The sequence below is a fragment of the Streptomyces sulfonofaciens genome (assembly GCF_014656295.1).
Taxonomy (GTDB): Bacteria; Actinomycetota; Actinomycetes; order Streptomycetales; family Streptomycetaceae; genus Streptomyces; species Streptomyces sulfonofaciens.
Genome location: NZ_BNCD01000009.1, coordinates 224,023 through 281,693 on the forward strand (window position 1 = coordinate 224,023; position 57,671 = coordinate 281,693).

Annotated in this window: 31 protein-coding genes (1 of these 31 running past the window's edge); 18 read left to right on the forward strand and 13 right to left on the reverse strand. The window is 73.5% G+C overall.

The features are described from left to right. Nucleotides 1–1,068, reverse strand: a 1,068-nt coding sequence (locus IE313_RS35225; RefSeq protein ID WP_229924698.1) for a HAMP domain-containing protein, incomplete at its 3' end; no start/stop codon positions are given. A gap of 179 nt (nt 1,069–1,247) precedes the next feature. Here IE313_RS35225 and IE313_RS17050 point away from each other — a divergent pair. From IE313_RS17050 to IE313_RS17065, 4 genes are all read left to right on the forward strand, one after another. Further along, complete coding sequence (locus IE313_RS17050) at nt 1,248–3,047, forward strand: SpoIIE family protein phosphatase (RefSeq protein WP_189932990.1); 1,800 nt, start codon at nt 1,248–1,250, stop codon at nt 3,045–3,047. Between the two features lie 838 nt (nt 3,048–3,885). Beyond that, nucleotides 3,886–4,326 carry a peptidase inhibitor family I36 protein gene (locus IE313_RS17055; RefSeq protein ID WP_189932992.1) on the forward strand — a complete coding sequence of 147 codons (441 nt, stop codon included), beginning with the start codon at nt 3,886–3,888 and terminating at the stop codon, nt 4,324–4,326. A gap of 137 nt (nt 4,327–4,463) precedes the next feature. Continuing rightward, nucleotides 4,464–5,582 carry an ArsR/SmtB family transcription factor gene (locus IE313_RS17060; protein ID WP_189932994.1) on the forward strand — a complete coding sequence of 373 codons (1,119 nt, stop codon included), beginning with the start codon at nt 4,464–4,466 and terminating at the stop codon, nt 5,580–5,582. Nucleotides 5,583–5,662: 80 nt separating this feature from the next. Continuing rightward, a complete protein-coding gene (locus IE313_RS17065) occupies nt 5,663–7,363 on the forward strand; it encodes an amidohydrolase (protein WP_189932996.1) in 1,701 nt (566 codons plus the stop codon). A gap of 188 nt (nt 7,364–7,551) precedes the next feature. On the opposite strand, the gene IE313_RS17070 is transcribed toward IE313_RS17065, so the two are convergent. The 9 genes from IE313_RS17070 to IE313_RS17110 all read right to left on the reverse strand — a co-directional run bounded on the left by IE313_RS17070 (nt 7,552) and on the right by IE313_RS17110 (nt 15,901). Next, nucleotides 7,552–8,328 (reverse strand): SDR family NAD(P)-dependent oxidoreductase, encoded by a 777-nt coding sequence (locus tag IE313_RS17070; protein ID WP_189932998.1) that lies wholly within the window; start codon nt 8,326–8,328, stop codon nt 7,552–7,554. Continuing rightward, nucleotides 8,325–8,879, reverse strand: coding sequence for a cupin domain-containing protein (locus IE313_RS17075; protein WP_189933000.1), 555 nt, complete (start codon nt 8,877–8,879; stop codon nt 8,325–8,327). Before IE313_RS17075 ends, IE313_RS17070 begins: the two co-directional genes overlap by 4 nt. A 66-nt stretch (nt 8,880–8,945) precedes the next feature. Further along, a complete protein-coding gene (locus tag IE313_RS17080; RefSeq protein WP_189933002.1) occupies nt 8,946–10,478 on the reverse strand; it encodes an aromatic amino acid lyase in 1,533 nt (510 codons plus the stop codon). Nucleotide 10,479: 1 nt separating this feature from the next. Next, nucleotides 10,480–11,508 (reverse strand): ornithine cyclodeaminase family protein, encoded by a 1,029-nt coding sequence (locus IE313_RS17085; protein ID WP_189933004.1) that lies wholly within the window; start codon nt 11,506–11,508, stop codon nt 10,480–10,482. An 80-nt stretch (nt 11,509–11,588) separates the two neighbouring features. Continuing rightward, nucleotides 11,589–12,521 (reverse strand): glycine betaine ABC transporter substrate-binding protein, encoded by a 933-nt coding sequence (locus IE313_RS35230; RefSeq protein WP_229924699.1) that lies wholly within the window; start codon nt 12,519–12,521, stop codon nt 11,589–11,591. Nucleotides 12,522–12,574: 53 nt separating this feature from the next. Then, entirely contained in the window at nt 12,575–13,333 is a 759-nt protein-coding gene (locus IE313_RS17095) for an ABC transporter permease (protein ID WP_189933006.1), read from the reverse strand. After that, the gene (locus IE313_RS17100) at nt 13,330–14,043 is read right to left on the reverse strand and encodes an ABC transporter permease (protein WP_229924700.1); all 714 of its coding nucleotides are present in this window, start codon (nt 14,041–14,043) and stop codon (nt 13,330–13,332) included. Before IE313_RS17100 ends, IE313_RS17095 begins: the two co-directional genes overlap by 4 nt. Continuing rightward, nucleotides 14,040–15,176, reverse strand: a complete 1,137-nt coding sequence (locus IE313_RS17105; protein ID WP_189933008.1) for an ABC transporter ATP-binding protein — start codon at nt 15,174–15,176, stop codon at nt 14,040–14,042. Before IE313_RS17105 ends, IE313_RS17100 begins: the two co-directional genes overlap by 4 nt. Beyond that, nucleotides 15,173–15,901 (reverse strand): IclR family transcriptional regulator, encoded by a 729-nt coding sequence (locus IE313_RS17110; RefSeq protein ID WP_189933010.1) that lies wholly within the window; start codon nt 15,899–15,901, stop codon nt 15,173–15,175. Before IE313_RS17110 ends, IE313_RS17105 begins: the two co-directional genes overlap by 4 nt. A 627-nt stretch (nt 15,902–16,528) precedes the next feature. Between IE313_RS17110 and IE313_RS17115 the strand changes: the two genes are divergently transcribed. The 3 genes from IE313_RS17115 (at nt 16,529) to IE313_RS17125 (ending at nt 20,548) form a co-directional block, all read left to right on the forward strand. After that, nucleotides 16,529–17,824, forward strand: coding sequence for an ArgE/DapE family deacylase (locus tag IE313_RS17115; protein WP_229924701.1), 1,296 nt, complete (start codon nt 16,529–16,531; stop codon nt 17,822–17,824). 78 nt (nt 17,825–17,902) lie between these two features. Continuing rightward, nucleotides 17,903–19,417 (forward strand): NtaA/DmoA family FMN-dependent monooxygenase, encoded by a 1,515-nt coding sequence (locus tag IE313_RS17120; protein WP_268256711.1) that lies wholly within the window; start codon nt 17,903–17,905, stop codon nt 19,415–19,417. A gap of 270 nt (nt 19,418–19,687) precedes the next feature. After that, nucleotides 19,688–20,548, forward strand: a complete 861-nt coding sequence (locus tag IE313_RS17125) for a DUF427 domain-containing protein (protein ID WP_189933014.1) — start codon at nt 19,688–19,690, stop codon at nt 20,546–20,548. A gap of 101 nt (nt 20,549–20,649) precedes the next feature. Here IE313_RS17125 and IE313_RS17130 read toward each other — a convergent pair whose 3' ends face one another. Both IE313_RS17130 and IE313_RS17135 read right to left on the reverse strand, forming a co-directional pair. Next, complete coding sequence (locus tag IE313_RS17130; protein ID WP_189933016.1) at nt 20,650–21,540, reverse strand: LysR family transcriptional regulator; 891 nt, start codon at nt 21,538–21,540, stop codon at nt 20,650–20,652. Between the two features lie 49 nt (nt 21,541–21,589). Next, nucleotides 21,590–24,433, reverse strand: a complete 2,844-nt coding sequence (locus tag IE313_RS17135; protein WP_189933018.1) for an SMI1/KNR4 family protein — start codon at nt 24,431–24,433, stop codon at nt 21,590–21,592. A gap of 252 nt (nt 24,434–24,685) precedes the next feature. Here IE313_RS17135 and IE313_RS17140 point away from each other — a divergent pair, with 252 nt between their 5' ends. After that, complete coding sequence (locus tag IE313_RS17140; RefSeq protein ID WP_189933020.1) at nt 24,686–28,021, forward strand: right-handed parallel beta-helix repeat-containing protein; 3,336 nt, start codon at nt 24,686–24,688, stop codon at nt 28,019–28,021. Nucleotides 28,022–28,195: 174 nt separating this feature from the next. Further along, complete coding sequence (locus IE313_RS17145) at nt 28,196–29,389, forward strand: S8 family serine peptidase (RefSeq protein ID WP_189933022.1); 1,194 nt, start codon at nt 28,196–28,198, stop codon at nt 29,387–29,389. Between the two features lie 381 nt (nt 29,390–29,770). Here IE313_RS17145 and eccCa read toward each other — a convergent pair whose 3' ends face one another. Then, a complete protein-coding gene (gene eccCa / locus IE313_RS17150) occupies nt 29,771–33,700 on the reverse strand; it encodes a type VII secretion protein EccCa (protein ID WP_189933153.1) in 3,930 nt (1,309 codons plus the stop codon). Nucleotides 33,701–33,917: 217 nt separating this feature from the next. On the opposite strand from eccCa, the gene eccD reads away from it, so the two are divergent. From eccD to IE313_RS17195, 9 genes are all read left to right on the forward strand, one after another. Further along, a complete protein-coding gene (gene eccD, locus IE313_RS17155; protein ID WP_189933024.1) occupies nt 33,918–35,321 on the forward strand; it encodes a type VII secretion integral membrane protein EccD in 1,404 nt (467 codons plus the stop codon). An 18-nt stretch (nt 35,322–35,339) separates the two neighbouring features. After that, nucleotides 35,340–36,896, forward strand: coding sequence for a type VII secretion protein EccB (gene eccB, locus IE313_RS17160; RefSeq protein ID WP_189933026.1), 1,557 nt, complete (start codon nt 35,340–35,342; stop codon nt 36,894–36,896). Between the two features lie 87 nt (nt 36,897–36,983). Beyond that, entirely contained in the window at nt 36,984–37,319 is a 336-nt protein-coding gene (locus tag IE313_RS17165; protein ID WP_373317010.1) for a WXG100 family type VII secretion target, read from the forward strand. A 48-nt stretch (nt 37,320–37,367) separates the two neighbouring features. Beyond that, nucleotides 37,368–37,691, forward strand: a complete 324-nt coding sequence (locus IE313_RS17170) for a WXG100 family type VII secretion target (protein ID WP_189933030.1) — start codon at nt 37,368–37,370, stop codon at nt 37,689–37,691. 86 nt (nt 37,692–37,777) lie between these two features. Continuing rightward, the gene (locus IE313_RS17175; RefSeq protein ID WP_189933032.1) at nt 37,778–38,239 is read left to right on the forward strand and encodes a type VII secretion system-associated protein; all 462 of its coding nucleotides are present in this window, start codon (nt 37,778–37,780) and stop codon (nt 38,237–38,239) included. A gap of 62 nt (nt 38,240–38,301) precedes the next feature. After that, nucleotides 38,302–41,334, forward strand: a complete 3,033-nt coding sequence (locus IE313_RS17180) for an AAWKG family protein (protein WP_189933034.1) — start codon at nt 38,302–38,304, stop codon at nt 41,332–41,334. Further along, nucleotides 41,334–41,831 carry a YbaB/EbfC family nucleoid-associated protein gene (locus tag IE313_RS17185; protein ID WP_189933036.1) on the forward strand — a complete coding sequence of 166 codons (498 nt, stop codon included), beginning with the start codon at nt 41,334–41,336 and terminating at the stop codon, nt 41,829–41,831. The genes IE313_RS17180 and IE313_RS17185 overlap by 1 nt, the downstream gene beginning before the upstream one ends. A 6-nt stretch (nt 41,832–41,837) precedes the next feature. Continuing rightward, the gene (locus tag IE313_RS17190; RefSeq protein WP_189933038.1) at nt 41,838–42,188 is read left to right on the forward strand and encodes a hypothetical protein; all 351 of its coding nucleotides are present in this window, start codon (nt 41,838–41,840) and stop codon (nt 42,186–42,188) included. A gap of 9 nt (nt 42,189–42,197) precedes the next feature. Continuing rightward, nucleotides 42,198–57,671 carry the 5' portion of a hypothetical protein gene (locus IE313_RS17195; protein WP_189933040.1) on the forward strand. 5,550 nt of this gene lie beyond the right edge of the window, so 15,474 of the gene's 21,024 nt are visible here — the first part of the coding sequence; it begins with the start codon at nt 42,198–42,200; the stop codon falls past the right edge of the window.

The following is a 57,671-nucleotide window of genomic DNA, read 5'->3' on the forward strand; positions in this document are numbered from 1 at the left end:
CAGATTCCCGTCGGTGCCGACCTCGCGCGCCACCCGCGTCACCTCGTCCGCGAACGCCGACAACTGGTCCACCATCGTGTTCACGGTGCTCATGAGCTGGCGTATCTCGCCCTTGGCGTCCACCGTGATCTTCTGGCTGAGATCACCGCGCACGACCGCGGTGGTGACCTGGGCGATGTTGCGGACCTGGGAGGTGAGGTTGGACGCCATGAAGTTGACGTTGTTGGTGAGGTCACGCCACACCCCGGACACATCCCGCACCTGGGCCTGACCACCGAGGATGCCGTCGGTGCCGACCTCGCGCGCCACCCGCGTCACCTCGTCCGCGAACGCCGACAACTGGTCCACCATCGTGTTCACCGTGAGCTTCAGCTCCAGCAGCTCGCCGGCGGTCTCCACCGTGACCTTGCGCGTCAGGTCGCCGCTCGCCACCGCCGTGGTGACCGCGGCGATATCGCGGACCTGCCAGGTCAGACGAGCGGCCATGGTGTTGACGGCCTCGGTCACGCTGCGCCAGGAGCCGGACAGCCCCTGGACACTGGCGCGTCCGCCCAGCCGGCCCTCCGTGCCGACCTCGTGCGCGACCCGCATCACCTCGCCGGTGAAGGAGGACAGGTGGTCCACCACGCGGTTCAGCCCGAGGGCCAGGCTGCGCAGGTCGCCGCGGAGCTGCCGGGTGCCGACCCGCAGCTCCATGTGCTCGCCGAGGTCGCCCTCCGCCACCGCCTCCAGCACGCGGGTCGCGTTCACCATCGGCAGGGCGAGGGACTCGACCAGCTCGTTGGTGTCCTTGACCGTCTCGGTCCAGGCGCCCTGGCCCGGACTCGCCGCGATCCGCTCGTCGAGCGCGCCCTCCCGCTTCACCACACCGCGCACCCGTCGTACTTCCGAGGCCAGGTGCTCGTTGCGGGCGGCCACGCGGTTGAGCATGCCGGCCATCTCGCCCAGCACACCGTCGCCGTCCTCCGCCACCCGTACGGAGAAGTCCCCGTCGCACAGGGACCTCAGCCCTCCGAGGAGTGGCCGCAGGTCCTCCGTCAGCACCGCCTGCGCGTTCCGGTCCTCCATGGCGTCCATTTCCTGAGATGTGCACGTCCGGGGCCGCCGTCGCCCTCGGCCGTCTCCCGAGTGTCGGTCCCGGCCACCACGACGCCTGGCTCCGGCAGCCGCGGATGAGCCCGGATGAGAGTGTCCGTTTCAGCCACTATAGTGGCTTTTAGGTAATTCGTTCGAGTCAGGAGTGCGCTGTGCAGGCCCTCTCTCCCGGGCAGGAGGGATCGGGCTCGCGAACGGAGTTGCCCGCGAGCCAGCTCGCGCCCTCCCGGGCCCGCGCCTTCGTCCGGGCCGTGATCGCCGAGCGGGCCCTGTCGACCTCGTCGCTCGGTCCGCCCGCCGAGCGGCTCGCCAACGACGCCGCCCTGCTCGCCGGTGAGCTGACCACGAACGCGCTGATCCACGCGGGCACCACCATGGCCGTGGTCTGCCACGCGGAGACGGCGCCGGGCCCGCAGGAGGCGCTGACGGGCGCCCGGATCGAGGTGGTGGACCGGCAGCCGTCGGGCACGGTGCCCGGCGGCTCGGCCCCGGCGGTCAGCGGACGGGGCCTGGGGCTCCAGATCGTCGCCGCGCTCGCGGACTCGTGGGGCGTGACGTACCGGCACACGGAGAAGGCGGTCTGGTGCCGGCTGGTGATCGCGGCGCGCGACGCGCCGCCGGTCCCGGTCGGCCGGCTCAACACGGCGCTCTACCAGCAACTGGAGGCCACCGAGGTGGCGCAGCCGTACACACGGGTCGAGTACCACGGCTCCAGCGGCCGCACCGACCGCGGCGACACGTTCCTCGCGGAGGCCAGCGAACTCCTGTCCGGACAGCTCGACGAGGACATGGTCGCCGCCCTGGCGAGCCAGCTCATGGTGCCGAGACTCGCCGACTGGTGCGCGGTGTGGCTGCTCGCCGAGGACGGCCGCATGCGGCTCGCCAGCGTCTGGCACGCGGACGAGCGCCGGATCGCACCGCTGCGCCGCGACCTGGAGCACGACCCGCCGCCGCGCGAGCCGTGGAGCGTCGGAATGCCCTGGCCGTGGCCCGAGGCGGCGGACGGCGAGCGCGGCGGCGCCGCGCTGGCCTTCTCGCTGGTGTCCGGCGGCGAGAGCCGCGGTGCGCTGCTGATCGGCCGGGCTGCACCGCCCGAGATCACCGACTCGGCGGCACGCACGGTGGAGAACGTGGCACGCAGGGTGGCGCAGACGCTGGTCACGGCCCGCCAGTACACCCACCAGACCAACATCAGCCGGGCCCTCCAGCGCCGGCAGTTGCCCTCGTCACTGGGCAGCCTGCCCGGCGTGGAGTCCGCGATCGTCTACGAGCCGCACGCCAGCGGCCTGACCGTCGGCGGCGACTTCTACGACCTGTTCCCGACCGGCGACGGCCGCTGGTGCTTCCTGCTCGGCGATGTGCAGGGCAAGGACGCCGAGGCGATGTCCGTGACCGGCCTGACCCGCCACCTGGTACGGCTGCTGGCCCGCGAGGGGCACGGTGTCGAGTCGGTGCTCGGCTGGCTGAACGCGGTGATGGCGGAGGACGCCGCGGAGGCGGTGAGCGTCGCCGGCGAGGGCGCCAGGCCGCGGTTCCTGAGCATGGTGTACGGCGAGCTGACCCCCGACCCGGGCTCCGGCGGCGCGCACTGCACCCTCGCCAGCGCCGGCCACCCGCTGCCGCTGCGGATGTCGGTCGACGGCGAGGTCAGGTCGGTGGTCCCCTCGCAGTTGCTGCTCGGCATCGACGAGGACACGGACTTCACCTCGGACTCCTTCCACCTCGCGCCCGGCGAGACGCTGCTGTGCGTAACGGACGGCGTGACCGAGCGCCGCGACGGCACCCGGCAGCTCGACGACGACGACGGTCTCGCCCGGATCCTGCACGACTGCGCGGGCATGGGCGCCATGGCGGTGGCCGAACGCGTCCGGCAGGCGACGCACGACTTCAGCCCCGAGCCGGTGGAGGACGACCTGGCGGTGGTGGTGCTGCACGCGACGGCGGGGGTGTGAGGCGCCCGCGGGCGAGGGGTGGGGACGCGGCGGCAAAGGCCCGAACGGCGCGCCGGTCGGGCGCACTTGACAGGTGGTGGGCCGCGCCGGGTGAATGGGGTGGGAACGCCGCATGAGGGAGGGCGGGGCGTACCGGGGGCGCGGCATGCCCCGCCCGATGCAAGGAACGCTGGTCGTACGCGGAGGACGCGAAGACGGATCGATGCCGACGCGTACGACCACTTCCCGCTTGAGAAAAGTACTAGTCAAGCAAGGGTCAAGAAAGAGTCCCTTTCGGTCAATGGCGCTTGGCCCGCCCTTGACGATCGCCGGCACACCGCCTTCCCCCCCGTTCCGAGTGGGTGGTTCGTGGGTCCCGGACCTCCAGGAAGCGCCACCCGGGCCCGGCCGGCGGCCCGCGGGGCGCCGATCGGCGCCACCCGTGACCCGGCCACGGCAGGGCGGGACACGTCCCGCGCCGCGCACGAAAGCCTCGCCGAATTCGGCATTCGCAGCAAAGCCGCCGCCCGCAACTCCGCCAGGCAGCAGTTACGGAAACCACGACCGGCACCCCCGCCCCGATCATCAACCGGACACGCGCACCACCCCACGCACCACCCACTCGGTGATCGGGCCGATAGGCGGCCGGGGACCGGTGCCTTCTCACGCACGCGCAGCCGGTGGCGGCCTTTCTCCGGTGCCGCGGGAACCGCCGCCCCATCAGGCTGTTTGCACCTGGCTGCAACGAAGTACTGACCACTGCTGGGCGTGCATATCTTTGTCCTGCCCGACGGAGTTCCGGGCCCTGAGACAAGGAGACAAGGTGCGCGCACAAGTGAAAAGCCGCTTCCCGCACAGGATGGCGGTCGTGATCGGCATTGTGGCGTTGGCGATCACCGCCGTCTTCACTTCGCCGTTCGGGGCGGTTGCCGAGGCCGGGGCCGTGGCGGCGCCGGTGGTGGCGCCGGCACCCGACAGCGGCGCCACGGCATTGGCGTGGGAGTGCCCGGCGGGCGATTTCTGCGTCTGGGAGAACCCCGGCGGCGTCGGCCGCCGGTGCAACTGGTCGGTGGCCGACCCGGACTGGCAGGGCGGCTCGATCAGTTGCTCGTGGTCAAGCACCGTCAAGGTGGAATCCGCGAAGGACAACGGAAACGACCCGGCCTTCGCAGCAGTCGCCGTGTACCGGCAGGCGAACGAGGAAGGCAGGTTCGCCTGCCTCGATCGCGGCAAGAACTACGAGATCACGGCAGGGGGCGTCCTGCTCCGATCCCATGAGTGGGTGACGTACCACTGCTGAGAGCAGGCGGGAGCACGCGGCCCGACCCGGATGGCAGAGGCCGGGTCGGGCCGCACGGCTGAGAAAGCATCAGGGAAAGCTCCCACGCAAAGTATTCTCGGTATGGCCATGTTCGTTTGTATAGCCTGGGGAAGACTATGCTGCGAGTGCACTTCACGGCCGATGATCTCGTCCGCATTCGCCTCTTGTCCCAGCCCAATCCGCTGTGGGAAATCCTGCTGAGCTTCTTCTGCCTCCGCGAACAGCGGAAGCGGATCTTCCTGCAAGCGTGGGCCCGGCAATTGCGCACCGACGCCCAGCGCTGGAAGAAGATCGTGCCCGCCGCCCGGCTGATGGCCGGATTGGCGCCACAGGGCCCCTACTTTCCCGACTTCCTCACTCCTGCCCAGGGCTGCACCGGTCTCGATACCGGCCTGGACGCGATCGCGGGAACCCCACGTCGACGTCTCACCCACGAACTGAACCTCCTCGCCGAGTGCAACCGCAGAAAGGACCGGACCACACCCTCGTGGCTGGCCTCCTTCGCCGCCGGTGACGCGAACGCGCTCGCCCACCTCACCCGCACCCTGCGCGACTACCACGAGACCGCGATCGCGCAGAACCAGGCCGAGGTCGCCTCGGTCATCGGCACTGATGTGGCCCTTCGGACCCGGGCACTGCTCAATGGCGGAGTCGAGGGGCTGCTACGCAGCTTCGAGCCGCTGATGGTCTGGACACCGCCGGTACTCCACGTCCGTTACGACTACGACCGGGATCTGCACCTCTGCGGACGCGGACTGTTCCTTGTCCCCTCCTACTACTGCCACGGGTCGGCGGTCTCGACGGCCGACCGGGAGCTGACTCCGGTCATCATCTACCCGATCGCCACCCGGCAGCGCTGGCGGCAGACGGCGGGGAGCAAACCGAACGACCACCTCACCAGACTCCTGGGAGCCACCCGCGCGTCCGTACTCCACGCCGCCGGCACCAGCCTGACCACCACGGACCTGGCCCGCGTCCTGTCGACGTCCCCGGCCTCGATCAGCCGGCACACCAAGGTGCTGCGCGAGAACAACCTGCTGACCACGTGCCGCCAGGGCAACTCGGTCCTGCACGTGCTGACCGAACTCGGCCGAGAACTGGTGAGGGGCGAGCCGACCGGGTTCGGCCGGCCGTCGTCCGGGACGGCAGAGGCCGACGGCGGTCCTGCGGGCCGGGTCGGCATGTACGCGCAGACGCGATCTTGTGCGGGAACACGCCCCGGCGTTCGTTGTTGACCGCGCATCTCCGTGCCTACTCTCCAACGGCCGGTCGAAAAACGGAACGTTGAGGGGCCGGCGGTGACGAAAGGCAACAGATGTCGAACGATTACGAACTCGGCCGCAGACGACTCCTCAAGGCGTTCGGTCTGACCTCGGCCGCCGGCACAGCGGCGATGATGTCGGCGGACCCCGTACTGGGCGCCACGCTGGGCCACGACGAGCGGACGGGGGTGTCCCCGGCGACGTACCGGGCCCCGACCGGGCTCGCGCAGGACAGCGAGGCCAAGTCGACCGCGCTGGCGTGGATCGACACGGCGAGCTCCGAGATCGTGCGTCTCAACGACGACGTGTGGAAGTACGCGGAACTGTCGCTGCGGGAGTGGAAGTCCTCGCTGGCGGTCGCCGCGCTGCTGAAGAAGTACGGCTTCGACGTCGAGTGGGGAGCCGGCGGCTTCCCGGCCGCCTTCGTCGCCACCTACGGCTCCGGCGGTCCGGTCATCGGCTTCAACGCCGAGTACGACGCCCTGCCCGGCCTCTCGCAGAAGGCGGGCGCGGGCGAGCACGACCCGCTCGTCTACCACTACGACGCCTACGGCCCCACCTACGGCGCCGGGCACGGCGACGGGCACAACGGCCTCGGAGCGGGTTCCACGGCGGCCGCCATCGCCGTGAGCCGGGCGATAGCCGAGAAGGGCCTCAAGGCCACCGTGAAGGTGTTCGGCACCACCGGTGAGGAACAGCTCGTCGGCAAGCCCTTCATGGTCAAGGCCGGGGTCTACGACGGGCTGGACGCCTTCATGGACTGGCACCCCTTCGGCAGCACCCTGGCCTTCTGGAACACCACCAGCGCCCTCAGCTCGGCGACGTTCACCTTCCTCGGCGCCGCGGGCCACGGCGCCAACCCGCTCGGCAACAAGAGCGGTCTGGACGGCGCACTGCTGATGGCGACGATGTCCGAGTACCTGCGGGAGAAGAACGTCGCGCCGTCCGGCCGGTTCCACTACGCGATCATCAACGGCGGCGGGGCGCCCAACGTGACACCCGACATGTGCTCGATCTGGTTCTTCATCAGGGAGGGCAGTCCCGCCCGGGTGAAGGTGCTGTACGACAAGATCGTGGAGTGCGCGAAGGCGGCGGCCCAGGCGAGCCAGACCAGGCTGGTGCACAAGTTCCACTCGGCGACGTGGAACTCGCTCGGGAACAAGGCGGGCGCCGAGCTGATGTACGACAACATGCGCCAGATCGGCCCGCCGGCCTTCACCGACGAGGACCACGCCCTCGCCAAGCAGCTCCAGAAGTCGCTCGGCAAGCCCGAGGTGGGCATGTCGACCACCGTCGTCCCGCTCGCCCCGCCCGCGCCCTCCTTCGGCGGCGGCATATCCACCGACACGGCGGACGTGAGCTGGCACGCGCCGACGGTCACGGCCCTCGTGGCCACCTTCCCCGCCGGATGCCCGAACCACAACTGGACCGTGACCTCCACGGCCGGCCACCACATCGGGCACCAGGGCACCCTCTCCGCCGCCCGGTACCTGGCGGCCTCCGCGGTCGACCTCATCACCCAGCCCGACCGGCTCACCGCGGTCCAGGACGAGTTCAGGCAGCGCACCGACGGCGTCGAGTGGAAGAGCATGATCCCGGACGGCACCCAGCCGCCGCTCTACGAGCCGCCCGCGGACTTCCTCGCCGAGACCGGCCAGCAGTGGCCGCCGCAGGGCGTCACCTGGCCGGTTCCCGAGGTGATCGCGGCCGAGCAGCTCGGCACCACGGGCCCCGACCTCCCGCCGGTGACCTGACCCCCGGCACCGCGCCGGGGCACGGGCCGGCACGCGCGGACCGGCCCGGGCGGACCTGGTGGCACGGGCCCGGTGGGCCGGCCGTCGCGGATCCCGTCCGGGGCCGGACCGGATCCGGGCCGGCAGGCGCGGGAGGCCGCCGGCCCCGGCGGCCCAGGCGGCCCTCAGGCCGCCACCGGGTCACCGGGTCACCAGGTCGGCGCGCAGGAGACCCCGCCGTCCACCACGAGGTCGTGGCCGGTGACCCAGCGGGCCATCGGCGAGGCCAGGAAGACGCAGGCGTCGCCGACGTCCTCGGACGTGCCCAGCCGGCGCAGCGGCGCGGCCGCCTGCCACCTGCCCACCCCCTCGGGCCAGGCGGTGTCGAGTCCCGGGCGGTCGATCAGGCCGGGCGACACCGTGTTCACCCGGACCCCCAGGGCCCCGTACTCCAGCGCCGCGGAGCGTGCGTGCATGATGAGGGCCGCCTTCGAGGCGCTGTAGTGGGCGTGTTCCCTGGCCGGCCGGCTGCCCTCGATGGACGCGATATGGGTGACGGACCCGCCGCCGGCCCCCGCCATGAGCGGGACTGCGGCCTGGGTGCAGGCGAACGCGCTGGTCAGGTTGGTGTCCACCACGTGCCGCCACTCGTCGGCCGCCAGGTCCGCCAGGGGCCGGGTGGGCTGCACCCCGGCGTTGTTCACCAGGGCCGTCAGACGGCCCCGCCAGGCGGCGGCCTCCGCCACCAGCCGGCCGCACTCGGCCTCGTCGGTCAGGTCGGCGGAGAGGGCCAGCGCGTCCCCGCCGTCCGCCCGGATCCGCTCGACGCGCTCCAGCGCCGCCTCGCGCCCCGTCCTGTAGTGGGCGACCACGGCAGCACCGGCGAGCGCGAACCGGGTCACGATGCCGCCTCCCACGCCACCGCCTGCGCCCGTGACGAGGACCACGTGGCCGGTGAGGTCGGGAAGGTCGCGCGGGGCACTCACCTGGCACCCGCCGGGACGACGGCGCCCTCGGAGTTGGCCGGGTGGCGCAGCGCGGCGCCGGGACGGCACAGCGAGCGGATCCGCTCGGCCTGCTGCGGATAGCGCTCGCACAGGTCCTCGGCGGTGCCGCCCTCGTAGTCGCAGGAGAGGAAGCCGGGTGCCATGGTGCAGCCGATCAGGGACCATGCGCCGGGCTCCGTGACCCGGCCGCCCATCCAGGTGCCCGCCGGGACCGTGTACTGGACGTGCTGGCCGGCCCGCAGGTCGTGGCCGAGCAGGACGACGCGTGCCGTGCCGTCCTGTTCGAGCAGCAGCAGTTCGAGGGGCGCGCCGAGGTAGAAGTGCCACACCTCGTCGCCCGGCAGGCGGTGCATCGCGGAGAAGTGGTCGTCGTCGGGGCTGAGCAGCGCGATGATCGCGGATCCCGCCGGGCGCCCCGCCCCGTCCTCGGGCCCGGCCCAGGTGCGCCGGAACCGCCCTCCTTCCAGCGGCATGGGCTCAAGGCCGTAGTGGTCGACGAGGTCCTCGACCGTGATCCCCGGTTGCTTCATGCGTGCCACCTTTCGTGAGCGGGTCGTGCCGCCGACGGGCCGGCCGTCATTCTCCCGCAGGGGCGCTCACCGGACGCAGCCGCCGTCGGCTCCGCCGCCGTGCGGCCAGCCGCCGCGCAGCAGGTCCCGCAGCACGGTCAGGTCCGCGCCGAAGAAGCGGTCCTCGACGGTGTCCGGCAGCACCGCGGCGGCCTCGTCCAGGGCGCCGGCGAGTTCATCTCCGGCGCCGGGCGGCACCGCGCCGAGGCGGCGCGCCTGGTGCAGGGCGAGCAGTTCGCAGGCGAGGACGTCCGTCAGTCCGTCGAGCGCACGCCGGCAGCACTCCGCGGCCTCCAGCGAGAACGACTGGACGTCCTCCTGCCCCCCGGACGTCTCCACCGTCCCCACGAACGGCGGGGCCGTGAGGCGGCGCAGGTCGTGCACCACGCCGACGGCGCGCTTGTGGACGGGCGAGAGACCGGTGTGGGGGCCGGGCCGCGGGGAGAGCTGCGCGGTCAGGCCGGTGACCCTGGGGTCGAGCATCCGGTGCAGGCGGCTCGCCCCGAGCTCCGCGGCCCCGACCAGGGCGAGCGTCAGCGTGTGCAGGTGGGCGGCGAGGTCGTAGCCGTGGAAGCCCGCCGTGCCCAGGAAGCGGCCCGTGCCGTCCTCCTCGACGTAGGCGGGCGAGTCGGTGACGCCGACCAGGGCCCGCTGGACGGCGGCCTGAAGCATCGCCACCGCGCGGTCGAGGTGCGCGAGCACCTGGCCGGACACCCGGAAGGACACCGGCGGCTGGAGGGTCCGGGCGCCGACCGGGCCGCCGGCGAGCCGCAGCACCTCGCGGGTGACCGCGGCCAGCGACCCGTCGCCGCGTGCCAGGGCCGGGTGGAGCGCGTCGCGCGACGCGCCGGTGAGCGCGAACTCGCCCGCCACGACCCGCAGGCACTGGCGCAGCGCCGCCTTGGCGCCGTCGGCGCACAGCACGGCGAGCGCGGTGGTGACGGGTACGCCCTCGATCAGGGCCACGCCCTCCTTGGGGCCGAGGCGGAGCGGGGTGAGGCCCGCCGCCGCGAGCGCGGGTCCCGCGGGCAGGGCGGCGCCGGGGCCGGCCCCGGGGCCGGGCAGCACGGCACCGCGTCCGCTGAGGGGAGCCGCCAGGTGGGCCAGCGGGATGATCTCGCCGGCCGAGCCGAGGCCGCTGCGCGGCACGGCCGGCAGGACGTCCCGCGCCAGCATCTCGGCGAGCCTGAGGCACAGCCCGGCGCCGACACCGCTGTCGTCGCCGAGGAACGTGCGCAGCCGGACGGCCAGCACGGCCCGGGTCTCCTGCCGGGTGAGCCAGGGAGGGGACCCGACGGACCTGGCCACCATGAGGTGTTCCTGGTGGCGGGCCTGCTCCTGCTCGGTCAGGCGCTGCTCGCTCAGGGCGCCCATGCCGGTGTTGACGCCGTACACGGGTGTCCCGGACGCGAGCGCGGCGAGGACCTCGGCCCGGCGCCGGGCGATGCGCCCGGTCAGCTCCGCACGGAGCACGGGCACATGGCCCTCGCGGGCGATCCGCAGCACCGCGGCGGGTCCGAGGTCGGCCGGCCGTGCGACGTCGATGGCGGGGGCGGTCACGTCACCGGTAGCGGAGCATGGTGCCGGCTTCGGCACGCTCCGCCCGTTCGAGGATGAGCTGGCCCACGGCGACGTCCAGGATGGACAGGCCGCGGTGCCACAGCAGGATCCGTTCCCGGTCGTCCTCGCGCCCCGGCCTGTGCCCGCCCACGACGGCGCCCAGTTCGGCGTGCAGGGTGTCGGCGGAGAGTTTCCCGGTGTCCACGTGGTGGCGCAGCGCGCCGAAGCGGCCCGACCGCGCCTCCCGCCAGTCGTCGACGACGACCTTGTCCATCACGTCCAGCAGGTCCGGTGAGACGGCGCTGACCGTTCCGTAGGGCACCACGAACGCGCCGGGTTTGACGAGTCCTGGATGGAGCAGCGGCGCGGGCTCGGTCAGCCGGGTCGCCTCGACCAGGATGTCGGCGCCGTCGAACGCCTCGGCGACGTCCTGGGTCACACGCACCGGGGTGTCGGTCACCTCGCGCAGCCGCCGTGCGAACTCCTCACGCGACTCGGGGCGGCGGCTCGTCACACGGATCTCGTCGAGCTCGAAGAGGGAGTCCAGCATGGTGACGTTGGAGAAGGCGGTGCCGCGTGCCCCGGCGTGGCCGAGGATCCGGGCGTCGGGCCTGGCCAGGTGGCGGGCGCCGACCGCGGTCATGGCGCCGGTGCGCGCCTCGGTGATGAAGGTGGCGTCGATGATCGCCCTGGGTATGCCGTTGGCCGGGTCGTACAGGGTGATCAGGGCCAGCTCGCTGGGCAGCCCGAGCCGGTAGTTGGGGACGAAGTCGCCCACGACCTTGACGCCGCTGACCCCGTGGTCGCCGAGGGTGGAGACGTGTCCGCGCAGCACGTTGAAGTGGCCTGCGCCGCCGTTGTCGGGGACGAGGTGGACACGGGGCTCGAAGACCGTGCGGCCCTGGCCGTGCGCGGCGACCACCTGCTCGACCGCGTCGATGATCTCGGCCGAGGTGATGCCCAGTTCCTCGACGTCGGGGCCGGACAGGAAGCGGAGCCAGATGCCCGGGTGCTGCGGAGGGGACTGCATATGACTTCCCGGTTCGTGACTGGAGCGAGGGACGGGGGGCGCCGTGCGGCCGGTCGGGGCGTGCCCGGCGGCCGGGGCCGCTACGGCTTCGCGGCCAGGTCCCCGATGGAGTCGAGGTGGTACTTCCTGGCCGTCTCGGCCGTCACGACGATCGCGTCCTTGTCCTCGGCGGACGAGCGCGCGAGGACGGTCAGCGAGGACGGCGCGGCCTTCCGCAGCGCGGAGTAGACGGAGTCCGGCGTCTCCGCGTGGGCCTTCTTGTCGAAGTACTGGAGCAGGACGCCGGTGTACTCGGGCACCAGGTCGATCGAGCCCTGCTTCAGACCGGGGAGGTAGGTCTCGCGGCTGCCGATGTTGAGCTTCTTCGTCACCTTGGCGCCCTGGTCGGAGAGGGCGTCGCCGTACAGGTGGGCCAGCAGGACGCTCTCCTGGAAGTTGGCGGAGCCGACGGTGAGCTCGACGCCCGCGGCCTGTTTGCCGGGGGTGCCGAGGCCGTGCGCCTTGAGCCACGCCCTGGCGACCGCGTCCGGGTCCTTCTTCTCGCCGACGACCTGCTCGTTCAGCCGCACGAGGTCGTCGGTGGTGAGCTTGGCCGAGACGGCGTCGAGCACCTTGGCCGCGCCGGGGGTGACCTTCTTCCGGGCCGCCAGCGGGACGACGTTCTGCGCCAGGAAGAGGTGCTTCGGGTCCTTCAGGACGACGAAGTGGTCGGTCTCGACGGAAGGGTCGGTGGTGAAGATGTTGCCGACGTCTATCTGCCCGTTCTTGAGGGCGTTGACCGTGAGCGGGCCGCCCGCGTCCAGCGCCTTGAAGGAGCCGAAGGACACGCCGTAGACCTTCTTGAGGCCGCTGAGGCCGTCGATCCGCGTCTTGAACTCGGGGGCGGCGCCGAGTATCAGGCCGCCGGCCACGGACTTGCCGTCGCCGCCGGCGGTGCTGCCCGAGCCGCATGCGGCGAGCACGGTGGCGGCGAGCGCGGCCGCGGCGCCGGTGAGGAAGGCCCTGCGTTTCATGGTGTTTCTCCTTGGGGACGAGCTGCGGGAGGTCAGTGGGGTGGAGGGTGCCCTCACGCCGGGACGGACGCCTTGCCCGCGGCCTCGGCCACCCGGGCCCCGGCCTGCGCGGGGCCGGTGCCGAACCGGCCGGAGACACCGGGGGAGACGGCGTAGCGCTGCACGCCCGCCAGCACCCCGTCCAGCACGAGCGCCAGGGCTGCGACCAGTACGGCACCGCCGGTCATCTGGGCGAAGTCGCGGGCCGCGAGGCCGTCGTAGAGGTAGCGGCCGATGCCGCCCAGGCCGACGTAGGCGGCCACGGTCGCCGTGGCCACCACCTGGAGGACGGCGCTGCGCAGTCCGGACAGGACCAGGGGCAGGGCGATCGGCAGCTCCACGCGGAACAGCACCTCCCGGCCCGTCATGCCCATCCCCACGGAGGCGTCGCGCACGGCGGGGTCGACGTTCTGCACTCCGGCGCAGGTGTTTCCCAGGACCGGCGGGATCGCCAGCAGCACCAGCACGATCTCGGTGGGCACCAGGTACGGGGCGTCGCCGCGGCCGCTGATGTGCGGCGAGACGACGACGTAGAGCAGGATCAGCAGGCCGAGCGTCGGCAGCGCCCGCAGGCCGTTGGCGAAGGTGACCACCGGTGTGCCGCGCCCGGTGTGCCCGATGAGCAGTCCGAGCGGGAAGGCGATGACGGTGGCGATGGCCACGGCCGCCAGCGAGTAGGCGAGGTGGTTGCCCAGTTGGGTGGGGATGCCCGGTGTGCCGAGCTGGTCCTGCCAGTTCACGGGGTCCGTCAGCCAGGTGAGGGCGTTGCTCATCGGTGTGCCTCCGTCCGGCGCCACGGGGTGAGTGCCCTGTTGACGAGCACGATGACGAGGTCGAGCACCAGCGCGAGGACGACGCACAGGACGATGCCGAGGACGATGGGCGGGTAGTAGGGCCCGGTCGACGAGAGCTGGAAGCCGTTGGTGAAGAGCTGGCCCAGTTCGGGGACGCCGATGGTGGCGGCGATCGCGACGAGGCTGACGTTGGCCACCACCGCCACCCGCAGGCCCGCGGTGATCACCGGCACGGCCAGCGGCAGGTCGACCTTCGCCAGGCGCTGCAACGGTGTGTAGCCCATCGCCGTCGCGGCCTGCGCGACGTCCTCGGGCACCGCGCCGAGCCCGTCCGCCACGACCCTGGCCAGCAGGGCGACCGTGTAGATACTCAGCGCCACGACCACGTTGACCGGGTCGAGGATCTTCGTGCCGAGGATGCTGGGCATGGCGACGAACAGGGCCAGCGACGGGATGGTGTAGAGGAGCCCGCTCACCGACACCAGCGCCGGGTAGGCCCATCTGCGGCGGGAGGCGAGGTAGCCGAGCGGCAGGGACACCACGAGGCCGATCAGGACCGGCAGCACCGACAGCCAGGCGTGCCACCAGAGCCAGTGCAGCACTTCGGTGCGGTGCGCGGAGAAGTACCCGAGGAGACCGGGGGGCGACTGCCCGCCCTGCGCGGGTATCCGGCCGAGCGCGGCGATCACGCTTCCTCCCCGGTGCCCGGCGCGCCCGCCGGCGCGGAGGAGCGCTCCTCTATGAGGCGGACGGCGGTGGACGGGCTGATGCTGCCGAGCAGGCGCCCCTCCCCGTCCGTGACGACGCCGCGGCCGCTCGGCGACGACAGGGCGGCGTCCAGCAGCTCGCGCAGGCTGCCGTCCTCGGTGGCGAGGGTGCCGCCGAGGTTCAGCGCGTCCTCGGTCACGGTCTCCTGCGCCGCGAGCCGTGCGCCGTCCTCGGACAGCCAGCCCTGGGGCCTGTCCTCGGCGTCCACCACCAGCACCCAGCCGCCGTTCAGGCGGTCCCGCGCGGTGGCCAGGGCCTCGCCGAGCCGTACCGTTTCCTCCCGCTCGAACGGCAGCGAGGAGACGGCGGCGAAGCCGAGCGCCCGGTATCCGCGGTCGCGGCCCACGAAGGCGGCGACGAACGCGTCGACGGGCCGTGCCAGCAGCTCGGCCGGGCTCGCCACCTGCGCGAGTCTTCCTCCGACGCGCAGCACGGCGATCCGGTCGCCCAGCTTGATCGCCTCGTCGATGTCGTGGGTCACGAAGACGATGGTCTTGCCCAGCTCCTCCTGGAGCCGGAGGAACTCGTTCTGCAACTGCTCGCGCACCACGGGGTCGACGGCGCTGAACGGCTCGTCCATCAGCATCACGGGCGGGTCCGCGGCCAGCGCCCGCGCCACTCCGACGCGCTGCTGCTGCCCGCCGGAGAGCTGCGCCGGATACCGCTTCGCCAGCGCGGGCGTGAGGCCCACCCGCTCCAGGAGCTCCATGGCCCGGCTCCGCGCCCGCCTGCGGTCCGTGCCGAGGAGCAGCGGCACCGTGGCGATGTTGTCGAGGACGGTGCGGTGCGGCAGGAGGCCGGAGTGCTGGATGACGTAGCCGATGCCGCGCCGCAGTGCCGCCGGCGGCGAGGCGGCCGTGTCGGCGCCGTCGATGAGCACCCGGCCCGACGTCGGCTCCACCATCCGGTTGACCATCCGCAACGACGTCGTCTTGCCGCAGCCGGACGGCCCGACGAGGACGGTGATCCTCCCCTTCGGGGCCTCCAGGTCGAGGTGGTCGACGGCGACCGTGCCACCCGGGTAGCGCTTGGTCACGGACTCGAAAACGATCATATTCCGGCCCTCCCGGCCGCTGCTGCACGTCCGAACTGGGCTGCGATCCCCTGCGCGGCACCGGCCACCAGCGCGCCGTAGCGGCGCAGGGTGCCGTCGTCGATCCGGAAGGTGGGACCGAGCAGGCTCAGCACGCCCGCGATGCCACCCGGCCGCCCGATGGCGGCGGCGATGGCCGTGACGTCCGGCTCAAGGCTCTCGCGCCGCGCCACGTAGCCCTCCGGTGGCGACGCCCCGGACAGCGCCATGCCGACGGCGGTGTCCGCGAGCGGTACGGAGCGCCCGACCCGGTTGACGTGCCGTACGGGGTGGGTGCCCTCCACCGCGGCGACGCACACGGCGGTCTCGTCCGGGCCGAGCATGCTCAGGTAGGCCGACTCGCCCGTGGCCCGCACCAGCTCGCGGAGCACCGGCTCCGAGAGCCGCACCAGGCCCTGCCGGCCCACGGCCTGCGCACCGAGCTGGAGCAACCGCGGCCCGGCCTCGAACACACCGCGGCGCCGGGTCACGAAGCCGGCGCGGTCCAGGGTCCGCAGCAGCCGCAGCGCCGTGCTCGTCGGGACCCCCACGCGCCGGGCGCACTCGGTGAGGGTGATCCCGCCGTCCGCGCACACCTGGCCCAGCAGCCCGAGTGCCCGCTCGACGGCCCTCGTCGAGCCGCCGCCCGGCGCCGCCTGTGCGACCTCCTCGGCCCGCTGTCCGTCTTGTCGGCCTATGGACTCCATTGCGGGGATCCCGCCTGCCGTCTAGTAGAAGTGCGCTGCCATTGGCCGAGATCATGGCATGCCTTCTGGCCACGAGTGAATCCGGCCAAGTGAGACGAAACAATGTTGAAACACCGGTGCGGGTGGGTCACGCGTGCGAGGAGGGCCGGTGGTGGCGGCCGTGCCCCGCCCCCGCCCTTCGCCGCCGAGGTCGGGAACCGCGGGAGGGGACCGGCCGCGCGGACCGCGGGAAGGGGCCCGGGGAAGAACCGGAAGGGAGCGCCGGGAGGGGCCCGGGGGAGCGCCGGAGGTACGCCGGGGGCCCGGGGGAGCGCCGAAAAGGGCCTCGGAACGAGAAGGGCCTCTGGAAAGGGGGCCGCGCACGCGGCATCATCGCCCTTGCCCCGCCTCGTGATCCCCCAGCCTGTTCCCGCACCGTGATCCCCACCCTGTTCCCCGACCCTGTTCCCGCACCGTGATCCCGCACCGTGACCTTCCGGCGGCTGCGGACACGTCCCGGCGCCGCCGCGAACGCACCGGCCGGCGGCCGGGCGCCACCTGCACCACGGCGCGGCCACCGCCAAGCCCGCCGGGCCGCCGCCCGGCCGGGGAGCGACCGGCACGGGACGCGCCGTCCCCACCGAGCACGTGCCCGACGGAGGTGTCACCATCACCACGGCCCTGAGCACCGCGGAGGCAGCCGCCCTCGACGCGATCGACGAGGAGGACATCGCACGGCAACTGCTGGAACTGCTGGCGATCCCGAGCGTCACCGGCAGCCCCGCCGAATCCGATCTGCAACACCTGCTCGCCCGGCGCCTGCAACGCCTCGGCCTCGATGTCGACCTGTGGTCGATGGACCTGCCCGCGCTGCGGGCCGACCCCGGCTTCCCCGGTACCGAGGCGCCGCGCGAAGAGGCCTGGGGGCTGGTGGCGACCACCCCGCCGTCCGGCGACGGGCCGACGATGATCCTCCAGGGCCATGTCGACGTCGTCCCGTCCGGCGACACCGCCCGGTGGGTGGGCGACCCGTTCGTGCCGAGGGTGGTCGGCGACACCGTGCACGCCCGAGGGGCCTGCGACATGAAGGCGGGGCTGGTCGCCGAGCTCGCGGCACTGGCCGCTGTCCGGGCCTGCGGTGTGCGGCTGCGCGGCCGGGTCGCCGCGCACTTCGTGGTCGGCGAGGAGGACGGCGGCCTGGGCGCCTTCGGCACGCTCCGGCGCGGACACACCGGCGACGCCTGCGTCATCGCCGAGCCCACCGCCGGCGCGCTGGTGACGGCCAACGCGGGAGCGCTCACCTTCCGTATCGAGGTACCGGGCAAGGCCGCCCACGCCAGCACCCGGGACGAAGGTGTCAGCGCCATAGACGGCTACGTGGCGATCCACGCCGCGCTGGCCCGGCTGGAGGCCCGGCGCAACGTGGACGCCGACCCGCTCCTCGCGCACCACCCCGTTCCCTACTCGGTGTCCGTGGGCACCCTGCGCTCCGGTGACTGGGCGAGCAGCGTGCCCGACCTGCTCGTCGCCGAGGGCCGGCTGGGCGTGCGGCTTGACGAGGACCCGGCCCTGGCGCGGGCCGAGTTGGAGCGCTGCGTGGCACTGGCCTGCGCCGGGGACCCGTGGCTGCGCCGCCACCCGGCCGCGGTCACCTGGCCCGGCGGCCAGTTCGCCAGTGGGCGCCTGCCGGCCGGGCATCCCCTGCGCGACCTGCTGCGCGGCGCCCACCAGGACGTCACGGGCGGCGCCGAGACCCCCGAGCGGGGCGCACCGTACGGGAGCGACCTGCGGCTGTACGCCGGGGCCGGCGTCCCGACCCTGCAGTTCGGCCCGGGCGACGTGCGCGTCGCGCACAGCCCCTCCGAGAAGGTCTCCGTCACCGAGACCGTGCGGGTGGCCAGGACACTCGTCCTCGCCGTGCTGCGCGGGGTGGGCACGCAATAGGGGCGCCGCGGGGGCCGGGCCCGGGGCGGACCGGAGGGCATCGCGGTCCCGGGCGGTCCCGGGCCACCGGTCGCGTGCATGCGCGTTCCCTATGGATCGGCACGGAACATCGCATGTCCCGGGACCGCCGCAAGGCCCCCGCGCGCCGTAGTGTCGGCACGGATCAGGCCGGCACGCGCCCGGTCCGCCCGGGTCAGCGCCCGCGACCGGGGCCGCACCCGCGGGCCGGACGGCGGGAGCCGACCGGCGCCCGTGCGCCCGGGCGTCCGGGACCGCTCGACGAAGGACACGGTGAAGGCTGTGCAGCGCCATCTCTGCCTCAACGTCTATCTCCGGAATTCCGGGTACCACGAGTCAGCGTGGAAAGTGACGCGGAAGGACCCGCGGGCCCCCCTGGAGGCGGGGTACTACGCGGATCTGGCGCGCACCGCGGAACGCGGGATCCTCGACGCCGTGTTCCTGCCCGACAGTCCCGGCATGGTGCCGTTCCGCGCGGAGTACCTGCCGACCGTGGGCCTGGACCCCCTCGAACTGCTGGCTTCCGTCGCCGTCCGCACCGACCGCATCGGGCTGATCGCCACCGTCTCCACCACGTACACCCACCCGTGGGAGACGGCCAGACGGCTGGCCACCCTGGACTTCCTGTCAGGGGGGCGGGCGGGCTGGAACATCGTGACGACGGTCGACCCGGTCGCGGCGGGCAACTTCGGGGACCTGCCCCACCCGGAGCGGACCGAGCGCTACGCCCGCGCCGAGGAGTTCGTGGAGGTGGCCCTCAAGCTGTGGGACGGGTGGGAGGAGGGCGCGGCCCTGTTCTCGAAGGAGTCCGGGCGCTGGGCCGATCCCGGCAGGATCCGTGCGCCGCTGCACCAGGGCCGCCACTTCAGCGTCCGGGGGCCGCTGCCGCTCCCCCGCTCCCCGCAGGGCCGCCCCCTCCTCACCCAGGCCGGCTCGTCCCGGGAGGGCATACGGCTCGCGGCCGCCTACGCGGACGCCGTCTTCACCCCCCAGGCCGATCCGGAAAGCAGCGCGGCCTTCCGGCAGGACCTGCGCGCGCAGGCCGCGGGCTTCGGGCGTGCGCCCGAACGGGTCCTGGTGCTGCCGGGGCTGTCGTTCGTCCTCGCGGACACCGAACGGGGGGCCAGGCAGGTGCGCGCATCGCTGGAGGAGGCGGCCAGCAGCGAGTTCCGCTGGCGCAACCTGGCCCATCTGGCGGGTCTCGACGCCGAGGACATCGATCCCGACGCCCCCTTCCCGCCGGAGCTGCTGAGCAGCGCGGCCAGGACGAGCTTCGGGCAGTCCATCTACGCGATGGCACGGCAGGGCGCGGGGACCTTCCGGGACGTCGCGCAGCGGTTGTCCGCCCTGCCCGGCGGGCTGGACTTCACCGGCACCCCGGAGCAACTGGCCGGGCTCATCACCCACTGGTGGCGGCAGGACGCGGCCGACGGCTTCACCGTCATGCCGCATCTGCTCCCCGACCAGCTCGACCTCTTCGTCGACCACGTGGTGCCGATCCTCCAGAGGAGTGGCCTGGCGAGGACGGAGTACGCGGGCACGACACTGCGCGAGCACGTCGGCTGCCCCGCCTGAGCGCGGTGCGCGGACGCGGCCGGGGCGTGCACGAACGGTCCCGGTGCGTGCGTTCGCAGTGCCGGGCGGCACGTCATGTCCGCCGCGGATGGTGCCGGTGCACCGTCTGCGGCGTCTGTTCTCGTACGGTGCTCCTGGGCACGGCTCCGTACGAGGTGCCGGTACGGGGCCGCCGGGAGGTCCGCACGGGATCCCGGTGGCCGCGCACGCGGACCAGGAGTGCACCGGCGGACGCCGGCCGGCGTCCGCGGCCGTCGAAAGGAACCGGTCATGGGACTGTCATGGCAACAGGGACCGCTCTCCCCCACCGCCCTGGGGAGGTTCCTCACCCCCGAGCCCCTGCCCGAGCGGCTCCTGCTCGTCGAGCGGCTGCGCCGGCGGATGCGGGTCCGGTTCGGCGGCGAGTGGATCGCCGACAGCGAGGACGTCGTCCTGCTGCACGAACCCGGGCGGTACCCGGTGGCCTACTTCCCCCTCGCCCACGTCGTGGACGGCGTCCTGGAGGCCGGCGGGCGCACCACCGTCCACCGCGACCTGGGAGAGACCGCCTGGTTCACGGTGCGGGCCGGCGGGCGGACGGCCGATCGTGCGGCCTGGCGGTTCACGGGGCCCCCGGAGCACGCCCCGGAGTTCGAGGGGCGCGTGGTGTTCGCCTGGCGGGCGATGGACGCCTTCTACGAGGAGGACGAGCGGATCCTCGGGCACGCGGCCGACCCGTACCACCGGATCGACATCCGCGACACCTCACGCAGCCTGGAGGTGCGCTCGGGCGAGGAGGTCATCGCGCGGACCAGCCGGCCGGTCGTGCTCTACGAGTCCGGATTCGCACCGCGGTGGTACGTGCCCCGGGCCGATGTCGACGAGGAGCGGCTGACGCCGGCAGAGGGGCGGACCTTCTGCCCCTACAAGGGCCTGGCCAGCTACTACGACATCGACGGGGCCCGGCGTGCGGCCTGGTCGTACCGCGACGCCTACGCCGAGGTCGGCCGGATCGGCGACCTGGTGTCGTTCGAGCCGGACAAGGTCGAGGTGTACCTCGACGGCACGCGGCTGGAGCTCGAACCGGGGCAGAACGTGGTGCCGCACGGCATCGACCGCGCCCTGGGCACCGACGAGGCCCTCGGGCACTGAACCACCGGCCGGCCCCGTCCGGCCCCGCCCCCCCGACGGTGACCGGCCGCCGTCCGCGGCCGGGTGGGCGGCCGGCCGCCCACCCGGCCGCGCGGGGCCCGTCAGGCGGCCGTGTCGACCACCGGCAGGCCCCGGCGCCGCAGGTCCGACAGGAAGAGGGCGACCAGTGCGTCGGAGGGGGCCGCCGTGATCGCGACGACGCCGCGGTGCACACGGGGCTCGAAACGCCGCACCACCCCGTCGGGCCGGGCGGCGAGTGCGGAGACGGGGACGATGGACACACCCATGCCCGCCCCGGCGAGCTGGGCCGCCGTCCGGGGACTGCGGGTGCGCAGGACGGGGCTGAGGGGGACCTGGCATCGGGAGACGAACCGGTCGATCCAGGCGGCGTTGCCGTTGTCCGGGGTGTAGTGCACGAAGGGCTCGCCGGCGAGTTCGTCGACCCTGACGGCGGGCCGGCCCGCGAAGCGGTGCTCGCCGCAGGACACCACGACCATCTCCTCGTCCCCCAGGTGCTCGACACAGGCCGTGGTCGCGGTGGGCTCCGGCCCGACCACCAGATCGGCCTCGCCCGCCATCAGGGCCTCGACCCCCTTGTCGCTGCTGGTGAACTCCATCAGGTCCAGCCGGACGCCGGGCCGCGTGGACCGCCAGCGCCGCAGGACGGGGACCAGCAGCCAGGCCGTCATCGTCTCCGCGCAGGCCAGCCGCAGCCGGCCCGCCCGCCCCGCGGCCACGTCGCGGCCGGCCCGCACGGCCCGCTCGGCCGCCCCGAGGGCGGTCCGCGCCTCGGCCGCCGCGGCCAGCCCGGCCGCGGTGACCCGCACTCCCCGTGACAGGCGCTCCACGACCGGCGTGCCGAGTTCCCGCTCCAGCGCCGCGATCTGGTGGGAGAGCGCCGGCTGCGACAGGTGGAGGGCCGCCGCCGCCTTCGTCACCGACCCGGTGTCGACGAGTGCGACCAGGCACTCCAGTGCACGCAAGGTAGCCATGCGCACAAACTAGATCGGACCGTACCCGGCCGGCCCGCCCCGGTCCGGCTCACCCGCCGGTCACGGCGGCGCTCCCCGCCCCGCGGGGCGTGAGGGCGATCAGGCGTGCCCGGCGTTCGGTGACGACGTCGCGGAAGGCGGGATCGGTGAGCAGGACCACCGGGGCGATGCTGTGGGGATCGGCGGAGTCCCAGTGGGACAGCGCGTGCCGCACCGCGCGCCACGCGGCCTCGTGCTCACCGGCGGCGGCGTGCTGCCGGGCGTGCGCGAGACACCGCTCGAACGCCTCAGGCCCGGTGCGGACGGGCGGTGCGAAGGCGGCCCTGCGGGCGAGCCAGTACTCCCGGGCGCCCGCCCCGTCCGGGGAGCCGGTGCCGGTCTCGGGAAGGAAGTCCTTCACCATCGGCAGGTAGTGCTCGGGCCTGGCGCCCGGGTCGGCCTCGGATGCGCGCAGGAACAGCGGAACGGCCTCGGCGCGCATCCGTTCCGCACCGACGGCGTCCCGGACGTGCGGCAGGGACAGCACGTCGCTGCGGAGCGTGTGGTGGGCCGTCCTGAGGTCGAGGAAGGCGCTCAGGATCGCCTTCAGGTAGAGCCCGACGCCCGAACCCCTGACGACGGCGCGGTCGAACGCCGCCCGGGCGGCCTCGGCCTCACCGCGCAGGGCCAGCGCCCGGCCCTCTGCGAGGAGTTCGTCGGCACCCTCGGTGCGTACCGGGCGGCCTTCGCGGCCCCACAGCCCTTCGCACAGCTCGCGTTCCTCGACCACGAGTGCCGCGAACGAGGGGTACTCCTCGCTCAGGAAGCCCCAGCTCGACCAGGTGCAGGCGGCCCACTCCCCGTCCGGCGACACGGTCCCCGGATCGAGGAGCCAGTACTGCGCGTCCCCTTCGCGGGAGACCAGCAGCGCCCGGTTCACCAGGGCGGCCAGTTCGTCGTCCTCCTCGCCGAGGACCTCGCAGGTCTCCTCGTCGGCGTCCCTGAACCAGTCGACCTCCCCGGCGGTCCGCATCTCCCACATGGACGAGCCCAGTTGGTGCCAGCCGTCGGAGGCGGCCAGGAACGCGCGGTAACTGGGCGGCAGCGCGGTGCCCAGCCTGCGCTCCAGCGCCGCGATGTCCGCCTCGCTCGCGCCCTCGAAGCCCAGCCAGCCCCGTGCCGCCTGCTCGTCGGTGATGTTGAAGCGCTCGTTCTCGTCGGCGACGCGCAGGAAGTCCGCGCTGTACTCGGCGAGGAAGGCACGCCAGCCCTCGACCGTCGTCAGCCGCGGATCCGTCGCGGGCCCGGCGGGAGCGGACTCGGCCGCGGGCACGGCGGGAGCGGCCGCGGGGACGACCGCGGCGGCCGCGGTGAGCGGCTGGGCGGGGAGAGCGGGCACGGCGGCGGTCGGGGCCGTCGCCGCCGACGCGGTCCTGTGCACGAACGGGGACATCGGCAGACCGGTGAACGCGCCCTGCACGGCGTCCGAGGACGCCCCGGCCGCCCGGTCGGCGGCCGTCTCCGCCGCCGTGCCCCGGTACCCGATCGGGCCCTCGCCCGGCCGCTGGTAGAAGCCCGTGAAACCGAGGGCGGGCGAGGCCGCCTCGAAGAAGCGGACCTGGGCAAGCTGCACCTCGTGGCCGCCGGTCCGGGAGATCCGCACCCGCAGGTGGCGGAAGGCGGGGCCGCCCAGGAAGGTGAACCCCCGCGGCTGGTGGCGCTCGGTGAAGAACACCCCGGTGCGGGAGTCGAGGACCGTCCAGCTCCGCATGTCGTCGGAGCCTTCGAGGCTCCACTCGCGCGGGTCGCGTTCGGGGCAGTCGTTCGCCGAGACGAGCACGTAGTGCCGGACGGTGACCCGCCGGTCGAAGGAGAACAGCAGGACGGCCCGGCCGCCGAAGGCCAGCCACTTGCCGTGCTCGGGGCCGTCGAGGAGGTTCTCGGCGATCTCGCCCGCGGGCCGGTTCTCCAGGTCGGCCCGGACCTCGGTGACGAGCCGGGTGACCTCGCCGCGCCCGGCGTCGGGCGGCGGCATCCGCAGTGCTATCGAGCCCGTCTCCTGACGCTGGTCGCGCCAGGTGATCCGGGTCGCGCCGCCAGTGCCGTCCTCGACCAGCAGCCGCAGTCCGCCCGAGGCGTGCCAGCCGCCGCCGTACCCCTCCTGGGTGTGGAACCGGTGCACGACGGCGCCCTCGGTGCCCGTCGGGAACACCCGCCCCGAGGTGAGCCGGCCGTGGTACTCGGCGAGGCCCCCGTCCGCGGCGCGGTGGTGCCCGTAGAACTCGCTCATCCCGCTCTGGAAGGCGACGGACGCCTCGGAGCCGTCCGCGTTCCGCCACGACAGTTGCCCGAGCTCCACCGGGCCCTCGCGGTCCAGGTGGACCAGCACCGGCCTGCCCGCCCGCCAGGTGCCGTCGTCGGCCCGCGAGCGGGTGTCGAAGGTGAAGACCGAGGGCGGCGCACCGGCCTCCGTGAGGGCGCGCAGCGACCGCCCGGGCTCGCCCGCCGCATCCAGCGTGATCCGGTGCAGCATGAGCGTGCCGGGCGCGTCGGGGAGGAGGTGCAGCCGCAGCGTGTTGCGGCCGGGCAGCAGCCGGTCCGCGGGGACCCCGAGGCGCATGTCCGACGGGGTGGGGTTCTGGGACACGATGACCGCGTCGAAGAGGGTTTCGCCGTTGAGGAGCACCGCCACCTGGAGGTAGCCCCACGGCTCGTCGTCCACGGGGACCCACGAGGTGAAGCAGAGCGTCGCGCCGCCGTCGGCGTCCTCCGCCTCCAGGTCGAAGCCGAGCTCGACGAACCCGTCGGCGAACAGCGCGAGATGGCCGTCGCGCTGTTCGCCGCCTTCGTGACTCGGCGTCATATTGCCCAGCTTGGCCGGGGTCGCGGTGAAGTCCGCGTAGATCGGTTGCACGGTTGTTCCCAGAGGTGTGAGCGGGCGGGATCCAGGCGTGACCGTAACCGAGGGGTGTGACACCGGCGGTGTGCCGGGCGCCGTTCCGGGCCGGGACCGCGGTCGGCGCGGGTCCGCCCGGGGACGCGGCCGCCGGGTGCGCCCGCGAGGACGCCGCTGGATTGGCCGGATCGCGCCCGGCATGATGGGACTGCCAATGTTGGGCATCCCGGCCCGCGGGCCACCGGTGTCCGCTAGAGGAGGATTTCGCGCGTGTCACGCCAGGTACTGACGGTCGGCCCGGGACGGGCGGATGGCTATCCGACGATCGGCGAGGCCCTGGCCAGGGCACGGAGCGGCGCGGTGATCAGCGTCCTGCCGGGAACGTACGCCGAGAACCTCACCATCACCACCCGCGTCACCATCGTCGCGGAGCAGGCCCGCGGCAGCGTCGAGATAGCGCCGCGCCGCGGCAGCGCCGTGACGCTCATGGCCGACGCGGTCGGGCTCACCGACCTGGTGCTGCGCGGCAGGGACGACGAGCTGCCCGTCGTCGACGCGCCCCGCGGGCAGCTCGCGATGGACGGCTGCGAGATCGCGGGCTCCGCCTGGACGGCCCTGCTGGCCCGCAGCAACGGTTCCGTGGCCATGCGGGACTGCCGGGTGGGCAACCGCGCGGGCGCGGGCGTGGTCGTCACGTCCGCCGTGGAGAGCTCCGTGGAGTCCTGCACGCTCGAACACTTCGGAACCTCCGGTGTGGTCGTCAGCGAGCAGGGCCGGGCCACGGTGCGGGGCTGCACCATCCGCGACGCGCGGGGCAACGGCGTGCTGGTCAACGGTGAGGCGCAGGCTTCCGTCGAGGACTGCGACATCTCCTCGACCGACAAACCGGCCATCGCCCTGGAGGGCCACAGCACCACCCAGGTGCTGCGCACCGTCGTGAACGACGCCGACACCGGTGTGCACCTGAGCAGCGGGATCCGCAACACGCTGGAGGACATCAGGGTCAGCGGCACCACGGGCCCGGGGATCGTGCTGAGCGGCGGTACGGACCCGCTGCTGCGCCGCTGCCGCACGGCCCGCACCAAGAGCCACGGCCTCGTGGTCGCCGATCAGTCGCGCGGCACCTTCGAGGACTGCTGGCTGGAGGGCGCCCAGGCACCCGCGCTGCGGGTGGGCGGCTCCGCCTCGCCCGTTCTGATCGGCCTCACGATCCGTGACTGCGAGGCGGACGCGGTGCTGCTGGAGGAGGAGTCGACGGCCGAGCTCGACCGGCTGGAGATCGTCGACGCGGCGGGCGCGGGCCTGTCCGTGCGCACCGGCGCCAATCCGCTGGTGCGCAGGGCGCGCATCAGCGCGCCGGGCGGCCACGGGGTGGAGGTCGCCAAGGGCGGCCGGGGCAGGCTGGAGGACTGCGAGATCGACCGGGCCGGCGGCTCGGGCGTCCGCGTCGAGGAGGACGGCAACGTCTACGTCGGCGGCGGCACCATCACCTCACCCGGTGCGAGCGGTCTGTCGGTAGGCCCCGAGGGGGCCCTGACGGCACGGGACTGCGTGCTCCAGGACGCCGCGGAGAACGGGGTCGGCGTGGACGAGCGGGGAGAGGCGACCGCCACCAGGATCCAGGTGCGCTCCAGTGCCCAGCACGGGGTGCTGATCGCCGACGGCGCCCGGGGGTCCTTCAACGCCTGCGAGATCAGCGGCAGCGGCAAGGACGGGTTCCGCATCGAGTCCACCGCGCCCGTCTCGGTCGTCAACTGCACCGCGCGGGACAACGCCGGCGGCGGCCTCATCCAGGCCAAGGTGGCCGACCGGGTCGCCGTCGAGGGCCTGACGAGCACCGGCAACGGGAAGCGGGACGCCTGGGGCCTCGGCGACGTCGAGGGCACCGATCCGGCGGCCGCGCCCGGCATCGAGACCGACGACGCATGGCTCAACGGCGACGAGGGGCCGCTGGCCGAGCTGGACTCCCTCATCGGCCTGGAGAACGTCAAGCACCAGGTCCGCACCCTGGTCAACCTGACCCAGCTCGCCCAGCGCCGCGCCCGGCTCGGGATGTCCGCACCGCCGATGAGCCGCCACCTGATCTTCGCGGGCCCGCCCGGCACCGGCAAGACCACCGTGGCCCGGCTGTTCGGCACCATCCTCGCCAGGCTGGGCGCCCTGCGCTCGGGGCACCTGGTGGAGGTGTCCCGGGCGGACCTGGTGGCGCAGGTCCTCGGCGGCACCGCCATCAAGACCACGGAGACCTTCCAGCGGGCGCTCGGCGGTGTGCTGTTCATCGACGAGGCGTACACCCTGCTCTCCGACGGCCGCGGTTCCGGGGCCGACTTCGGGCGGGAGGCGGTGGACACCCTGCTGAAGCTGATGGAGGACCACCGCGACGACGTGGTCGTGGTGGCCGCCGGCTACTCCGCGGAGATGCAGTCCTTCCTGGCCTCCAACCCTGGCCTCGCCTCCCGCTTCTCCCGCACGGTGGAGTTCGAGAACTACTCGGTGCCGGAACTCGTGGCGATCATGGAGAGCATGTGCGCCCAGCACCAGTACGAGCTGGAGGACACCACCCGCAAGGCGCTCACCGTCCACCTGGAGCGGATGCCGAAGGACGCGACCTTCGGCAACGGCCGGGCGGCCCGCCAGGTCTTCGAGGAGATGGTGGACCGGCAGGCGTTCCGGCTCGGCAGCATGACGGACATGACCGAGCGCGACCTCAGGCTGCTGCTGCCCGAGGACGTCAGCGAGGCCGCCGCCGCGGCGGTGTCCGGGGAGCTCGGCGAGGGGCAGCAGGAGAGCGACCCGCTGGCCCGCCTCGACGACCTGGTGGGCCTCGCCGCCGTCAAACGGGACGTGACCGACCTGGTCAACCTCCTCTCGACGGCCAAGCGGCGGGAGGCCGCCGGGCTGCCCGCGCCGCGCATCAGCCACCACCTGGTCTTCACCGGGCCGCCCGGTACCGGCAAGACCACCGTGGCCCGTCTCTACGGTGAACTGCTGGTGTCGCTCGGCGTGCTGCCCCGCGGCCAACTGGTCGAGGTCGCCCGCGCCGACCTGGTGGGCCGCTACATCGGTCACACCGCGCAGCTCACCCGCGAGGTCTTCGAGCGGGCCATCGGCGGGGTGCTGTTCGTCGACGAGGCGTACACCCTCACGCCCACGGGCTCCTCCGGCGGGTCCGACTTCGGCCAGGAGGCGGTGGACACGCTGCTGAAGCTGATGGAGGACCACCGCGACGAGGTGGTGGTCATCGTGGCCGGCTACACCGCGGAGATGGAGCGCTTCATGGCCTCCAACCCCGGTCTGTCGTCCCGGTTCTCGCGGCGGGTGGAGTTCGCCGACTACTCCTCCGACGAACTGGTCACCATCGTGCGGCAGCACGCCCTGGCGGCGGGCTACGAGTGCGCGACGGGCACCGGACAACTGCTGCGCGAGTACTTCGACACGCTGCCGCGGGACCGCTCGTTCGGCAACGCGCGCCTCGCCCGCCAGGTCCTGGAGGGCATGATGACCCGGCAGGCGGGCCGGCTCAGCGCGATGGCCGCGCCGGGTCTCGACGACCTGAGGACCCTGCTGCCCGAGGACGTGGCGCCGCGCGCGAACGCGGGGCGGTGAGGCCGCGGGCCGAGGCGGGCGGTGCGCCACCGCCTCGGGCGGGCGGTGCGCGCCGCGCCCGGTCGGCGGCCGGCGGCGCGTGCGGTCCGCGCGCCACCCGCCGGGGCGCAGCCTCTTCGCCGGGGGTGGGGAACTGCCCGAACGGCGCCCCGGCGGGGGGCCTAGGATGCCGCCATGCGTGGTCCGACCCTCAAGTGCGCCCTTGCGGCCCTGCTCCCGTCGCTGCTAGCCACGACGATCGGCACCGCCGCGGTCGCGTCCGCCGCGCCGGAGGGCAGTGTGAAGCTGCCGGTCATGCCGTCCCGGCTGGACGCCGGCGACCCCTGCACCGGGGCGTCGGCCAAGGTGGCGTCCGCGGCGCCGTGGGAGCAGCGCAACCTCGAACTCCCCAGGACCTGGCAGTTCGCCGGCGGTGCCGGTGAGAAGGTGGCGGTCGTCGACACCGGGGTGTCCACGACGGCGCCGGCCCTGGCGGGGGCGGTCACCCCGGTCGGCGGCGCGGCGCAGGACTGCGTGGGGCACGGCACCTTCGTCGCCGGGCTGATCGCCGCCGCCCGGGTCGAGGGCGTCCACTTCGCGGGGGTGGCCCAGCGGGCGCGCATCCTTGCCGTGCGCGGCACGGACCAGCGGGGGAACGCCACCGCGGGCACCGTCGCGGCCGGCATCCGGGCCGCGGTGGACGCCGGGGCCTCGGTCATCGACGTCTCGCCCGCCCTGACCGGGAACTCGGCGGAGCTGCGGTCCGCGGTCTCCTACGCCGCCGGGCACGACGCGCTCGTCGTGGCCGCCGCGGTGCCCGACCCCACCCGGGGTACCGGGGCGTCCGCGCCACCGCCGCGCGCCTACTGGCCGGCGGCGCAGCCCGGCGTGCTGTCCGTCGTCGACGTCGACCAGAACGGCGGGCGCCCGCGCGGCGCGCTCACCCCCCTCGGCGCCGACCTGGCGGCGCCCGGTGTCGGTGTGATCGGCGTCGGCCCCACGGGCAAGGGCCACTTCATCGGGTCCGGCGCGTCGCTCGCCGCCGCCTACGTGGCGGGCACCGCCGCCCTCGTACGGTCGGCGTACCCCCGGCTGACCGCGGCCGAGACCGCACGGCGGCTGACCACCGCCGCCTATCCGGCCCCCGTGCCACGGCTCGACCCGTACGCGTCCGTCACCTCGGTGGGCGACTCGGCCGCGCACCACTCCGCGGGGGCGGCGCGGCACGCCGCTCCGGTCAGCCTGCCGTCGTCCGCCGCGGGGGACCGTGCGACCCGTCGGGCGCTGCTGCTGGCCGCGCTCGGGGCCGCCGTGGTCCTGCTGGTGGGCTGGGCCTCGGTCATCGTGCCGCGCGGCCGGGCCCGCGGCTGGCGCCCGGCGCGCGACTGAGCCGAGGCCCCCGCCCGGTTCGGGCCCGAACCGGGCCGGGCCCGAACGGGGCCGGAACCCTCCGCGCACCCACCGCACAGGCCCACCGGACGCACGCACCGACACGCCCACCGAACGCACACACCGGACGCGCACACCGGACGCGCACACGGCGGGCAGCACGCAGGACGCGGCACCGCGGGAAGCGGGAAGCGGGAAGCGGGAAGCTGGAAGCGGGAAGCTGGAAGCGGGAAGCTGGAAGCGGGAAGCTGGAAGCGGGAAGCTGGAAGCGGCACACGGCACACGGCACACGGGAAGCGATCGCAGGACGCAGCACGCCCGACGCAGGACGCCGCCGCCGTGAGGTCACGGCGGCGGCGTCCCCCGGTGGGTGGGCCCGGGTCACACCCCGTCGGCCGGGGCCTCCAGCAGTGCGGTCTGGATCAGGGTCGCCTTGCGGCGTGCGATGTACTGTCCCCGGCCCGCGGGCAGGTTGCGCGGCTTGGTGTTGCCGAAGACATAGCCCTCCGACGGCGGGCAGGACATCAGCAGACCCGGTGTGTTCACCTCGTCGAGGCGCCGAAGCAACTGGTCGTTGAGGCCGCGTCCCGCGCCGGTGGCCGAGCGCACCACCACCATGTGCAGGCCCACCTCGTGGCCGAGGGCCAGGTACTCGAAGAGCGGCGCGAAGGGGTGGTCGAAGGCGTTGCCGCCGCCGATCATGTCGTAGTCGTCGGCCAGGACGAACAGCCGGGGGCCGTTCCACCAGTCGGCCTGCCGCATCCGGGCGGGGGTGATGTCCTGGCCGGGCAGCCGGGTCTTCAGGGCCCGTGCCGAACCGCCCACCAGCTCCCGCAGCGCGTCCAGGGACACCGCGTGCCCGAGCCGGTACTCCTGGGGCACCGCCTCCACCAGCTCGCGCCGGTAGTCCACCACCAGGACGCGGGCCTCGGCCGCGGTGTACCGGGCGGTGATCGCCGCGGCGGCCAGGCGCAGCAGGTTGGTCTTGCCGCTCTCGGTGTCGCCGACCGCGACCAGGTGGGGCGTGCGGCTGAAGTCGTGCCAGACCGGGGAGAGCGACTCCTCGTCGAGTCCTATCGCCACGCGCAGCCCGTCCCCGAGCTCCGCCTGCGGCAGCTCGGCGGCGGGCAGCCGGTGCGGCAGCATCCGCACCTGCGGGGCGGCGGGCGCGGACCAGTGTCCGGCGACCTGCTCCACCATGTGGGCCACCCCGTCGGTGAGGTCCTGCGCGCTCTCCCGGCCGTCGATGCGCGGCAGCGCCGACAGGAAGTGCAGCTTGCCCTCGACGGTCAGGCCGCGGCCGGGGCTGCGGGGCACGGTGGCCGCCTTGCGGATGTCGACCACCGAATCCATGGTGTCGCCGAGCCGCAGTTCGAGTCGGGTGGCGAGCTGGTCGCGCACCTGCGCCGACATCTCCATCCACCGTGCCGCGGCGATGACCAGGTGGATGCCGTAGTTCAGGCCGCGTGCCGCCAGTTGGTTGAAGGCGGGCACGAGGGCGTCGAAGTCCTGGCGGAGGGTGGCCCAGCCGTCCACCACCAGGAAGACGTCCCCGTGCGGCTCGTCGGCGAACTCACCGGCCGCGCGGCGCCTGCGGTACGTGGCCATCGAGTCGATGTTGTGGTCGAGGAAGAGCTGCTCCCGGTGCGTGAGGACGGCGTTGACCTCGGCCACCGTGCGGCTGATCCGCTCGCTGTCCAGTCGTGCCGCCACCCCGCCGACGTGCGGCAGCCCGGCCAGTGCGGCCAGCGTGCCGCCGCCGAAGTCCAGGCAGTAGAACTGCACCTCGCGCGGGGTGTGGGTGAGCGCGAGGGAGGTGATCAGGGTGCGCAGCACGGTCGACTTGCCGCTCTGCGAACCACCGGCGACACCCAGGTGCCCGCCGCCCCCGGACAGGTCCACCACCAGCGGCTCGCGCCGCTGCTCGAACGGCTTGTCCACCAGGCCGACGGGCACCCGCAGTTGCCCCGAGCCAGGCCACCCGGTGGCGGTCAGCCCGCGCTCCGGGTGCGCGGCGAGGCCCGGCAGCAGCGCGTCCAGGGCGGGCGGCAGGTCCAGCGGCGGCAGCCACACCTCGTGGGCGGGCGGTCCCGAGTCGCGCAGCCGGTCGAGCGCCACCGACAGCAGCGAAGGGCCGCCCTCGGTCTCCTCCTCGGCCGGCTCCGGGTTCGGAAGCTGTGCGGGGGCCCGGGGCACCACGTAGTCCGCGGTCCACGGCACCACCTGGCTGGCCACCCTGGCCTGCGCCACCGCACCGCGCCGGCGCCGGTAGCCACCCGAGACGTACGCCGCCCGGAACCGGGTCAGCGCCTCGACACCGCTCTTGAGGTAGCCGCTGCCGGGCTGGGAGGGCAACTGGTAGGCGTCCGGCACGCCCAGCACGCCCCGGCTCTCCATGGCCGAGAAGGTGCGCAGGCCGATGCGGTACGAGAGGTGGCTCTCCAGTTGGTGCATGCGGCCCTCGTCGAGCCGCTGCGAGGCGAGCAGCAGGTGCACCCCGAGGGAACGGCCGAGCCGGCCGATCATCACGAACAGGTCCATGAACTCCCGGTGCGCGGCGAGCAGCTCGCTGAACTCGTCGACCACCACGAACAGGCTCGGCAGCGGCGCGAGCGGGGTGCCCGCCGCGCGCGCCTTCTCGTACTCCAGGGCCGAGCTGTAGTTGCCGGCCGCCCGCAGCAGTTCCTGACGGCGTATCAGCTCACCGTGCAGGGCGTCCTGCATGCGCTCCACCAGGGCCACCTCCTCGGACAGGTTGGTGATCACCGCCGAGGTGTGCGGCAGCTCGTCGAGCCCCAGGAAGGTGGCGCCGCCCTTGAAGTCCACGAGGACGAAGTTCAGGGTCTCCGAGGAGTTCGTCAGCGCGAGGGCCAGCACCAGGGTGCGCAGCAGCTCGCTCTTGCCGGAGCCGGTCGCCCCGATCAGCATGCCGTGCGGGCCCATGCCGCCCTCGGCGGACTCCTTGATGTCCAGCTCCACCGGCAGCCCGTCGGCGCCCACGGCGACCGGTACCCGCAGCCGGGCGGCCGCGGTGCTGCGCTTCCACAGCGTGGCCGGATCGTGGCGGTACAGGTCGGGGATGCCGAGCAGGGTCGTCAGCTCCACGTCGGTGGCCAGCGGCTCCGCGGCGTCCGCGGACAGGCCCATCCGGTACGGCGACACCATCCTGGCCAGCGCCTGGGCGCCGGCCCGGCCCATGGTGTCGGGCCGGCCGAGCACGGTCGTCTGCTCCTTGCGCGTGCGGTCGGTGCGCACCAGCCTGAGGGCGTTCGGCTGGACGTCGAGCCGCAGGGTGGTGCGTCCCGGCCGCCAGGTCAGCGCCCCGGACAGGTCGATCACCACCGAGTTGCGAAAGCCTGGGCCGTCCAGGCGGTGGCCGGCGGGCACGGTGACGCCGTCCACCACGATCACGGTGAAGGGCTCCTCCCGGCCCGGCAGCTCCTCGGGATCGAAGACCGGCCGTTCCCCGAACTCCGCGCCGAGCAGGTCCTCCAGGTCGTTGAAGGCCGACGCGATCATCCTGGCGGGACCCGCACCGTCCTGCTCCTGCGGGTGCAGGCTGTGCGGCAGCCACTTGGCCCACTCCCAGTCCGCGCGCCGCTCGTCGGCCACGCACAGCGCGATCCACAGCTCGTCCGGCGCGTGGAACAGCGCGAGCTGGCACAGCGCGGCACGCACCAGGCTCCTGGCCGCCGCCTCGTCGCCGCGCAGCAGCACCCGGGAGAACGACCGCAGGTACAGCGCGATCGGCTGGTCGGGCACGGTGCTGTAGGCCCGGACGAACCGCCGCAGGGCGTGGGCGGACAGCGGGTCGAGGTCCTCCACCGGCTTGGTGGAGAGCGGGGTCAGCCGCATGCCCAGTTGCTGGTCCCCGACCGCGACCCGGACCTCGGCGAAGTCCTCGTCCTTGGCGCGGCGCTCCCACAACCGGGTGGTGCGCACCATGGAGCGCAGCGCGACGGGATCCGGGTGGCGCCAGCCGAGCGCCGTCTGCTGTTCCATCACCGCCCTGTGCACGCGGCCACGGGTCTGGGAGAGGTACCGCAGATAATCCCGGCGTTCCCCGACCAGCCGCTGTTTGCGTTCACCGCTCTTGCGCATGACCTGGCCCACGAGCATGGCCACGGCGGCGAGAACCAGAACACCGAATGCCATGTAGGTGAACACGCCGCCGCCGCCGGGGCGGAGAAACATCAGCATCATGGAGAGGGACATCATCGCCATTGGCAGATACGTCCAGACGGCGGAATTGTCCGGCACGGTCTCCGGCAGCGTCGGCGGCTCCTGCAGGCTCAGTTCTCCTTCCGGCATCTCCGGGCCGCGACGACGGGCTGGGCGGCGGAACAGGACAACACTCAACTAACCGGCTCCCTTTCGGCGGATCTGCCGCCCACTGATTGTCTGGCGAGGCCGTGAAGAAGAAACAAGGGCCGGTTTCCGGCCACGGACGGCATCTGTAGTCTGCATCCCACCCCCACCCGCTTCCAAGCGGATCCTGTGCTCTTCAGGGAAAGTGTGAGTCCCCACCATGTCTGAAAGTTCAGTGGCGAGTCTGTGCAGGCTTACCGTGCGCGCCCCCGCCACGTCACTCGACCTCGCCGTGCCGGCGGACGTGCCGATCGCCGACCTCCTGCCCACCCTGCTCAGGTACGCGGGTGCGGAGCTGGAGGAGAGCGGTCTGGAGCACGGTGGTTGGGTGTTGCAGCGCCTCGGTGAGCGGCCGCTCGACGACGAGGGGACCCTGGAGACGCTGGACGTGCGGGACGGCGAGGTACTGTACCTGCGGCCGCACACCGAGGCACTGCCCGAGGTGCGGCTGGACGACCTGGTGGACGGGATCGCCAACGTCACCCGTGAGCGCCTGCACGGCTGGACCCCCGATGCGAGCCGCCGGCTGCTGCGCGGCTGGGTGGTGGTCATCCTGCTCACCGTACTGGTCCTGCTGGCCTGGCCCGGTGGCGGCCACGTGCAGGTCAGGGCGGCGGCGGCCGGTGTGACGGGTCTGCTGCTGCTGGCCGGGGCCGGCTCCGCGAGCCGCGCGGTCGGCGACGCTGCGGCCGGTGCCACCCTGGGGTTCATGGCGGCGCCCAGCCTGGCACTGGCCGGCTGGCTGCTGCCCGGTGGGGAGATAACCGGACCGCAGGCGTACCACGTGCTCGGCGCCAAGCTGCTCGCGGCCGGCGCGGCCGGCGCCGGCGGGGCCGTGCTGGCGCTCGCGGCGGTGGCCGTGTACACACCGCTGTTCCTCGCCACCGCCACCGTGGTGATCGCGGCCACCGTCGCCGGGGCCCTGATGAGCGTGTTCGACCTGCCGGCGGACAGCGCGGCGGCCGTGGTGTCCGCGCTGGTCGTGCTCTTCGGCGGCTTCGTACCCGCGCTGGCCTTCCGGCTGGCCGGGATGCGGATGCCCGCGATGCCCACCACCGCGCGGCAGTTGCAGGAGGGCATCGAGCCCTACAACGGCAGGGACGTCGCCGTGCGCACCGAGCTGGCGAGCGGCTGGATGACCGCGCTGTACGCGGCGACCGGCGTCATCAGCGTCGGCTGCCTGTTCACGCTGGCCCGGCGCCCCGATCTGCCCGAGGTCCTGACGGCCGTCGCCCTGTCGCTGCTCCTGCTGCTGCACGGACGGGGCATGGTCAACGTCTGGCAGCGTCTCAGCCTGGTCCTGCCGGGCGCCGCGGGTGTCCTGATGCTGCTCCTCGGTTCGGCCGCCGAGCTCTCCCACGACCAGCGTCCGGGGTTCGTGGTGGTGCTGCTCGCGCTGGCCGCCGTGCTGGCGATCGTCTCGTGGACGGTCCCCGGCCGGCGCATGTCGCCGTACTGGGGCCGTGCGGCCGAGCTGCTGCACTCCCTGCTGGCGATCAGCCTGCTGCCGCTGACCCTGTGGGTGCTGGGCGTCTTCGGCACCCTCCGGGCCCTCAACGGCTGACGGCGAAGGAGGAAGTCCATGCGATCGAAGCGCGACCAGGTCCAGGCCCACACGTTCATCATGAGCCGGCTGACCTCCGGCATGCTGCTCGCCGACCCGGACGCACCGGAGTCGCCCCTGGGACGCACCACCCGCGGTGTGGTGGTCAGCATCATCATCGTGGTGGTGGTGGCGGCCGGCTCCGTGGTGTACGGGCTCATCGCCCCCGGGGGCAACGACTCCTGGCGGAACTCCACCAGCCTGGTCGTCAACCGCGACACCGGAGCCCGCTACCTGTACGTCGGCGGCCGGCTTCGGCCGGTGCGCAACTACGCGTCGGCCCGGCTGATCGGGGGCACCGACCTCAAGACCACCGACGTGGGCAGCGAGTCGCTGAGCGGCACGCCCACCGGCACCCCGATCGGCATCCCCGGAGCCCCCGACTCGGTGCCCCCGGCCGGCGACCTGGAGAGCGGGGCGTGGCAGGTCTGCTCCACGGTCCGGGTCGAGGAGACGGACGGCGGGAGCACCACGTCCACACCGGTGACCGCGCTGGTGGCGGGCGCGCCCGTGGCGGCCGCCGGGCTCGGCTCGGGGCAGGGCCTCGTGGTGCGGGGGCCCGACAAGGCCACGTACCTGGTGTGGCAGGGCAGCCGGCTCCGCCTCGACGCCGCTTCCGGCGCGGCAAGTTCCCTCGGCTACGGCGCCGTCACACCGCGCCCGGTGTCCGCGGCCTTCCTCGACGCCCTGGTCCCCGGCCCCGTGCTGGCCCCGCCGACCGTGCCGGGGCGGGGCACCCCGGGTCCGTCGCTCGACGGCCAGGCCAGTGTGGTGGGCCAGGTGTTCCAGGTGCGGGTGCCGGGTTCGGACGCGCACTACTACCTGCTGCGCGAGGACGGTCTGGTGCCCCTCACGGCCACCCAGGCCGCCCTGGTGCTCGGTGACCACGCCACCCGCCAGCAGGCGTACGGCGGTGCGGCGCCCAAGGCCGTGGCGCTGGGGGCGGCCACGCTGAAGGAGCACCAGGCCCCCGGCGCCGCCGGACGCTCCTTCGCCGCGGCGGGGCTGCCCGCGTCCCCGCCCCGTGTCGCCGACGTGCCGAGGGGCTCGGCGGCCTGCGCCCGGGTGCGGCCCGACCAGGACGGCACCGAGGTCACCACCGTCCAGGTGCCGCTCAGCTCGCTGGGGCCGGTGGCGCAGCCGGCCGACGACGAGGTGGCGAGCGCCTGCCTGCCGGTCGACGCGGTGGTGGTCCGCCCGGGGCACGGCGTACTGGTCCGTGCGCTCGCCTCCGGTGGTACGACGGTGGGCAACACCACGTACTTCGTGACCGACACCGGGGTCAAGTACCGCGTCACGTCGGCCAAGGCGCTGCAGTCGCTCGGCTACACCGAGGGCGCCGTGCAGGCGCTGCCCGCACCGCTGCTCCAGATGCTGCCCTCGGGGCCGGACCTGAGCCCGGAGGCCGCCGCCGGCGGCACCCCGGTCACCACACCGCCCAACTGCGGGAAGCAGTCCGCGGGCCGGCGGGACCTCGTCGCGACCGCCGGCGCGGCCGGGACCGGAGGTAACGCTTCCATACCGACATCGGGATGAAAACTTGAGGTAGTTGCGGCTGAAACGAGATCCTTCCTAGGCTCCCCGAGACATAAGTGATCAAAGAATAGGTATGCCATGGCAGACATGGGCAACATCCAGGCTTCAAGCGAGCAGGCCACCCGGAACGGCATCCAGGCCCTGGAAGCCGCCTTCACCGGCATCATGCGGGCCCGTTCGGACGTCGACGGCACCCGCGCCAATCTGTCCCAGGGGTATCAGGGCAGCGACGGCGGTGCGTTCGGACAGCTCCTCCAGCAGTGGGACGAACAGGCCAACGTCATCCTGAAGAACCTGGAAGACATGATCGACAAGCTCAACACCAGCCTCGCCGAACACGGCAAGCAGCAGGGCGCCTCCAACGAGTCGATCAACCAGGCCTTCCAGTCCTCCGAGGCCGCCTTCCAGGCACTGGCCGGCTGATCCGGCTCCCCTCCGGTACACCCCCACTCACCCGAGACGAGACGATCCATGCCCGACAACATGACAGACGGCTACATCTACGTCGGCTACAACCACATGGAGAACGCCGCCGACGACATGGTCCAGCAGACCAGGGCGATCGCGAACACGCTGTCGTCGCTGGAGGCCGAGCTCGGCGCCCTCAAGGCCAGTTGGTACGGCGCCGACGCCGAGGTCTACACGCAGAAGCAGGCCGCGTGGGACCAGGCGGTGCAGAACATGGAGCAGTTGCTGACCTCGCACGCCTCGCTGCTGACGGACATCTCCGGCAACTACAAGTACAGCGAGAACTCGCTGTCCCAGATGTGGTCCGAGGTCACCATCGGCCGCTGAGCCGTTCCGCACCCCCCTCGTGCCCACCCCCCGTCGTCCGCCGTCCGGCCACCGGCCGGGCGGCTGATGCTGATCCGGAGGACGCAATGGCGGACCTTACCCATCTGGACTCCCACGCCATCACCCAGTTCAAGCAGAACGATCTCGCCGACTTCCTCAGGGACCTCGACGCGATCCGCAACGACGACCCCGCGGGGGTCAAGTCGCTCAAGAGCGTCCTGGCGGGTCTCCTGGTCACGGGCAGCACGTTCGGCGAGGTCTCCAGCCCTCTGGTGATCGGCCTGATGGCCGGCGACGACACCGTCTCGGGGCAGAGCCTGAACTCGAAGACCAAGGACGCGGCCCAGGGCGTCGACGACATCCTGGTCTCGCAGAAGACGCTGTTCAAGGACATCGACGAGGACCTCCAGGAGACCATCGACACCCTGCTGAAGGACCAGAGCGGCGGCCTCGCGGCGATCGACGGCGCCAAGCTCCTGGACATCTTCTCCGACGTGGACGGCGACCTGACCGACGGCTCGGGCAGCTCGACCGGCACCACCAAGTAGTACCCCGACGCTAGCGTCCGTCTCTCCGTCCGTCCCCTGAGCAAGTCCCGCGGAGTCCTGTCATGGCAGCAAGTTACGGTGCGAACGACGTCTGGGGTCAGGCGATCAACCTCTTGACGGGGTATCCGATGCCTGACAGGAAGACGATCTTCGACAAGATCAGCAGCGTGCCCGACAAGATCCCGCTGTTCCGGATGGACATCCAGGGACCCGATCCCGTGGCCGGGCTGACGACCGACGACTTCACCGGACTCGTCCAGGGCGTCTGGCTGCCCAAGGGCGAGACCTACGACCTCCCCTTCTACGCCAGGTTCGGGGCGGGCGCCGCCGGTCTCTACAAGGCCAGGCTCGTCTTCATCGGCGTGCCGCTCGACTCCACGGGCGCCGTCAACCTGCCGGACGACGGCGAGATCAGCGAGGGCGGCCCGTTCCAGGGCAGCTACACCCACACGGACTGGGACACCGGTCCGATGTCGCAGTACATCAGCGGGGCGAAGGCCGCCCTCGACAAGCTGATCAACGACCACACCACGTACAACCTCTCGTACAGCGGCGCCACCGTGCCCCACGAGGACAGCGTCGACCTCAACACCTTCGAGGACATCGCCAGGTCCTTCGACAGGTCCACGAAGTTCTTCGTCGACCACGGCAAGACGCTCGCCGCCTGGGAGAAGTCCCTGGGCAGCGAGCAGGCGGCGTGGAAGGGCCAGGCCGCCGGCGTCTTCTGGAACCTGATCCACACACTGAACAAGAACTACGAGAGCTACGTGGACCAGCTCGGCGGCGAGCACTACGCGGCGGCGAACACCACCATCAGCGGCTACACCCCGCTGTCCAAGTACGCCGACAGCATGGCCCAGGCCCAGCGGAACCTGCACGACCAGGCCGTCGCCCTCCAGTCGGCGTGGAGCAACTGGGCCACCGGCTACGGGGCGCACTGGCCGCACAGGTGGCTGCTCTCCGTGCTCTCCGACCTCACCTCGTGGGTGGTGCAGAACAACGCCACCCAGGTGATGAAGGACGGCAGCGTCACGGGCCAGTTCACCTCCAACCACCCGGTGTACGGCGACCTCACCAACGTCCAGAACTGGAAGAAGGTGGGCGAGGACGCGGTCAACCGTTGGAACGCGCACGTGGACTCCGTGCTGACCCCGGCGGCGGGCAACGCGCTGGTCGCCCTCAAGAGCAACTGGGCCGGTGCGAGCGAGAACTTCGCCCAGCCGCTGGAGACCAAGAACTCCACGTCCCTGACCGACGCCTACAACAAGGACCAGGCCCAGAAGGACAAGGACCAGGCGCAGAAGGACAAGGACGCCGCCAACGACGCCCTCAACGACGCCCTGGACAAGAACAACCAGAGCCTCGACAACATCAACCAGGGCCTCAACGACGGCCTGAAGGGGATCAACGACGGCCTGGACGACGGCCTGGGCGGGCTGAACGACAACCTCAGCAGTGTGGGCGGGGGCCTCAACGACGGCCTCAAGGGCATCGGCGACGGCCTGGGCGACGGCCTGGGCGGGCTGAACAACAACCTCAGCACCGTGGGCGGGGGCCTCAACGACGGCCTCAAGGGCATCGGCGACGGCCTGGGCGGGCTCGGGGGCGGCCCGGGCGGGCTCGGCGGCCTGAACCCCGGCCTCGCGGGCCTGGCCGGGCTGACGGGGGGCGGCGGCCCCGGCGGCCCCGGTACGCCGGGCGGCGGCGGCCCCCTCAACAACCTGCTCTCCTCCCCGGGCGGCCCCAACCTCCTGGGCGGCAACACCGGCGGTGTGGACAGCATCACCAATCCGGACGGCAGCACGACCAAGCTGAACGCCGACGGGTCGCTGACCACCACGTCCCCCGACGGCAGCAGCACCACCTTCAACCCGTCGACGGGCAAGCTGAACACCCTGTCCCCGGACGGCAAGTCGAGCGTGTCCCAACTGACCGCGAACCGCAGCGTCACCAATCCGGACGGCAGCACGACGAAGCTCAACAGCGACGGGTCGCTGACCACCACGTACCCCGACGGCAGCAGCACCACGGTGGACCCCTCGACGGGTGCCGTCACCACGACCAACGCGGACGGCTCGACCAGCAACTCCCTCCTCAACCAGCAGCTCGGCACGTTCAGCACCCCGGACGGCGGGAGCGCACACCTCAACCCCGACGGGTCGCTGTCCACCAGGTTCCCGGACGGCACCACCGAGGTGGTCAACCCGGACACGCACACGGTCACCACGACCGCCCCCGACGGCACCGTGCACACCTCCCACCTGGACACCGGCGACAGCTTCACCAACCCGGACGGCAGCAAGACGCTGCTCAACCCGGACGGATCGCTGTCCACCACGTTCCCGGACGGCACCACCCAGCTCGTCAAGCCGGACGGCACGCTCCAGACCACGAACCCGGACGGGACGACCAGCAGCACCGACCTGCTGAACAGCGCCTCCCACTCGGGCGGCCTGGACACCAGCGGCCTCGACGACGCCCTGAAGCACCTGGGCGACCTCGGCAACGGCAACGGCCTCCACGTGCCCCATGTCGACACCACGGGACACGTGCCGGGCGGCGGGCCGGGTGACGTCGCGGGCCCCCTGAACTCCGGTCTGCCGTCGGGCGGGTCCCACGACCTCGCCTTCGACGACCTCCAGGACCCCTCGTTCACCGGAGGCGCACTGGGCGCCCCCGCGGCGAGCGCCGCGAACAGCGCGGGCGGCGGGTTCCCGCCCGGCGGCATCCCGCTCAACCCGGGGCTGGGCGGCATGGGCGGCGGCATGGGCGGCGGCATGGGCTCGCCGGGCGGCGCCGGCGGCAACTCGTCCAGCGGCGAGCGTGTGCGCACCGTGCACGGCGACGGCGACGGTGCGTCCCTCAGGCGGCGGTCCCGCCGCGGGGAGCCGGTCGAGGAGGGGGAGGACCTGGCCCTGCCCCGCCGCTCCACCACCACCAGCAGCTCGGGTGCGTCCCACACCGCGGGCTCCGGTGCGGCGCAGGCCGGCAGGTCCACCGAGAGCGGCAACCAGCCGAGGCCCAGTTACGTCGTGGACGAGGAAGAGGACGTCTGGGGCAGCGAGGACGGCGGGGCCCCGGCGGTGATCGGCTGATGAACCGGCAGCCGAACCGGCCGCAGGCGCCCGCGCCCGGCACCCCCGAGTCGGTCAGTGAGCGGCTGGCGCGCGCGATGGCCGAGCTGGAGGCGACCGAGGCGGCGGTGGCCAAGGCGGAGGAGGAGCTGCGGGGCGCCTCGGTCACCCTGCGCTCCAAGGACCGCGCGGTGGAGGTCACGGTCACCGCGCAGGGTGAGCTGACCGGACTGCGCTTCCTGGAGAACAAGTACCGCACGATGGCGGCGTCCGAGCTCGCGGCCAGCGTGCTGGACGTGGTGGGCCGGGCCAGGATGCAGATGGCCCGCCGTGTGATGGACACCTTCCAGCCCTTCACCGAGCCCAGCGCGCAGGTGCCGGAGCTGACCGGTGTCGACATCGACTGGGTGAAGATCTTCGGGCCGGGCGTCCTGGAGGACGAGGACGCGCCCGGCGCCACCCGGCGCAGGAGCGCCCGGGGACTGCGCGACGAGATCACCGAGGACCCGGAGGAGTAACGACGCATGGCCGACGACAACGCCTACTTCGCGGACCCCGCACGCCTGCACAGCGGGATCCGGCAGATCGAGAGCATCAGCTCCCTCGCCCAGGCGATGCTGAAGGACTTCGTCGACGAGGTGAACGCGACCAAGCACTGGCCGGGCGAGGACGACAGTTTCGCCAAGCAGGTCCTGCCCCGCGAGCTGAAGGAGCGCCAAGGGTCCACCGACACCATCCAGTCCATCGCCGACGCCGTGGTGGGCATCGCCGACGGCACGACCGCCAACCTCCGGAACATCACGGAGACCCAGGACGGCAACATGGACGCCATCCGGGACTCCGGCCGTGGTGCGGGCCATCACGGGAAGCACTGAGTACTCCGCATGGCTATCATGGCCTCGAAGAAGGTCAACGACCTTCTGTTCGGCCTCATCGGGGAGAGGCTCCTCCAGGCGAACGAGGACCTGGCCTTCGACAGCCACAAGGCGTTCAAACAGCTCGCCAAGAACATCAGGGACCTGTCCGACATCGTCGAGCAGACCCTCCTGGGCACCAGCACGGCCCTGCCGCCCCAGGTCGGCAGGCGCTACGCACGATCCATGAAGCTGTTCGTGCAGGACGGCGACACCAACCACCTCAAGGAGTTCGCCGACCAGCTCGACGAGATCGCCGAGGGCCGCATCACCACCTCGATGAACATCGTCGAGTCCAAGCGTGCCGTCATCGCCGAGGCGATCCGGCTGCTCGTCGAGCTCCTGATCGACGCGGTGATCGCCATCTTCAGCGGCGGCTCGTCGGCCGGCGACGCGGCGGTCGCCAAGGCCCGCAGCAGGGTGCTCATTCTGACGATCATGGACGCGCTGCTGTCGCGCACCCATCTGATGCCCACCTTGAGCGAGGCGTTCGAGGAGGCGTTCATGGCCTTCGCCGTGCGGCTCTCCATGCTCATCGACGCCCCGCACGGCGCCCGCCCCAAAGGCTTCGACTGGGGGCAGATCGCCCTCGACGGCGCGCTGGGCGGTCTGGCGGCGCTCTTCCACGGGGGCATTTCCAAGGCTCTCGACCTCGACGGCATATTCAAGAACATCTTCAAGAACGACCTCAAGAACAACCCCTTCAAGGATTTCCCGGACGACGTCGGCTCCAAGGTGGACCCCCCGCCGGGCCTCGGTGGGAAGAACTCCCCCGACGTGGGCGGGAGGCATTCCCCCGGGCCGGATCCGAGCAGTTCGCCGGGCCCGGACGCCAGGCACCTGCCGAACTCGGACGGGCCCGGCGGGCCGGGGCCGGTCGGGCGGAACACTCCGGGCGGGCGGGCGCGGAACACTCCGGGCGGGCGGGCGCGGAACACTCCGGACGCGCCCGGCGGCGGCCCCAAGCGGACCACGCTGGAGCGGGTCGTCGGCAAGTCGGGCTCGGACGCCCGTAACTTCGTCGCCGAAGGGGGCTCGGAGTCCCTCGCGGAAGGCGTGCTGGGCGCCCTGACGGGCAACGGCTTCTCGTTCAGTTGGGACAGCTTCCTGGGCGGGGGCATCAGCGGCAAGGTCGAGGAGACGCTGAGCGCGGGTGCGCACGGCCTGGGGCAGTGGGCGAACCGCACCTTCTCCTTCGGCAACTCCCCCAATCCGTCCGCCGCCGACGGCGTGGGCCGTGGCGCAGACGGCCCCGGTGACGGCGCGGCCCATGGTGGCGCGGGCACCGGCGGCCGTGCGGTGCCCCCGGGCGCGTCGGCCGCTGAAGGGCACGGGGCGGGCGCCCCCGGCCGCTCGGGCACCGGTGGGGACGCGGGGACCGGCGACGCCCGGTCCGGCGGTTCCGGGGTGCGCACCACCAGTGTCGACGAGCAGGATCCCGGCACCGTGCACACGGGGCGGCCCGACGTGTCCGGTGCGGACTCCACCGGCACGGGTGCTCCGCACACCGACGCCCCCGCCACGCACGCCCCCGCGGCGGACCCCGCGGGCAGCCACGCCCCGGGTGCCGGCAACACACCGCGCGACGGCGGCGGCAGACCGGCCACCGTCTCGGCGGACTCCGCCCCGCATCAGCCGCCCCGGCACCTCGCGGCGGGGGACGACGGGAACGACGCGTCCCACGCCGCGGGCAACGGCTCCGGCTCGGGCGCGAACTCCAGCTCCGGCGCGGGTGCGAACTCCGACTCCGGCGCGGGTGCGAACTCCGACTCCGGCGCGAACTCCGACTCCGGCTCGGACCAGACCCACCGGACGAACCAGACGGAGCAGCCCGAGCAGACCCCGCAGGCCCGGCACACCGAGCAGGACGAACACACCGGGAGCACCGGGAGCACCGAGCACACCGGCAACGCCGAGCACACCGGGAACGCCGGGAACACCGGGCGGACGGACGGGGTGAACCGGCCGGCCGAGCCGGACGCACTACCCCGGCACGACGGCGACGACGCCCCGGCCACGGACGCGCCCGCGCCCGCGCAGGAGGGGACGCCGGACGACACCCCGGTTCCCGGCGGCACGTCGGAGTCCTTTGAGCAGGGGCCTGACACCACGTCGCCGACGGGGCCCCCGGTGACGCCTCCTGCGGTGCCCACGTCGACACCGTCCCCCACACCTGCGCCCGCCACGACGTCCGCGCCGCCGCCCTCGCCCGTCGCCGCCTCCTCCCCGCCCACACCCACGTCCACACCCACGACGACGCCCACCCCCGTGCCGTCGGCCACGTCCCCGGCGGCGGGCGGCGAGCGGCACCATGCGGATGCCGTCGGCCCCGAGGGCACGCGTCCCGGCCCGGCCGACCGGGCCGGCAAGGGCCCGGAGCGCGCCCCGGGGAGCCGTGGCGGAATCGGCCCGGCGTCGGGCATCGTCACCACCAGCACGTCAGGGCCGTTCGAGACCACCTCAGGCGTGCCGGACGCGGACGCGGGGACGGCGGCGCCCGCGTCCGACACGCAGGGCGGGACCGCGGACGTCGGGCGGTCCGGCCCCGCGGCGGACTCCCGTCCCACCGTGGAGTCCGCGCCGTTCGTGCTCGGTTCCGGCTCGGCGGACGAGAGCGGCGGCAGCGATGCCTTCGAGCCTGCCGTGGACGTGCTGAGTGAGAGCGGCGAGGGCACGCCCGGCGTCGGTCCCGACCGTCCGGAGGTGATGTCCTCGGGGTTCGACGACGACGGCGACTCGCTGTTCGGCGGGCCCGCGGACGGCTGGGCGGAGCACGGTGACCCGGGGATGGGGGTGTCCGGGTTCGACGACGACGATGACGACGAGGGCACCACGGCCGGCGCTCCCCCGGCCCCCGACACCCTCGAGGAGTTCGTGGCGCTCGTGGAGCCGCTGCGGGCCCACCTGATGAACACCGACGACTGGTACCGGCAGGACATCAGGCTGGCCGTCATGGCCCGGCCTGGCGGGTCGACCTTCGCCGAGTGGCGGGACGGCCAGGTGGGTCACGCCTCCGTCGCCATCCTGCTGCCCGGGCGGGCGGAGCCGGTGGTGATCGGCTTCTATCCGGCCGTGGACAAGGGCTACCACTCCGTTCCCGGTGGTGTCATGGGGGAACAGGATGGCCTGCTCCTCGATCCGCAGGTCCGGATCCTCCAGACCCATGCGATCAACGCCGACCAACTGCTGCATGCGTTCAACTACGCCTCCCGCAACTTCGAGGCGTCCTACGACCTGCTGCGCAACAACTGCGTGGTGTTCGTCAACGAGTTCACCTCCGCGGCGCTGGGACGCAACCTGGTGCAGTTGCACGTGGACGCGCCGGACGCCCTCATCCGGGCACTGCGGGGCGCGTCGGACTGGCGGTGGGCGGACGGCACCGCACCGGTCACCGAGCTGAACCCGGACGACAAGGAGACGTTGTCCCTGGCGGAACTGCACCTGCGGATGGGCGTCAGGGGGGACGCGTTCGCGCGGGCGATGGGCTGGGCGGGTACCCGGGTGGCACTGGACCACCAGCGTCCGCTGGTCAACGGCACGCCGACCGGGGTGCAGCAGGAGCAACTCGACCTTCTCGGCTCCTTCACCACCCTGCTCGCCTACGAGATGAACGTGCGCGGCGAGGAGTCCGCGCAGGCCCTGTCCCGGCGTCTGGGCGAGTCCTACGGCACCCTGCGGACCGATGCCGCCGCCCTCATGGAGCCGGACGCGACCACCCACCCGGAACGACTGCTGGACGATCTGTGGCGGGACCAGAACGGCATACCGGTCCCGAACCTGAAGAGCGACGACGCGATACCCACCGTCTTCACACCGGACGACCCGGACGACGTGGAGGTGCTGTTCGACGCCGACGCCGACGAGGCGACCGAAGCGACCGAAGCGACCGACGACGGAACCACCGCACCCGCGCACACCCCCGCACCCTCGGCCGCCCGCACCGCAATGCCTCCCCCCGCCGCTCCGGGCACCGCGACCACCACGGGCACGGACACGGGCAGGAACACGGACACGGACTCGCCGGGGCCGCGGGGCGGGTCGGGGCCGCGGGACCGGCAGGAGGTGCCGCCGGGGCCCCGGAGCATGCTCACTGACCCCCTTGAGCCCGCCTTCGACGCGTTGAGCGAGGGGGGTGAGGAGCGGCGGGGCCGCGAGGTGGCGGACAGCGATCTGACGGAGGGGATGCGGCGCCGTCTCGACGCGCCCGCGGTCGTCGGCGCCACGGTACGGGTCAGGGACCTGAACGGTCTGCGTTTCGCACGGCAGGCGCACTGGGGTCCCGACACCCGTGTCCAGGTCGGCGCGCTGGGGCTGAGCCATCCGGACCGGGCGGCACTGGTGATGCGGGTGCGCGGACTCGACGACGACCTCGCCGACGCGCTGTGGAAGAGGCTCGACGACGAACCGGCGGCCCCGGTACGCGTGCTGGTGCACCCCGGATACGCCTCGGGCGACCAGTTCGGCATCGCCGCCGCGCTGATCGCCGACCCCAATCTGCACGTCGTACTGGTCGGCGGGGTCCAGGGCAAACCGGACTCCAGCGACGCCATCGCCGCCTTCTACCAGGGCAGCGGCATCCCGGCCTCGCAGGTGCACCGGGTCACGGCCGGCCCCGGCGAGTCGGCCGGCGCGGCCGCCCGGCCGGTGGCCGGCAGGATCCTGGACACCGTCGACCCCCGCCCCACCTCCCGGCAGCGCAAGGACCTCGTCCTCGGCGTCTCCGACGGCACGAAATGGGTAGCCCGCAACTTCACCGTCGGTGTGCGCCGGGCGGTGCGCAGGGCATGGGGAGTGGACGACACCGGCTTCCCACCCCAGAACCAGGAAGCCGTCCGCACATGGCTGACCGCCCAGGGCGCCGAACCCTCCCGCCAACAGGACACCCTCGTCCTGTGGTCACGCTTCAGCGGCAAGAAAGGCGACGCACACGCAGAACACGACACCTCCTACGAAGGCATCCGCCAAATCCTCACCGACCTCGCCACCCGCTCCACCCACCACGGCGAGAAACCACTCGTCATCATCGCCGGCGACGCCTACGCCGACCCCACCCACCGCGACAAATACCGCCAGATCGTCCACGAAGCCCGCACCCACGGCCTCAACGTCCACGACCTGACCAACTTCTGGAAAGGCGACAAGAACGCCCTGCACACCTGGGGCGGAGACGACCGCATCGGCCAACTCAAACTCTACGAATACCTCCACCGCCACAGCCGCACCACCCGCCACCTCGGATTCCGCAGCGGCAACCTCGAATCCCTCGCCCTCATCGGCCACACCGTCCGCTACATGGAAGAACCGCGCAGCGAGGGCGGCGACCGGATGGCCCAGTGGCACGCCGCCACCAACTCATCACGCACCCCGCGCGGGGCCCTGGCCACCGGATACGAACGCATCATGGTCAAGGAACCGCCCACCCGGACCGGCAAGGTCATGACCCGGTTGCGGGCCCAGGCCGCGCAGACGCCGTCCGCCGACCGCGCGACGAACCCCCTGCCGGACTTCAGGCGCCCCGCCTGGCTCTACGGCGCGCCCCACCGGCAGCCCAAACCGGACAAGTTCTTCGCCCGCGTCGAGAAGGGGTTCGCCCCGGACGACCTCCGCCAGATCACCGACTACCTCCTCCCCCCACCGGCGGGCACCGCGGCAGCAGGACGGCCGAGCCAGGCGGGCCACGGCGGCCGACCGGTCCAGACCGGCCAGACCGGCCAGACCGGCCGCGGCGGCCGGCCGATGCACGGCGGCCAGAGCAACCGTGACGGCCAGACGGACCGCGGCGGCCACACGGATCGCGGCGCCCGGACGGACCACGCAGGACAAACGGCCCGCGGCGGCCGGACGGACCACGCAGGGCAAACGGCCCGCGGGGGCCGGACGGACCGCGGCGGCCGGACGGACGGCGGCAGCGTCACCCAGCAGCAGCCCAGGAGGTGGCGCGGCGACGGGACGGAGCCGATCACCGAGAGCGGGGCACCGGGCCGTGCGGGCGCTGCCGTGGACGCGGTGCCGCCGAGGCCCCTGCCGACGGTCGGGTCCACCACGCCCGCGCCCGCCCCCACTCCCACCACCGGGCCCCCGCCGGTGTCGCGCGTCGTGGTGCGGCCGGTGGACGGCCCCGGTGCGGACGAGGCGTCGGTGCGGACGCTGGACGACCGCCTGGTGCCGGACCGGATGGTGCGCCGCTACGCGGTGCGCGAGGGGCGGGGCGAGGACGCCCGCCTGATCGGGCTCGGCTCCCACTCGGCACATGACCAGGCACAGCGTGCCGACCGCTGGCCGCTCGTGGTGTCCAGTGCGGAGTACGCCGACTACGACGACGTCCGCAAGGGCTTCGTCGGGCCGGCCCGGACGCGCGACTGGGACGGTGACGCCTCCCACTGGTTCGGCCACGGCACCGCCACCCGGGTGAAACTGGCCCGCGAGGACGGCACGAGCGACGAGGTCACCGGCCGCGAGTTCGGCCGCGCCCTGCAACGCTGGCTCGACCTCGGGCCGCGCGAGCGGCCGGTCGTGCTGTACTCGTGCGAGACCGGCCGACCGCCCGAGCACGGCGGGCTGCCCGTGGCCCAGCACGTGGCGAACGTGACGGGGCGTGTGGTGCACGCTCCGACGACCGAGGCGGGCACGGCGAAGGACGGCACCGGCAGGGTCCGGCCCGTGCTGTACCTGGACGAGAACGGCGCACGGGGCGCGTGGTCCGTCTTCGCGCCGGAGCCGTCCGGCGAACGGCTCGGCGAACTGGCGCGTGCCGCCGGACTGCACGAGGGCCCGGGACCGGTGGACCCCCGGGCGGGGCTGCGCACCCTGCAACTGGTCAGAACACTGCGCGGCACCCACGGCACGCACGTCGAGGAGTCGGCCGGCTACCCGGACCTGCTGCGCGGCCTCGCCGCGGTCGACGCCCTGCGGTGGAACGGCGTCGACGGCGCCCCGGCCGAGCGCCACACCGACGGGCGGATGACGGCGGACCTGCTGCGTCGGGTCACCCGGGACACGCTCGGCCTCGGTGCCGCCGCGGACCCCACCCCCGCCCAGTACGCGGCCGTGCTCGCGGCCGCGGACACGGCCCGCCGCGCCGACCCCGGCACACCCCTCGCCCGGCTTGCCGTCCCCACGGACACCGCCCGGGACCACGCCCCGCCCGCTTCCCCGGCCACCCCGGGGGAGAGCGACTCCACGAGCGTCGCCCCGGCGAGCGAGCCCCTCCACGAGGAGAACGCCGGCCAGGAGCGCACCCGGGTGCCCGAAGGGAACAACGGAAACAGCGGGAACAGCGGGAACAGCACTGCGGCGAGCACCGCGGAGGGGGCGGGGAAGGGCCCGGCGGAGCGCACGCCCGAGTCGGCGCCGGCCTTCGAAACCGCCAGGCGGCTGGCACCGGCGGGCGGCCGGCCCGGCCTCGACGTGCTGGACGTCGCGGCGGACGGCGACTGCTTCTTCGCCGCCGTGCTCGTCGGCGCCGCCCGGCAGCACCCCGGCTCCCCGCCGCGCGACACCACCGTCGGCGACCTGCGGGAGAACGCGGCGCGGTGGTTCGCCGCGTCCCAGGCGAAGAAGGACATCGACGCGCTGGGCACGGACCCGCTTCAGACACTGGTCGGGGATCTCGGCACACCCGCCCTCCGGCACGTGCTGGGCGACCCTGACCTGCCGCCGCTCAGCCCCGACCAGCAGACCAGGGTCGCCGACGGCGTCGCCCGGCAGGTGGAGGCGGACCGTGCGGCGGGGCGCACCACCGACCGGGAGGCGGTCCGGGCCCGGCTGACGGACCAGCAGCACGGGGACCTGCTGCGCGGGCGGCTCCGGTTCGAGCTCAGCCTGGGCGGGCCCGAGGCGCAGCGGTACTGGGGCCGGCTGCTCGACACCGCCTACCCGCGGTGGGCGGCGGACGGGGCGGCGCCCACCCTCGCCGAGATCAGCGGTGCGTCCACGGCGGACCTGGTGGAGCGGGCGATCCGCGACGTGCGCCTGTGGAACACGCCGTTCTTCGACCACGCGGTACCGGCGGTGGCCGGGTACCTGGACGTGAACGTGGTGGTGGCCCAGGACGATCCCGCCCGGGACGTGGCGCTCCTGCCCGACGCGGACCGCACCCTGTACGTGCACTACAACGGCAGGGACCACTACTCGGCCGTGTCGGTCCCGGCGCGTCAGGGCGGGCGGCAGGCGCAGCCGCGGGACTCCGCCGCCGCCTCGAAACCGCCCACGCCGGCACGCGTCAGACGGGTCCGGTTCGCCGACGACCCGCCGGCCGAGCCGAAGCACGACACCGGCACCCCGCCCGGCCACCCGACGGACGAGGCCGCCGAAGCCTCGGAGGCCGCCGAAGCGCAGGACCCGTTCGTACGCATCGAGACCCAGCTCGACCTGCACCGCCCCCCGCGCCTGGACCGCGCCCTGCTGCCCCCGTCCGTCTCCGGCCGGCCGGTGGTCTTCAGCGACGGCAGCCGGCTGCCCGGGTACCTGACCGGCGAGCACGGCGGCGACGCCACCGACGGCAGCTACGGCCCGAGCGCGGTCACCCTGCGCGGCATCGACGACGTCGTCGACGAGATCGGCGGCCACTTCGCCCTCGACAGGTCCGCGGAACCGCTGGCCGACCTGGCGCAGGCCCTGCACGGCACCCCCCGCGTCTTCCACGGCGACGGCTACGAGTCCCCGCCGTTCGTGGACGCGCACGGCCGGGTGCGGGTGCTGCGGGTCGCCACCCGGCCGCACGGCAACTGGGAGCGGTTCGCCGATGTCCACGGCGACCCCGTCAGGGTGGACGTCGGCGACCGCAGCCAGGTCACGTTCGGCGCCGTCAAGTCGGTGAGCACCACGCACCGGCTGGCGCCCAGCGTGGCCGTCGGACCGCCGGGCGGGCCCGCGGCGTACGGGCGGGTGGGCGGCGCGGTCGGCTACCAGCGCGCGTTCGAGTTCGGTATGCAGGACCAGACGCACAGCCGAGGCGAGACCCGGCGCACGGACGGCTCCCATGTGCACCTGGACGACGTGCACTACGACGTCTGGCTGAGTGGCGCCCCGTCCGCCGTCAGCCGCTCCGGCCTGCCCAGGCCGTTCTTCCCGGGCGATCCCCACCTCTCCTTCGGGGTGCGGGGCGGGCTGTCCGTGCGGATCCCCGACGGCGAGACGGCACGGGAGGAGCCGGGCCGGGTGCCGCGCACGATGGAGCTGGGCCCCGGGTCGAACTACCGGCTCGTGCACAGCGAGGGGTTCGGATCGGTCGCCCGGATCCGCAACTGGGCGCTGCGGAAGGTGGGGGCCGCGCCGGGCACCCCGGCCTATGCGGAGACCGCCGGGTTCTTCACCTCGGAGAACTTCCAGCGGATGGCGGACCGGATGGCGCACGGCCAGGTCAGCAGCCGCCAGTTGGTCGCCGACGACGGCACGGGCACGCCCATGGGCGCCTTCGTCGTGGACCGGGTGGTGCCCGGCAGGGCCAGGCTGCTCACCGAGACCAGCGCCGCCGAACTGCGCCACTTCGTCCAGCAGACCGTCAAGAACGAACGGACGCTGTCGAAGACCTATTCACAAGAGGTCAACGCGGTCATCGGTCCCAGCTTCGATCTGCTCGGCTTCTTCGGGCACGCCGCGAACCTGCGGGCCGCGTTCGGGTTCCTCGGCCGCTACCGGCGCAGTACGACGCACGGCGCGGTGTTCGGCGGCTCCGGCGCACGGCGGATCGGCGGCCGCGCGAAGCAGGTGCCGACCGCGCTCTACCTGGTCGACAAGACCGTGTACGTACGCAGGACGGGTGACGCGGAGGCCACGCCGTTCACCACCTGGAGCCTGGACAGGATGACGCGCACCGAGGCGCGCCGTCTCGCGGGCTGGGACGACGGCACCGCCGAGCGCGGCAAGAGCGGCAACGAGCCCTTCGCGCCGGTCTACCTCACCGACGACGACCCGGCCGTCCTCGGCATGGCCCGGCCCGAGGCGTTCACCTACGGCAACGGCGACCTGGTCCGCACCGGGACGGACGCCGACCGCCCGCGCTCCGTGCTGGAGTCCTTCACCGACCAGGTGATCAGGGCCGCCGCCGACACCTATCCGGGCATGATCGCTCCGCTTGAGGAGTTCGGCGACCCGTCCGATCCGCGCTGGCGCAACGCCGACCACTACCGGATGGCGCTCCAGAACACCCTGAACGTCATCACCGCCCTGTCCGAGCACAGCGTCGCGGGCAACCTCGAAGCGCTCGTCTCGACCGGGCTCAGGATCGGCCTGGTGGTCCCCGGCCGTTTCACCCGCGCCTACCGCTGGGTCTGGATCGACGGCCGGCTGACCGACCGCCGCTACGAGGGCACCCAGAACGACCTCATCCTGCGGGGCAGCGCGCCCGGCACGGAGCGCCTGGACGGGCTCCAGCAGGTGGCCAGGGGCACCGACGTCGGTTTCGAGGCCAGCGTCGCGCTCCGGGACACCGAGCAGGACGCGGCGGGCGCCCCCAAGAACATCGGCACCGCCCGGCTCGGCCCCGTCTGGGGCCGGGGCAGGAGCAGCAGGAGCGGATACGGCCCCTCGGTCTCCCACGAGGCGATGTCCATCACGGCCGCCGGGTCCCAGTTGCACAGCTACCGGGTGGAGCTCTCCGCGCAGGTCGGCGGCTACTGGCGGTTCCGCAGCCTGTGGCGGGGCATCGGGTCGCTGGGGCTGCTCGGCACGCACTTCTTCGTCAGGTCGGAGCCGGGCACCCACCTCGTCGGCGGGGACGCCGGAGCGCCGGTGGTGGGCCGGGTCGTGCTCGCCGTCCCCGACGAGCACACCCCCGACACCGACCCGCACGCGGCGCCCCGCGGGCGCCGCAGGCCCCGGGTGCGCAGCGAGCGGATGGATCCCGAGCAGGCCGCGGCGCTGGCGGCCGGGCGCACCCGCGACGCCTCCGCGGGCCACGGCCCCGACGCGTTCGGCGACGAGAGCCCCCAGACCCTCAGCGTCGGTGCCCACGAGGAGCTGGTGAACAGCGTCGAGGAGGTCCTGAAGGACGCCTCGGGCGACTCCTGGCACTTCACGACGATCGGAGCGGCGCCGCACGACTCCGCGGTGCGGCCGTTCCAGCCGCAGTACCTGGCCGGCGGCTTCGACCAGACCTCGGGCCCCGCCGGTTCGCGGATCACCGGCCTCTTCGGCAAGGGCCCCTACCTGAACCGGCTCGGTGCCCTCGTCCACCGCACCCGGGTGGTCGACCCCGTGGTGGTGTCCAAGCCGGTCAAGGTCGAGAACGACCTGACGATCAGCGCCTCGCACGACGTGTCCCACGCGGTCACCCACACGCACACCTTCACCGTCAGCGGCACGGGGAGCCTGGCCCACAGCCACCCCGTCGGCCCCTCGCTCTCCGGTTCCTACGGGCTGCTCGGGGGCTGGGGGCGCTCGCGCGGCGAGACCCGCACCGTGACCCGCACCAGCACCTCGGAGATGGAACTCGACGACGAGGGCCACAAGGTCCTGGTGTCCGCGGACGTCCAGCACGACATCGTCGCGTCGGTGCGTACCGACGGCGTCCTCTCCCCCCTGCACCGGCTCGCCACCTTCTCGCGCGCCACCGCGGTGGGCCGGCGCCTGACCTTCGCCGCCGACTGGCTCGGCCATCTGCCGGAGAAGGCCGCGCACCGGCTCGGCCTCATCCAGGACAGGCTCGGTGAGGTGCCCCGGTACACCGCCCAGGCGTGGCGCCTGCCGCGGTGGCTGCGGGAGAACCCGTTCGGGTCCTACCCCGCCAACCCCATGGACGCCACGCAGGTGCTGGCCGACTTCGACGAGCAGTTGGACGGCCTCGACGTCGACACCGCGAGCCGGGAGCGCATCCACGCGCTGGTGACCCCGCGCGCGCTGCGCGCCCTGCGCGACGAACTGGCCGCCACCGGGACCAGCACCCGCACCCGCATCGGCGGTTGGGGGTGGCGCTCGCTGCGGATCGGGGGCAGGACCGCGGCGCTGCGCATGGAACTCGTCGCCGGCGAGCCGACGTTCTCGGGTCTCGACCACAGCGTCAGCCTGCTCGACATGCGGTTCGCCACCGAGACGGTCGGCGACCGGCTGACCCGTACCCGCGACCGCTCGCTCGGCGCCAATGTCGGCGAGTCCGTCAGGACCGACGAGCCGGTGGTGAGCGCCGCGGGCCCCACCTACGGCGAGTCGGGTTCGAGTTCGGCGTCCAGCTCCGCCGCCCGCTCCACCTCGCGGATGGCGATGAACTGGTTCGGCGCGAACGAGCCGCACGCGAACTTCCACACCCCCTACCGGCTGCGGCTCACCCTGGACCTCGGCGGGCGGACGCTCGCCGAGGCCGAGGGCGACGTCGGTCGGCTGCGCGAGCAACTGCCGATCAGCCTCGCCGCCCCGGTGCCCGCCCAGGCCGGGCAGGACGATCCGCTCGGCACCCCGGCCCTCGACGACCCGCGCCCCGACGTCGCCGTCTGGCGGCCCGGGACCGTCACCCGGGGCACCGTCGACGCCTGGCGGTCCGACGGCGGCGCCAGGCCCCCCTTCGAGCTCCCCGCGAACGGCTACATGGTCCGCCGGATCGTCGGCCTGAACGGACTGCGGGCCGCCGCGGACCTGGCCGTCGCCCAGGCGTACGGCGCCGACCCGGTGTCCACCCCGGAAAAGCCCGTCCCGGACGGCGCGCTGCGGGCCGCGGCGGGCATCGCCACCGCCACCGCGCAGGGTGCGGTGCCGCCGGTGCCGCCCGGAGCGCGGCTGTCCGGGACCGCGTTGGACGAGGCGGTGGCCAGGGCCCGCCGCACGGGGCTGACCAGGCCGGGCACGGCACCCGCGCTGGCGCTGCACGAGGGCACCAGCAACTCCGCGCTCACCTCCTTCTACCGGGACACCACGACCGCCGAGGGCTACCCGGTGGAGGGCCTGTCCGAGGACACCCTGGTGGGCGGCGCGGACGGCGGCATCCGCTTCTACTCAAGGCCCGACTTCAGCCGTGCGAAGCTGCTCTCGGTGGCCCCGGACACGGTCATGGAGAGCCCCACCCGGCACACGGCGGGCTCGGACACCTCGGTGTCCCGCAGCGGTGTGCAGGAGTCGGTCGTCGGCGGGCAGCCGGCGCTTGCCACCGACCCGGCCGGCTCCGTCCTGCCCCAGGCCGCCGGCACCGGGGTCAACACGGGCGAGACCGACGGGCGCAGCCTGGGCGGATCGGACACCGCCTGGCTCAACGTCAAGCCCAAGGCCGGCCGGAGCTTCCTGTTCGCCGTCCCGACCGACTGGCTGGGCGTCGCCGAGGTGCACCGGCACGTCAAGGACAGCCGCGCCGGCACCTGGCTCGCCGAGCACCTGAACCCGTTCGGCCACGTCAGGCAGGGCCCGCGGGCGGTGGAGGCGGGGACCACGGTGCTCGCCTGGATCCGCGAGGACGTGGCCCGCGACCTCGGCCTGATCAGCGACGACACCTTCCCGCCCCAGGTGGCCGACGCCTGGTCGCAGGTCGCCAAGGCCGGCGGGGCGTGGACCGACGCGGACAAGGCGTACTGGGACCACCGCCGTGCCACCGCCGAGCTGCGGGACCGCCACGCCGCCCTGCGGCACGCGCGGGCCGCCGCCAAGATGCGCCTGGAGCGCGCCCTCGGGGCCGGGGCGGCCACCGGCCGGGACGGCGCGGAGCCGAGGGGCACCGGGAGCACAGCCGTCCCGCAGGACGCGGCGCTCGCCCGGCGGCAACTGAACGAGGTGACCGCCGAACTCAAGGACGTCCGGCGCGCCCTGCACACCGCGTACACCGCGATGCGGTCCGAGCTGCGCAGGGCGGAGGCCGAGGCAGCCGACTTCCACCGGGTGCGGGCCGAGGCCGACCGGCTCACCCGCTGGCACCGGCTGCCCGCCGAGCCCGCCGAGCCCGGCGCACCCGCGCGCCGTGCCGGCCTCACCGAGCCGGAGCCGGTGGTCTACCGCCCGCTGCCCCCGCCGCCCCCGCAGAGCGGGGTGGAACCCCTCCCGCGGTACACCACGGGCGCCCCGGCGGCCGAGGCCGCGCACGGCACGAAGGACGAGGCGGGCCCCGGCGGCCCGGGGACCCTCACCTCGCCCTCGGGCCTGCGGTACACGCTCCACGACGTGCCCGCGGACGGCGACGCCTTCTACCACGCGCTGGCCGAGGGGCTGCACCGCCTCGGCCCCGCGGGGCCCGACCGCCCGGCGGCCGGGGAGGGGCCAAAGCGCCAGGAGGCGGCCGGTGGGCTGCGCGACCTGCTCGCCGCCCGGCTCGGCCACCCGGACAACGCCGATCTGCTGGCCTTCACGGCCCCCGACACCGAGGACGGCTTCAGCCCGGCGGAACTGGCTGACGCCGGGGTCTCCTTCGGCGCGGACACGCCCGAGCGGCGCGAGTGGGACGCCACCGGGAAGCTCCCGCTGCACGCCCGGCTCCCCGGAGGGGCACGGGCCCGCCTGGCCGCCCTGTCCCTGGCCCGCCCCGGCGCCGCCGACGACGGCGGCGGCTGGGACCACGGTGCCGCCGACCTCCTCCCCGCCCTGGCCGCCCGCACCTTCGGGGTGCGGCTCACCGTGGTCCGCGACGACGGCGGCTTCCAGGACTTCGCACCGCGCGCGGAAGCCGCGGACGCCCTCCCCCACCTGGTGCTGCACCTCAAGGACCGGCACTACCGGCTGGCCGTGCCGGAGGGCACCGCACCGTCCCGGCCGCCGCTGCCCGCCTCGCGTCCCGCACGGGACGCCGCGACGACGTCCGGCGGGACGAGGGACACCGAGGACACGGCAGGCACCCAGGACACGGCAGGCACCGAAGGCACCGGTGAGGGCACGGCCGCGGCGGACACCACCGCCGTCCCCGAGGACGCGCCCGGACGCCCGGCACACCGCGAGGTGCCGTGGCGGACCGGCGCCCGCGACGGGTGGCGGGTCCGTGCGGATGCCCGCGGGAGCGTGCTGACCGGCCCGGACGGCGCCCGGTACGACCTCGTGCCGCACACCGGGGACGGCAACGGCTTCTGGCCCTCGCTCGCCACCGCGCTCCACCCGGACCGCGAGCGCGACCCGGTCGGACTCGTCCGCGGCGCCCGGCTCCCCTCGACCGCGGCACTCGACCGGGACGCCACGTTCACCCACGACGAGCTGCGGCGGGCCGGGGTGGTGCTGGACGCCGAGCAGTCCGAGCGGTTCCGCCGCGACGGCGGCCGCATCCCGTCCGACGTGGCGCTGCGGCCCGCGCAGGAACGCGCCCTGCTGCGCACCCAGTTGCACACCGCCCGCCGCTGGGACGACACCACGGCACGGATGGCGGCCCGGCTCGCCGCCGACGTCCACCGCGCCACCGTCACGGTGGTCGAGGAGGACGGCAGCGCGCACACCCACACCGCACCGGACGCCGTGGCCGGCCGGACGGCGACCCTGTACCGGCGCGGCTCCGAGTACCTGCTGGCCCGCCCGCGGCCGGAGCCCGCACGGGTGCCCGCCGACCACCTGGAA

Coding starts and splice junctions, on each gene's coding strand:
- IE313_RS17055 (WP_189932992.1), top strand. CDS start 3,886: ATGGCGGTCGTGATCGGCATTGTGGCGTTGGCGATCACCGCCGTCTTC.
- IE313_RS17060 (WP_189932994.1), top strand. CDS start 4,464: ATGCTGCGAGTGCACTTCACGGCCGATGATCTCGTCCGCATTCGCCTC.
- IE313_RS17065 (WP_189932996.1), top strand. CDS start 5,663: ATGTCGAACGATTACGAACTCGGCCGCAGACGACTCCTCAAGGCGTTC.
- IE313_RS17075 (WP_189933000.1), bottom strand. CDS start 8,879: ATGAAGCAACCGGGGATCACGGTCGAGGACCTCGTCGACCACTACGGC.
- IE313_RS17085 (WP_189933004.1), bottom strand. CDS start 11,508: ATGCAGTCCCCTCCGCAGCACCCGGGCATCTGGCTCCGCTTCCTGTCC.
- IE313_RS35230 (WP_229924699.1), bottom strand. CDS start 12,521: ATGAAACGCAGGGCCTTCCTCACCGGCGCCGCGGCCGCGCTCGCCGCC.
- IE313_RS17095 (WP_189933006.1), bottom strand. CDS start 13,333: ATGAGCAACGCCCTCACCTGGCTGACGGACCCCGTGAACTGGCAGGAC.
- IE313_RS17105 (WP_189933008.1), bottom strand. CDS start 15,176: ATGATCGTTTTCGAGTCCGTGACCAAGCGCTACCCGGGTGGCACGGTC.
- IE313_RS17110 (WP_189933010.1), bottom strand. CDS start 15,901: ATGGAGTCCATAGGCCGACAAGACGGACAGCGGGCCGAGGAGGTCGCA.
- IE313_RS17120 (WP_268256711.1), top strand. CDS start 17,903: ATGCGCGTTCCCTATGGATCGGCACGGAACATCGCATGTCCCGGGACC.
- IE313_RS17125 (WP_189933014.1), top strand. CDS start 19,688: ATGGGACTGTCATGGCAACAGGGACCGCTCTCCCCCACCGCCCTGGGG.
- IE313_RS17130 (WP_189933016.1), bottom strand. CDS start 21,540: ATGGCTACCTTGCGTGCACTGGAGTGCCTGGTCGCACTCGTCGACACC.
- IE313_RS17145 (WP_189933022.1), top strand. CDS start 28,196: ATGCGTGGTCCGACCCTCAAGTGCGCCCTTGCGGCCCTGCTCCCGTCG.
- eccCa (WP_189933153.1), bottom strand. CDS start 33,700: ATGCCGGAAGGAGAACTGAGCCTGCAGGAGCCGCCGACGCTGCCGGAG.
- eccD (WP_189933024.1), top strand. CDS start 33,918: ATGTCTGAAAGTTCAGTGGCGAGTCTGTGCAGGCTTACCGTGCGCGCC.
- eccB (WP_189933026.1), top strand. CDS start 35,340: ATGCGATCGAAGCGCGACCAGGTCCAGGCCCACACGTTCATCATGAGC.
- IE313_RS17165 (WP_373317010.1), top strand. CDS start 36,984: ATGGGCAACATCCAGGCTTCAAGCGAGCAGGCCACCCGGAACGGCATC.
- IE313_RS17170 (WP_189933030.1), top strand. CDS start 37,368: ATGCCCGACAACATGACAGACGGCTACATCTACGTCGGCTACAACCAC.
- IE313_RS17175 (WP_189933032.1), top strand. CDS start 37,778: ATGGCGGACCTTACCCATCTGGACTCCCACGCCATCACCCAGTTCAAG.
- IE313_RS17180 (WP_189933034.1), top strand. CDS start 38,302: ATGGCAGCAAGTTACGGTGCGAACGACGTCTGGGGTCAGGCGATCAAC.
- IE313_RS17185 (WP_189933036.1), top strand. CDS start 41,334: ATGAACCGGCAGCCGAACCGGCCGCAGGCGCCCGCGCCCGGCACCCCC.
- IE313_RS17190 (WP_189933038.1), top strand. CDS start 41,838: ATGGCCGACGACAACGCCTACTTCGCGGACCCCGCACGCCTGCACAGC.